61 protein-coding genes and 1 pseudogene (1 of these 62 cut by a window edge) are annotated in these 56,479 nt (G+C 48.1%); 41 read left to right on the top strand and 21 right to left on the bottom strand.

Features of this window, described 5'->3' with window-relative positions; translation table 11 throughout:
* Nucleotides 1-331 precede the first annotated feature (331 nt).
* From KJA68_RS08335 to KJA68_RS08360, 6 genes are all read left to right on the top strand, one after another.
* Nucleotides 332-787, top strand: a complete 456-nt coding sequence (locus tag KJA68_RS08335; protein ID WP_213036478.1) for a tetratricopeptide repeat protein — start codon at nt 332-334, stop codon at nt 785-787.
* 312 nt (nt 788-1,099) lie between these two features.
* Nucleotides 1,100-1,786: a 2-C-methyl-D-erythritol 4-phosphate cytidylyltransferase gene (gene ispD / locus KJA68_RS08340; protein ID WP_213036479.1), complete on the top strand. Its 687-nt coding sequence runs from the start codon at nt 1,100-1,102 to the stop codon at nt 1,784-1,786.
* Nucleotides 1,783-2,253 (top strand): 2-C-methyl-D-erythritol 2,4-cyclodiphosphate synthase, encoded by a 471-nt coding sequence (gene ispF, locus KJA68_RS08345; RefSeq protein ID WP_213036480.1) that lies wholly within the window; start codon nt 1,783-1,785, stop codon nt 2,251-2,253. The genes ispD and ispF overlap by 4 nt, the downstream gene beginning before the upstream one ends.
* Nucleotides 2,254-2,336: 83 nt before the next feature.
* The gene (gene tsaB / locus KJA68_RS08350) at nt 2,337-3,008 is read left to right on the top strand and encodes a tRNA (adenosine(37)-N6)-threonylcarbamoyltransferase complex dimerization subunit type 1 TsaB (RefSeq protein ID WP_213036592.1); all 672 of its coding nucleotides are present in this window, start codon (nt 2,337-2,339) and stop codon (nt 3,006-3,008) included.
* Nucleotides 3,005-3,469 (top strand): ribosomal protein S18-alanine N-acetyltransferase, encoded by a 465-nt coding sequence (gene rimI, locus KJA68_RS08355; RefSeq protein WP_213036481.1) that lies wholly within the window; start codon nt 3,005-3,007, stop codon nt 3,467-3,469. The genes tsaB and rimI overlap by 4 nt, the downstream gene beginning before the upstream one ends.
* Nucleotides 3,466-4,215 (top strand): uracil-DNA glycosylase, encoded by a 750-nt coding sequence (locus KJA68_RS08360; protein WP_213036482.1) that lies wholly within the window; start codon nt 3,466-3,468, stop codon nt 4,213-4,215. Before rimI ends, KJA68_RS08360 begins: the two co-directional genes overlap by 4 nt.
* 3 nt (nt 4,216-4,218) lie before the next feature.
* Here KJA68_RS08360 and lplT read toward each other — a convergent pair whose 3' ends face one another.
* A complete protein-coding gene (gene lplT, locus KJA68_RS08365) occupies nt 4,219-5,457 on the bottom strand; it encodes a lysophospholipid transporter LplT (protein ID WP_213036483.1) in 1,239 nt (412 codons plus the stop codon).
* A gap of 97 nt (nt 5,458-5,554) precedes the next feature.
* Here lplT and alr point away from each other — a divergent pair, with 97 nt between their 5' ends.
* On the top strand, nt 5,555-6,619 hold the full coding sequence (gene alr, locus KJA68_RS08370; protein WP_213036484.1) for an alanine racemase: 1,065 nt from the start codon (nt 5,555-5,557) through the stop codon (nt 6,617-6,619).
* A gap of 603 nt (nt 6,620-7,222) precedes the next feature.
* Here the strand turns inward: alr and KJA68_RS08375 are convergent.
* Genes KJA68_RS08375 through KJA68_RS08385 form a run of 3 tightly spaced genes read right to left on the bottom strand, consistent with a single transcriptional unit; the run spans nt 7,223 to nt 8,545 of the window.
* The gene (locus KJA68_RS08375; protein WP_213036485.1) at nt 7,223-7,618 is read right to left on the bottom strand and encodes a DUF3106 domain-containing protein; all 396 of its coding nucleotides are present in this window, start codon (nt 7,616-7,618) and stop codon (nt 7,223-7,225) included.
* Between the two features lie 7 nt (nt 7,619-7,625).
* Nucleotides 7,626-7,979 carry a DUF3619 family protein gene (locus tag KJA68_RS08380; RefSeq protein WP_213036486.1) on the bottom strand — a complete coding sequence of 118 codons (354 nt, stop codon included), beginning with the start codon at nt 7,977-7,979 and terminating at the stop codon, nt 7,626-7,628.
* The gene (locus KJA68_RS08385; protein WP_213036593.1) at nt 7,976-8,545 is read right to left on the bottom strand and encodes an RNA polymerase sigma factor; all 570 of its coding nucleotides are present in this window, start codon (nt 8,543-8,545) and stop codon (nt 7,976-7,978) included. The genes KJA68_RS08380 and KJA68_RS08385 overlap by 4 nt, the downstream gene beginning before the upstream one ends.
* 292 nt (nt 8,546-8,837) lie before the next feature.
* On the opposite strand from KJA68_RS08385, the gene KJA68_RS08390 reads away from it, so the two are divergent.
* The 14 genes from KJA68_RS08390 to ccmE all read left to right on the top strand — a co-directional run bounded on the left by KJA68_RS08390 (nt 8,838) and on the right by ccmE (nt 20,172).
* Complete coding sequence (locus tag KJA68_RS08390; protein ID WP_213036487.1) at nt 8,838-10,544, top strand: acetolactate synthase 3 catalytic subunit; 1,707 nt, start codon at nt 8,838-8,840, stop codon at nt 10,542-10,544.
* A complete protein-coding gene (gene ilvN, locus KJA68_RS08395) occupies nt 10,544-11,035 on the top strand; it encodes an acetolactate synthase small subunit (protein WP_213036488.1) in 492 nt (163 codons plus the stop codon). The genes KJA68_RS08390 and ilvN overlap by 1 nt, the downstream gene beginning before the upstream one ends.
* A 34-nt stretch (nt 11,036-11,069) precedes the next feature.
* On the top strand, nt 11,070-12,086 hold the full coding sequence (gene ilvC / locus KJA68_RS08400) for a ketol-acid reductoisomerase (RefSeq protein ID WP_213036489.1): 1,017 nt from the start codon (nt 11,070-11,072) through the stop codon (nt 12,084-12,086).
* 120 nt (nt 12,087-12,206) lie between these two features.
* Nucleotides 12,207-12,857, top strand: coding sequence for a phosphatidylserine decarboxylase (locus KJA68_RS08405; protein WP_213036490.1), 651 nt, complete (start codon nt 12,207-12,209; stop codon nt 12,855-12,857).
* A 25-nt stretch (nt 12,858-12,882) separates the two neighbouring features.
* Nucleotides 12,883-13,644 (top strand): CDP-diacylglycerol--serine O-phosphatidyltransferase, encoded by a 762-nt coding sequence (gene pssA / locus KJA68_RS08410; protein ID WP_213036491.1) that lies wholly within the window; start codon nt 12,883-12,885, stop codon nt 13,642-13,644.
* Between the two features lie 205 nt (nt 13,645-13,849).
* A complete protein-coding gene (gene acpP / locus KJA68_RS08415) occupies nt 13,850-14,086 on the top strand; it encodes an acyl carrier protein (protein WP_213036492.1) in 237 nt (78 codons plus the stop codon).
* A 43-nt stretch (nt 14,087-14,129) separates the two neighbouring features.
* Nucleotides 14,130-15,368 carry a beta-ketoacyl-ACP synthase II gene (gene fabF, locus KJA68_RS08420; protein WP_213036493.1) on the top strand — a complete coding sequence of 413 codons (1,239 nt, stop codon included), beginning with the start codon at nt 14,130-14,132 and terminating at the stop codon, nt 15,366-15,368.
* Nucleotides 15,369-15,373: 5 nt separating this feature from the next.
* Nucleotides 15,374-16,207, top strand: a complete 834-nt coding sequence (gene pabC, locus KJA68_RS08425; RefSeq protein ID WP_281412156.1) for an aminodeoxychorismate lyase — start codon at nt 15,374-15,376, stop codon at nt 16,205-16,207.
* Nucleotides 16,194-17,180 carry an endolytic transglycosylase MltG gene (mltG, locus tag KJA68_RS08430; protein ID WP_213036495.1) on the top strand — a complete coding sequence of 329 codons (987 nt, stop codon included), beginning with the start codon at nt 16,194-16,196 and terminating at the stop codon, nt 17,178-17,180. The genes pabC and mltG overlap by 14 nt, the downstream gene beginning before the upstream one ends.
* A 167-nt stretch (nt 17,181-17,347) precedes the next feature.
* A complete protein-coding gene (gene ccmA / locus KJA68_RS08435; protein ID WP_213036496.1) occupies nt 17,348-17,962 on the top strand; it encodes a cytochrome c biogenesis heme-transporting ATPase CcmA in 615 nt (204 codons plus the stop codon).
* A complete protein-coding gene (ccmB, locus tag KJA68_RS08440; RefSeq protein ID WP_213036497.1) occupies nt 17,959-18,642 on the top strand; it encodes a heme exporter protein CcmB in 684 nt (227 codons plus the stop codon). Before ccmA ends, ccmB begins: the two co-directional genes overlap by 4 nt.
* A 31-nt stretch (nt 18,643-18,673) precedes the next feature.
* The gene (gene ccmC, locus KJA68_RS08445) at nt 18,674-19,411 is read left to right on the top strand and encodes a heme ABC transporter permease CcmC (RefSeq protein ID WP_213036498.1); all 738 of its coding nucleotides are present in this window, start codon (nt 18,674-18,676) and stop codon (nt 19,409-19,411) included.
* Nucleotides 19,408-19,572 carry a heme exporter protein CcmD gene (ccmD, locus tag KJA68_RS08450; protein ID WP_213036499.1) on the top strand — a complete coding sequence of 55 codons (165 nt, stop codon included), beginning with the start codon at nt 19,408-19,410 and terminating at the stop codon, nt 19,570-19,572. The genes ccmC and ccmD overlap by 4 nt, the downstream gene beginning before the upstream one ends.
* A 123-nt stretch (nt 19,573-19,695) precedes the next feature.
* Nucleotides 19,696-20,172: a cytochrome c maturation protein CcmE gene (gene ccmE, locus KJA68_RS08455; protein ID WP_213036500.1), complete on the top strand. Its 477-nt coding sequence runs from the start codon at nt 19,696-19,698 to the stop codon at nt 20,170-20,172.
* A gap of 261 nt (nt 20,173-20,433) precedes the next feature.
* On the opposite strand, the gene KJA68_RS08460 is transcribed toward ccmE, so the two are convergent.
* Genes KJA68_RS08460 through KJA68_RS08470 form a run of 3 tightly spaced genes read right to left on the bottom strand, consistent with a single transcriptional unit; the run spans nt 20,434 to nt 22,388 of the window.
* On the bottom strand, nt 20,434-21,324 hold the full coding sequence (locus tag KJA68_RS08460) for a hypothetical protein (RefSeq protein WP_246487123.1): 891 nt from the start codon (nt 21,322-21,324) through the stop codon (nt 20,434-20,436).
* A 28-nt stretch (nt 21,325-21,352) separates the two neighbouring features.
* Complete coding sequence (locus KJA68_RS08465) at nt 21,353-21,754, bottom strand: ExbD/TolR family protein (protein ID WP_213036501.1); 402 nt, start codon at nt 21,752-21,754, stop codon at nt 21,353-21,355.
* Complete coding sequence (locus KJA68_RS08470; protein ID WP_213036502.1) at nt 21,741-22,388, bottom strand: MotA/TolQ/ExbB proton channel family protein; 648 nt, start codon at nt 22,386-22,388, stop codon at nt 21,741-21,743. The genes KJA68_RS08465 and KJA68_RS08470 overlap by 14 nt, the downstream gene beginning before the upstream one ends.
* Before the next feature lie 454 nt (nt 22,389-22,842).
* Here KJA68_RS08470 and purT point away from each other — a divergent pair, with 454 nt between their 5' ends.
* Nucleotides 22,843-24,054, top strand: a complete 1,212-nt coding sequence (purT, locus tag KJA68_RS08475) for a formate-dependent phosphoribosylglycinamide formyltransferase (RefSeq protein WP_213036503.1) — start codon at nt 22,843-22,845, stop codon at nt 24,052-24,054.
* Between the two features lie 185 nt (nt 24,055-24,239).
* Here purT and KJA68_RS08480 read toward each other — a convergent pair.
* Nucleotides 24,240-25,118 (bottom strand): annotated as a pseudogene (locus tag KJA68_RS08480) (helix-turn-helix domain-containing protein).
* 123 nt (nt 25,119-25,241) lie between these two features.
* Nucleotides 25,242-27,968 carry an aconitate hydratase AcnA gene (gene acnA, locus KJA68_RS08485; RefSeq protein ID WP_213036504.1) on the bottom strand — a complete coding sequence of 909 codons (2,727 nt, stop codon included), beginning with the start codon at nt 27,966-27,968 and terminating at the stop codon, nt 25,242-25,244.
* Nucleotides 27,969-28,500: 532 nt separating this feature from the next.
* Between acnA and KJA68_RS08490 the strand changes: the two genes are divergently transcribed.
* Nucleotides 28,501-29,610 carry an aromatic ring-hydroxylating oxygenase subunit alpha gene (locus KJA68_RS08490; protein WP_213036505.1) on the top strand — a complete coding sequence of 370 codons (1,110 nt, stop codon included), beginning with the start codon at nt 28,501-28,503 and terminating at the stop codon, nt 29,608-29,610.
* Here KJA68_RS08490 and KJA68_RS08495 read toward each other — a convergent pair.
* On the bottom strand, nt 29,595-29,759 hold the full coding sequence (locus KJA68_RS08495; protein WP_213036506.1) for a hypothetical protein: 165 nt from the start codon (nt 29,757-29,759) through the stop codon (nt 29,595-29,597). The genes KJA68_RS08490 and KJA68_RS08495 overlap by 16 nt on opposite strands.
* A 286-nt stretch (nt 29,760-30,045) precedes the next feature.
* Between KJA68_RS08495 and KJA68_RS08500 the strand changes: the two genes are divergently transcribed.
* A complete protein-coding gene (locus KJA68_RS08500; RefSeq protein WP_213036507.1) occupies nt 30,046-30,396 on the top strand; it encodes a SpoIIAA family protein in 351 nt (116 codons plus the stop codon).
* A gap of 63 nt (nt 30,397-30,459) precedes the next feature.
* Nucleotides 30,460-31,626 carry a DesA family fatty acid desaturase gene (locus tag KJA68_RS08505; RefSeq protein WP_213036508.1) on the top strand — a complete coding sequence of 389 codons (1,167 nt, stop codon included), beginning with the start codon at nt 30,460-30,462 and terminating at the stop codon, nt 31,624-31,626.
* Nucleotides 31,627-31,878: 252 nt separating this feature from the next.
* Here KJA68_RS08505 and rpmG read toward each other — a convergent pair whose 3' ends face one another.
* From rpmG to xseA, 3 genes are all read right to left on the bottom strand, one after another.
* Nucleotides 31,879-32,034, bottom strand: a complete 156-nt coding sequence (gene rpmG / locus KJA68_RS08510) for a 50S ribosomal protein L33 (RefSeq protein WP_213036509.1) — start codon at nt 32,032-32,034, stop codon at nt 31,879-31,881.
* A 13-nt stretch (nt 32,035-32,047) separates the two neighbouring features.
* Nucleotides 32,048-32,284, bottom strand: coding sequence for a 50S ribosomal protein L28 (rpmB, locus tag KJA68_RS08515; RefSeq protein WP_213036510.1), 237 nt, complete (start codon nt 32,282-32,284; stop codon nt 32,048-32,050).
* A gap of 164 nt (nt 32,285-32,448) precedes the next feature.
* Nucleotides 32,449-33,819 carry an exodeoxyribonuclease VII large subunit gene (gene xseA, locus KJA68_RS08520; protein ID WP_246487124.1) on the bottom strand — a complete coding sequence of 457 codons (1,371 nt, stop codon included), beginning with the start codon at nt 33,817-33,819 and terminating at the stop codon, nt 32,449-32,451.
* Between the two features lie 325 nt (nt 33,820-34,144).
* Between xseA and KJA68_RS08525 the strand changes: the two genes are divergently transcribed.
* Genes KJA68_RS08525 through KJA68_RS08560 form a run of 8 tightly spaced genes read left to right on the top strand, consistent with a single transcriptional unit; the run spans nt 34,145 to nt 38,753 of the window.
* The gene (locus tag KJA68_RS08525) at nt 34,145-34,753 is read left to right on the top strand and encodes a MotA/TolQ/ExbB proton channel family protein (RefSeq protein ID WP_213036512.1); all 609 of its coding nucleotides are present in this window, start codon (nt 34,145-34,147) and stop codon (nt 34,751-34,753) included.
* 3 nt (nt 34,754-34,756) lie between these two features.
* Nucleotides 34,757-35,170 carry an ExbD/TolR family protein gene (locus tag KJA68_RS08530; protein WP_213036513.1) on the top strand — a complete coding sequence of 138 codons (414 nt, stop codon included), beginning with the start codon at nt 34,757-34,759 and terminating at the stop codon, nt 35,168-35,170.
* A 20-nt stretch (nt 35,171-35,190) separates the two neighbouring features.
* Nucleotides 35,191-36,183: a tetraacyldisaccharide 4'-kinase gene (gene lpxK, locus KJA68_RS08535; protein ID WP_213036514.1), complete on the top strand. Its 993-nt coding sequence runs from the start codon at nt 35,191-35,193 to the stop codon at nt 36,181-36,183.
* Nucleotides 36,164-36,349 carry a Trm112 family protein gene (locus KJA68_RS08540; RefSeq protein WP_213036515.1) on the top strand — a complete coding sequence of 62 codons (186 nt, stop codon included), beginning with the start codon at nt 36,164-36,166 and terminating at the stop codon, nt 36,347-36,349. Before lpxK ends, KJA68_RS08540 begins: the two co-directional genes overlap by 20 nt.
* Complete coding sequence (gene kdsB, locus KJA68_RS08545; RefSeq protein ID WP_213036516.1) at nt 36,349-37,146, top strand: 3-deoxy-manno-octulosonate cytidylyltransferase; 798 nt, start codon at nt 36,349-36,351, stop codon at nt 37,144-37,146. The genes KJA68_RS08540 and kdsB overlap by 1 nt, the downstream gene beginning before the upstream one ends.
* Nucleotides 37,143-37,829 (top strand): adenylate kinase, encoded by a 687-nt coding sequence (adk, locus tag KJA68_RS08550; RefSeq protein WP_213036517.1) that lies wholly within the window; start codon nt 37,143-37,145, stop codon nt 37,827-37,829. Before kdsB ends, adk begins: the two co-directional genes overlap by 4 nt.
* A complete protein-coding gene (locus KJA68_RS08555) occupies nt 37,826-38,227 on the top strand; it encodes a GlcG/HbpS family heme-binding protein (protein ID WP_213036518.1) in 402 nt (133 codons plus the stop codon). The genes adk and KJA68_RS08555 overlap by 4 nt, the downstream gene beginning before the upstream one ends.
* A gap of 1 nt (nt 38,228) precedes the next feature.
* Entirely contained in the window at nt 38,229-38,753 is a 525-nt protein-coding gene (locus KJA68_RS08560) for a gamma carbonic anhydrase family protein (protein WP_213036519.1), read from the top strand.
* A gap of 203 nt (nt 38,754-38,956) precedes the next feature.
* On the opposite strand, the gene KJA68_RS08565 is transcribed toward KJA68_RS08560, so the two are convergent.
* The 8 genes from KJA68_RS08565 to KJA68_RS08600 form a co-directional block, all read right to left on the bottom strand.
* On the bottom strand, nt 38,957-39,946 hold the full coding sequence (locus KJA68_RS08565) for an NAD(P)H-dependent glycerol-3-phosphate dehydrogenase (protein ID WP_213036520.1): 990 nt from the start codon (nt 39,944-39,946) through the stop codon (nt 38,957-38,959).
* Between the two features lie 456 nt (nt 39,947-40,402).
* On the bottom strand, nt 40,403-40,882 hold the full coding sequence (gene secB / locus KJA68_RS08570; protein WP_213036521.1) for a protein-export chaperone SecB: 480 nt from the start codon (nt 40,880-40,882) through the stop codon (nt 40,403-40,405).
* A 23-nt stretch (nt 40,883-40,905) separates the two neighbouring features.
* Nucleotides 40,906-41,163, bottom strand: a complete 258-nt coding sequence (gene grxC / locus KJA68_RS08575; RefSeq protein WP_213036522.1) for a glutaredoxin 3 — start codon at nt 41,161-41,163, stop codon at nt 40,906-40,908.
* Complete coding sequence (locus tag KJA68_RS08580) at nt 41,163-41,576, bottom strand: rhodanese-like domain-containing protein (protein WP_246487125.1); 414 nt, start codon at nt 41,574-41,576, stop codon at nt 41,163-41,165. Before KJA68_RS08580 ends, grxC begins: the two co-directional genes overlap by 1 nt.
* On the bottom strand, nt 41,557-43,362 hold the full coding sequence (locus tag KJA68_RS08585; protein WP_213036524.1) for a PglL family O-oligosaccharyltransferase: 1,806 nt from the start codon (nt 43,360-43,362) through the stop codon (nt 41,557-41,559). Before KJA68_RS08585 ends, KJA68_RS08580 begins: the two co-directional genes overlap by 20 nt.
* 15 nt (nt 43,363-43,377) lie before the next feature.
* Nucleotides 43,378-44,244, bottom strand: coding sequence for a M48 family metalloprotease (locus tag KJA68_RS08590; protein WP_213036525.1), 867 nt, complete (start codon nt 44,242-44,244; stop codon nt 43,378-43,380).
* Between the two features lie 12 nt (nt 44,245-44,256).
* A complete protein-coding gene (locus KJA68_RS08595; protein WP_213036526.1) occupies nt 44,257-44,760 on the bottom strand; it encodes an SH3 domain-containing protein in 504 nt (167 codons plus the stop codon).
* The gene (locus KJA68_RS08600; RefSeq protein WP_213036527.1) at nt 44,757-46,469 is read right to left on the bottom strand and encodes a CHASE2 domain-containing protein; all 1,713 of its coding nucleotides are present in this window, start codon (nt 46,467-46,469) and stop codon (nt 44,757-44,759) included. The genes KJA68_RS08595 and KJA68_RS08600 overlap by 4 nt, the downstream gene beginning before the upstream one ends.
* A gap of 411 nt (nt 46,470-46,880) precedes the next feature.
* Here KJA68_RS08600 and gpmI point away from each other — a divergent pair, with 411 nt between their 5' ends.
* The 8 genes from gpmI to lolA all read left to right on the top strand — a co-directional run.
* Complete coding sequence (gpmI, locus tag KJA68_RS08605; protein WP_213036528.1) at nt 46,881-48,407, top strand: 2,3-bisphosphoglycerate-independent phosphoglycerate mutase; 1,527 nt, start codon at nt 46,881-46,883, stop codon at nt 48,405-48,407.
* 92 nt (nt 48,408-48,499) lie between these two features.
* Entirely contained in the window at nt 48,500-49,576 is a 1,077-nt protein-coding gene (locus KJA68_RS08610; protein WP_246487126.1) for a murein hydrolase activator EnvC family protein, read from the top strand.
* A gap of 50 nt (nt 49,577-49,626) precedes the next feature.
* The gene (locus KJA68_RS08615) at nt 49,627-51,045 is read left to right on the top strand and encodes a S41 family peptidase (protein WP_213036530.1); all 1,419 of its coding nucleotides are present in this window, start codon (nt 49,627-49,629) and stop codon (nt 51,043-51,045) included.
* Between the two features lie 34 nt (nt 51,046-51,079).
* Nucleotides 51,080-51,859 carry a HesA/MoeB/ThiF family protein gene (locus KJA68_RS08620; RefSeq protein ID WP_213036531.1) on the top strand — a complete coding sequence of 260 codons (780 nt, stop codon included), beginning with the start codon at nt 51,080-51,082 and terminating at the stop codon, nt 51,857-51,859.
* Between the two features lie 221 nt (nt 51,860-52,080).
* Nucleotides 52,081-52,953 (top strand): hypothetical protein, encoded by an 873-nt coding sequence (locus tag KJA68_RS08625; protein WP_213036532.1) that lies wholly within the window; start codon nt 52,081-52,083, stop codon nt 52,951-52,953.
* A 290-nt stretch (nt 52,954-53,243) separates the two neighbouring features.
* A complete protein-coding gene (bioD, locus tag KJA68_RS08630) occupies nt 53,244-53,912 on the top strand; it encodes a dethiobiotin synthase (protein ID WP_213036533.1) in 669 nt (222 codons plus the stop codon).
* A gap of 133 nt (nt 53,913-54,045) precedes the next feature.
* Nucleotides 54,046-56,328, top strand: coding sequence for a DNA translocase FtsK (locus KJA68_RS08635; protein ID WP_246487127.1), 2,283 nt, complete (start codon nt 54,046-54,048; stop codon nt 56,326-56,328).
* A gap of 60 nt (nt 56,329-56,388) precedes the next feature.
* A protein-coding gene (lolA, locus tag KJA68_RS08640; RefSeq protein WP_213036535.1) for an outer membrane lipoprotein chaperone LolA crosses the window boundary here: on the top strand, nt 56,389-56,479 show its beginning. Its footprint extends 530 nt past the window's final position; 91 of the gene's 621 nt are visible here — the first part of the coding sequence; its start codon is at nt 56,389-56,391; its stop codon lies beyond the right edge, outside the window.

Here is a 56,479-nt window from a genome sequence, read left to right on the forward strand (position 1 = left end):
CATCCGGATTCCCCCTCTACCAGGGCATTCATGGCCGTCGCCGAAAAATGTGCAAAATTCCTCGGGGCAGACCAGAACAGCAATAGCGATGTCGCTTCTGTGTGAAACACTAAGGGTATTTGTGAAAATCAATCATGTTATGTCCAGGCAGGATTAGATTAGTTTTTCAGATATACAAACCTGCTGGAAGTTTTTAGGAAGCTGATTTGGTTTGATATATGTTTCTGCATAGAGATGGTATGCCAGGCGAGAAATTCAGAAGATCGCAGGTCTGTGTCCTGATGTATATGGGTGGACCGGTTAACAATTGAGGTTTGTTGAAGGGGGCGGTATGAGCGAATCCAAGGACTTTCAAGATGGACTTAAATTTTTTTCGAATAAGGATTATATCAGCGCAGAAAAATGTTTTAGAAAAGCAGCGGATGAGGGAGATCCGGAGGCACAGTTTTGCTTGGGAGATATGTATAACAACGGGTATGGCGTCAACAAGAATGAAAGAAAAGCCCTGGCGCTGTTTCGAAAATCTGCTGAACAAAAATTTGCCCCTTCGCAAATTAATCTGGGGATCATGTATTCGCAGGGACAAGGGGTGGAACAGGACTTGGTTGAGGCTTATAAATGGCTGCTTATTGCCGGTCGTGCTGTCGATGAAGAGGGCGCAGAACTTGCTGTAGATGAAGAAGGCAGGGATCTTTTAAGTGTAGTAGAGGAACACATGACAGAAGGTCAGATCGAGGAAGCAATGCGGAGGTCAAGCGCATGGATGAGGGCTAAACAATTGATGTAACTCTGTCGTTTTATTGGATGCGGAAAAGGATTGAATGCGATTGGTTGATGTTTTCTGTTTTTATTGCGCGCTACTTGCTGCTGACTGTCGATAGCATATTTTTGTCATTCAATATATCTGATTTTTTTGGTCCAGATTTAATTTGGTAAGCAAATCAATTCTGCGGTCATATTTTTGACCATCTTGGGTGGAGAGGGTTTTTGTATTAGTCGTATCAGGAATGGATATATGCCAATTTTTATGCTACATGCAGGAACGTGAAGGTCGTTTTAAGTAATATATCGTTAATTCCATAAGTATCAATTTAACCGGATGTCAGATTTATTTGCGCTTGTTCCTGCTGCTGGTTATGGGTCACGCATGGGTAGTGCGCTGCCAAAGCAGTATCTTTCACTGGCCGGCAGGCCGATGATTTTCTACGCACTGAAAATATTGTGTGCCAATCCGGATATCCTTACGGTATTCGTCGTGCTTGCCCGGGACGATGTCCATTGGCATCGTTATGACTGGTCAGAATTCGGCGAAAAGTTGCAGCCGCTATTTTGTGGAGGTGAAACTCGTGCAGAAAGCGTTTTGAATGGTGTTTTGGCGGCAGAATTGGAGCTGGATGACTGGTTGCTGGTACATGATGCGGCGCGCCCTTGTTTAAGTCCTCATGACCTTGCAGATATTATTGAAGCATTGCGCAATGATGAGGTTGGCGGGATCCTGGCGTTGCCAGTAGTGGATACATTGAAAAGAGAAGATGGCGATTGCCGGATTGCATATACAGAAAATCGTGCAGGATTGTGGCAAGCCCAGACGCCGCAGATGTTCCGGACGGGTCTTTTGCTGCATGGGTTGCAAAAAAACCCTGGCGTTACCGATGATTCGGCTGCGATTGAGGCGATTGGGTTTCATCCCAGGCTTATTCCAGGAAGCCCAGGTAATTTAAAGGTGACTTATATGCAGGACATTGAGCTGGCAGAATTTCTGTTAACCCGGAAAGATCGAAGATGAGGATTGGGCATGGATTTGACGTTCATCAACTGGTTGAGGGTCGCAAGCTAATCATTGGTGGCGTTGAGCTATGTTATGACAAGGGTTTGCTCGGCCATTCTGACGCGGACGTGTTATTGCATGCCATTTGTGATGCCCTGCTGGGTGCAGCTGGACTCGGTGATATTGGGCGCCATTTTTCGGATTCGGATGCAAGATATGAAAACATCGATAGCCGTCTGTTGTTGCGCGAAGTGGTGAGCATGGTTATCAATGCGGGTTATCGTATCGGCAACATTGATGCCACGATCATTGCACAGGCGCCCAGAATGGCTCCACATATTCCTTGTATGGTGAATAATATTGCTTCGGATTTGTGCATACCGGTAAATGCGGTAAATATTAAAGCGACGACTACGGAAGGGCTGGGATTTAGTGGGCGTGGAGAAGGGATAGCTGCCCAGGCCGTAGTTCTGCTGTTAATTTGAATCAGAATGCTTCATTTCAAGGCTTCAGTCTGCAGGATATCCATGGCCGATAAATTAATTAATCGTATGATCGATTCATAATGATGAGAATTTTGTCATTGGAAACGTCAACGGAGTATTGTTCCATTGCATTATGGCAGGATGGCGATATTATCGATCGCTGTGAGCATGTTGGCCAGCGTCATTCTGAGCTGATAATGGAAATAATGAGCGATCTTTTGGAAGAGGCGGGCGTTACACTTGTCCAGCTGAATGGTATTGCTTATGGAGCGGGGCCGGGATCTTTTACAGGTGTGCGCATTGCATGCGGGATAACCCAGGGGTTGGCCCTTGGGGCAAATTTGCCGGTAGTAGGGGTATGCACCTTGCAGGCATTGGCGCAGGCGGCCGGGTTCGATAAAGTAATTGCTGCACTCGATGCCCGCATGGGTGAAATTTACCATGCAGCATATGAAAAACGGTCTGGAGTCTGGGTAATGGTCTGTGAACCGAACTTGTGCATGCCGCACCAGGCTCCCCGTATTTCCGGCAACGGCTGGTTTGGTGCAGGTAGCGGTTTTGCAATGCATGGTGAAGTTCTGGAACATCGTTATGCAGGGCAAATTATTGCCAGCTACCCACAGGCTATACCACAGGCCGGTGCAATTGCAGAATTGGCCGTTCCATTTTTTGCTGCGGGGCAGGGTATGGATGCATCCCATGCGACTCCAGTTTATTTGCGTGACAAGGTGGCGTTGAAAACCAGCGAGCGATGAACTCATTTCAGTTGATTCAACAAGCTGTTCTGCGCGATATGACTCGGACTGATTTGCCGGCTATTGTGCGTATAGAACAGCGTGTGCATGCTTATCCGTGGTCCTGCGGCAATTTCATGGATTCATTGAACAGCAATGATGTTTGCAAGATTTATGAAGCAGGTGGGGAATTGTTGGGGTATGTCATATTTATGCTTGCAGTGGATGAAGGCCAATTGCTGAACATCAGTGTAGCCGTAGAGTATCAGTGCCTAGGACTGGGCCGGGGGCTGCTCGAGGCTGCTATGGAGATCGCCCGTGGCCGTGGCATGCATCGCATGACATTGGAAGTCCGTCCTTCCAACTTGCCAGCGCTGGCACTATACAGAGGTTTTGGATTTCATGAGGCTGGCCGGCGTTGTGGCTATTATCGTTCCGCCAATGGCTGTGAAGATGCAATTGTCATGGAATATGCATTGTGAATCGGGAAGAAGCGATCCTTCGTGAATTGAAGCTCTATCCGCTCTGGCAGCGACGTGTTCAAACCGGGGCAGTAACAGGGCAGGTGTCAATGGGTCCGACCTTGCCAGACCGGGTGACTAAATCTGGTCTGGAAAAAATGGATAGTCAGGATATGGATAGCAGCCATTGGTCAGTTTTAAGAGCAATGGTTAAAAGCTGTGCGGCTTGTCGGTTACGTGCAGGTTGTTCACAAACGGTTTTGGGAGCGGGCGATGTGCGGGCAGACTGGATGTTTGTCGGTATATCCCCTGGTCTGGAGGAAGATGCACAGGGTAAGCCGTTTTGCGGTCAATCTGGCAGGCTGCTTGATAATATGCTGTCTGCAATTCAGTTGCGACGTGCCCACAATGTGTATCTCGCGGATATGGTTAAGTGCTGCCCACCGGGTAATCGCATGCCGGATGCAGGTGAGATTGTCCAGTGCCTCCCCTATCTGGAGCGAGAAATTTACCTGGTTCAGCCCAAGCTGATTATGGCCCTGGGAAAGGCTGCTGCCCTGTTGCTAGGCCTGGATAGTGATCTGCCTGCTCTGCGCGGCAGGTTGCATGATTATCGAATTCAGTCTGTTGATGGCCGGTATGGTAATATTCCTCTTGTCGCTACATACCACCCAGCCGATCTGCTACAAACCCCATTAAAAAAAGCGGAGTCGTGGGAAGACTTGTGTCTGGCAGTTGAGACAATGCAGCGGCTGGTTACAGGCTGAAAGCTACATCTGTCCTTTATCTTGATCATGACCGTGTTTTCTGTACAGCATCATCATGATGCTGGAGAGTAGCAAGCCGAATATCAGAGTTATTGTCTGGATGGTTAGCTCCATCTTTTGCATCAAGGATAGTAGTGCGAGCATTGCGAAAATGCTGATATTCTCATTAAAGTTCTGCACGGCAATGGATCTGCCGGCTCCCATGAGCAAGTGGCCCCGGTGCTGCAGCAGCGCATTCATGGGTACAAGCAGGTAGCCACCCATGGCGCCGATAATGATCAGTAGAGCTATCGCAACAATCGGGTTGGTAACTAGCAGCATTGCAAGCACCATCAGTCCCATGGCGATACCGGTTGGCAGCACTTTGACCGAGTTTTCTAGTCTGACAAATTTGGCAGCAAGCACGGAGCCGATGGCGATGCCGATGGCAACCCATGCGGTCAGCTTTGCAGCCTCGCCCATATCGTAGTGCAAAACAGTGGCTGCCCAGGCAAGCACAATCAGGCGTAGTGTCGCACCTGCTCCCCAGAATAGTGTGGTGACGCTGAGTGATACCTGCCCCAGCGGGTCTTTCCATAGTAACTTGAAACAATGTGCGAATTCGCTGATCAGGAACCATGGATTGTGGTGCAAGGGCTTGTGCTCTATTGGTACGCGCGGGATATAGAGATTGAACAGTGCAGCGATGAGATAGACAATTGTGATGATGGAGATAGCCAGTTCCGGTATGGAGTCAATGCCGGTATCTATGAAAGGTACGTCCCACCATCTCAGCAACTGGCCAGAAAAATTCGGCCCGATCAGTATGCCTCCCAGGACTGCGCCAAGTACAATGGCTGCAACGGTCAATCCCTCCATCCAGCTGTTGGCGAGCACTAGTTTTCCTGGCGGCAGATATTCTGTAAGAATGCCGTATTTTGCCGGAGAATAGGCGGCCGCCCCCAGTCCAGCTAGGCCATATGCAAGCAGTGGATTGACTCCAAGCAGCATAGCGATGCAGCCTGACAGCTTGATGCTGTTGCTGATGAACATCACTCGGCCTTTAGGTAGTGAATCAGCAAATGCACCCACAAAAGGTGCTAGCACAATGTAGGAAAATACAAATGCAGCCTGCAGGATCGGGGTGTGCCATGCAGGAGCATGCACTTCATGTAGTAGAGCAATGGCGGCAAATAGCAGGGCATTATCTGCCAGTGCAGAGAAGAACTGCGCCGCAAGTATGATATAAAATCCGCGATTCATCGGGAGGCGCAATTTTACGGAACACCTTTTATATCACGAAAATAAGATGCCTGCTATTATTAATAACACACTATGTTATTCCTGACATATTTTAGATATGCCCCGTCCAATTCAAGCTTTTATTGATCTTTCCGCATTGGAATGGAATCTGAAAGTTGCACGCCGTGCAAGCAATGCACGCACTATGGCGGTAATCAAGGCAAATGCTTATGGTCATGGATTATTGCGTGCTGCGGAAGCATTGAATGCAGCGGAGGGCTTTGCACTGCTGGATTTGCGCGATGCCATAAGACTGCGCGATGCCGGTTTCAGCCAGAAGATTCTGCTGCTGGAGGGATATTTTTCTCCAGAGGATCTTTCGGTCGTGGCTGACTATGATCTAGCGTGTGTAATACACAGCAATCAGCAGATCGACATGCTTGATGCTTACCCCAGGCGGCGCAGCCTGGAGATATGGCTCAAGATCGGGACCGGAATGAATCGTCTTGGTTTTGCTCCAGGCAATATACGAGATGCGCTTCAAAAACTCAAGAACCACTTTGCTGTGCGCGATATTACGCTTATGACACATTTTTCCCATGCGGATGAGTCAACCGGGGTGGCTGCACAGCTGGAACTGTTTAATGAACTATCCGCTCCTTATCGCCTGGCGCGCTCTCTGGCCAACTCTGCCGCTCTGTTGCGTTATCCGGCGACGCATGCCGACTGGGTGCGCCCTGGCATCATGTTGTATGGCGCATCTCCATTCGCAGAAGTTACGGCGCAGCAAATCGGCCTGCAACCGGTCATGACGCTGCAAAGCCGCATTATTGCGGTTCAGGATCTGAGCCCGGGGGAAACAGTTGGATATGGAGGGGTATTCTGCGCCAAATATTCTATGCGTGTAGGGGTTGTTGCCTGCGGATATGCAGACGGTTATCCGCGCTGCGCTCCGACGGGTACGCCAGTGCTGGTGGATGGACAGCTCACGTGCATTCTCGGGCGTATCTCGATGGACATGCTAACGGTGGATTTGACCCGTTTGCCTTTTGCGGATGTGGGCAGCAAGGTCACGTTATGGGGAGCGGGGCTTCCGGTGGAACAGGTGGCGCACGCAGCTGGTACAATCAGCTATGAGTTGCTGTGCGGATTAAACGAACGTGTGCCGATTCTATCTATTTAGGTCTGGCTGACTTAAGCGATCCAGATGTCAAGTATTAATTCTCTATATATTTCAAAGTGTTGTTAATTTTTCTGGGGCATAGTTTGTAGCTGTTCTAGGTAGATGTAGTAAAGCGCATCAGCTCGGGCAGCACTTGGGGCTGGGCACAGAATTGCTCGGTGATATTTCTCAGGTCTGCGTGGAGCAACTGCATAAAAATCCGAAGGCACTGGGCGGACAACGAAAAATTGCTGGTTAAAGTCTGTCCTTCGGAGTTTTTGCCAAAATTGGCGAAAACCTCAGAACACCATTCTCACCTTGAGCAGAAAGGCGTTTGAGGCTGATGGGATTATGGATGAGCGAGAATACGAATGGACTGGTTCGGTAGTGCTTCCTCAAAAACTGGGACTTTGCTACGATTTCATAGCAGGAGATGGATGCAGCAATGGAAAGATTGAACAACCGATCCAGAAGACAACTTGGATTCCAAATAACCAATCAGGTATTCTTCAATTCAGGCGCTGCCCTTCATAATATTTGAATCGGCGAATTAATAAGCTTGGTAGTACTACCGGGTTTATTAATTGGTAAAATGTTTTCCTGAAAGATGGATAAAAAATATTTTCATTCTGCTTCAGTTAGAACCACCCTGCTTTTCGCGGCTTCCTGCTGACGAATCATTTCCTTTACCTGATTACGTGTTTCCGAAGGAATTTTGCTGAATGCCTGGAATTTTTCTCGTGCGCGTTCGCGTTGCCTTGGGGTTAGTTTGCTCCATTCGTTCAGTCTGTGGTGCATGCGTTGTTTATGTGCTGCATTAAGCTTGGGGTAATGTTTGGCTAAATTGACTAGGCGCCTGCGCTGTTCGGCTTGCAGCGTATCCCACTCAGCAGCAAGTGGTGCCAGTGCTTCTTTTTGTGTCGGGCTTAGGCTGGTCCAGGCTTGCGCCACCGCCATGGCTGGAATGAGCAGCAGTACGCAGAGGCTGAGTTGAAGTGGGTAAAAGCGGTTTAAACTCATTTTATAGTCAATCTACAAAATAGTGTATCGGTATGTCATCAGTCAGAATGGCGATATCTATATCGGAAGAATCCAGTTTTGCATCCTGGTTCCAGTATGCGGAAATACTGAACAAAATAGCTACAAGCAGCAAGGCTGCAGCCAGCAGGCGCGATACAGGATATTGTGTGCCGAAAATTTGCCAAATTGCATGTCCTGCCCGGACCAGGACCGGGTCGGTGCAGGGATTGCTGTGACGTGCCAAGGCTTGCTCGCGTGCGTGGTGCAGGCGTGCTAATGTCGGGCGCTCGATTCGAGTCAGTGATTGGTCAAGCAGCCGTTTGATATCTTGTTGGTTCAATTCCTCGTTATTCCGGTTCATGACAGATGAACTCCCTTTTTTCTCAAAACCTCCGCGAGAGCATGGGCGGCACGCGAGCAGTGGGTTTTGACGCTACCTTCGGTGCAGCCCATGATTGCAGCAGTTTGAGCAGTATCCATATCTTCCCAGTAACGCAACAGAAAGGCCTCGCGTTGACGTGGCGGGAGGTTGCTTAGTGCATTTTCTATCAGGGCAATCACTTGTGATTGTTCATAAGATGCATCAGGAGCCAACCCTTGAGTTTTGTTGTTTTCATCCTGCAAGGTGTCCAGTGGTTCGTATTCGTTTTCCTCGTGCTGCGGGACCAGCGAGGAGAGTAGAGATACCCACCGGGAGCGAACTTTTTGCCTGCGGCAGTGGTCGCGAATCGTGTTCTGTAGAATACGCTGAAACAGCATGGGCAATTCATTTGCGGGCTTGGAACCATATTTTTCTGCAAGCTTGAGCATAGAGTCCTGTGTGATGTCCAGCGCCACTTGTTCATCGCGCATAGCAAATAAGGCCTGCTTGAAAGCGCGGCGTTCTACCCCGGCGAGAAAATCAGATAGTTCTTTGTGATTGGCCAGTTTTAAATGCTCCCCTGCTGGGCAATCGATGCGCCGTTGCCATATTTTGAAGATCCTTATGTTTTTCCAAAACTCATTCAGGACGGGAAAGTTATCCCAGGTTATAACCAAAGCAGTTTGGCAATCAGATCAGGATTATGAGCGATTGTTCAGTTAATGAAGTCCAATGCTAACAAATTTCTGGGTCAATCGAGAGAAAATTGCGAATCCAGTTCCGGCGGGGGTTGACCAAAACGCATATAGCCTTTATCTTGCATGGCTATTTAATTATTGTTTGCTAAGGTAGTTTGACATGGAATTGACAGGCGCGGAGATAACTATCAGGTGTTTGCAGGAAGAGGGCGCCCAGTACGTATTCGGGTATCCGGGCGGTGCAGTCTTGCATATATATGATGCGCTGTTCAACCAAGACCAGGTTAAACATGTGCTGGTTCGACATGAGCAAGCAGCAGTACATGCTGCTGACGGGTATGCACGTTCCACGGATAAAGTTGGGGTTGCGCTGGTCACTTCTGGACCTGGTGTGACTAACGCGGTAACCGGTATCGCCACTGCTTATATGGACTCTATTCCCATGGTGATTATAAGTGGTCAGGTACCCACGTATGCCATTGGTGAAGACGCTTTCCAGGAGGTGGATACCGTTGGTATAACCCGTCCTTGCGTAAAGCATAATTTTCTGGTTAAAGATGTTAATGAAATCGCCAGCACAATCAAGAAGGCATTTTATTTGGCCAAAAGTGGGCGTCCCGGGCCGGTGCTGGTGGATATTCCCAAAGATATCTCTAACCAAAAAACAGGATTCAGCTATCCTTCATCTGTGAGTATCCGCTCTTATCATCCGCCGCAGCATAATGATGCCGGACAGATCAAGAGTGCGGTGCAGTTGTTGCTTGAAGCCAGGCGACCAATGATTTATAGCGGTGGCGGGGTTATTCTGGCAGACGCATCCAGGCAATTGACCGAGCTGGTGCATTTGCTTGGTTTCCCTTGTACCAATACCCTGATGGGTCTGGGGGGATTCCCGGCTACTGATAGTCAATTCGTCGGGATGCTCGGCATGCATGGCACGTATGAGGCTAATATGGGGATGCAATATTGTGACGTGTTACTGGCTGTCGGTGCACGTTTTGACGATCGCGTAGTTGGAAATGTCAAGCATTTCAACCAGGAAAAAAGAAAGATCATACATATTGATATCGATCCTTCCTCGATTTCCAAGCGTGTTAAGGTGGATATACCCATTGTTGGCGATGTAGCCAAGGTGTTGGATAGCATGCTGGCCGAATTGCGCAGCAGAAAGGAAATTCTCGATAAACAGGCGATTGCTCCGTGGTGGGCCCAGATTCAGGAATGGCGCGGCAAAAATTGTTTATTCTATAAAAAATCCAATGAGATCATCAAGCCACAGTCAGTCATTGAAAAGCTGTATGAAGTTACCCGGGGTGATGCCTTCATTACTTCCGATGTGGGCCAGCATCAAATGTGGGCTGCCCAGTATTACAAATTTGATAAACCGCGTCGCTGGATCAATTCTGGGGGTCTGGGTACCATGGGTTTCGGTTTGCCGGCAGCAATGGGGGTACAGCTTGCCAATCCGGATGCTGCGGTTGCTTGTGTCACCGGCGAAGGGAGTATTCAAATGTGCATTCAGGAACTTTCCACGTGCAAGCAGTTTCATTTGCCACTTAAAATAATCATGCTCAACAATCGTTATTTGGGAATGGTGCGTCAGTGGCAGCAGTTTTTCCACGGAAATCGCTACGCTGAATCCTATATGGATGCACTGCCTGATTTTATCAAACTGGCAGAAGCTTACGGCCATGTTGGCATACGTGTCGAGCATCCGTCGGATGTGGAGCCTGCGCTGAAGGAGGCGTTTGGGCTTAAAAGACAACTGGTGTTCATGGATTTTATAACAGATCCGACAGAAAACGTGTTTCCAATGGTGCAGGGTGGCAAAGGACTGTCTGAGGTGATTCTGGCGGAGGATCTGTAATGCGGCATATCATTTCTCTCCTGATGGAAAATGAGGCGGGTGCACTATCCCGTGTTTCCGGACTGTTTTCAGCGCGTGGCTATAATATAGAGTCATTAACGGTGGCCCCGACTGAAGACGCTACCATGTCGCGCATGACTATCGTAACCAGTGGCTCCGATGAAGTGATCGAGCAGATTTACAAGCAGCTTAATAAGCTGATTGAAGTATTTGCGGTTATGGATTTAAGCGAAGGAGAGCACCTCGAGCGAGAATTAATGCTGGTAAAAGTTCGGGCAGTTGGAGCGGCTCGTGAAGAAATGAAACGCATGGCGGATATTTTTCGCGGAAGCATTATCGATGTGACGGATAAAACCTATACCATTCAATTGACCGGTACGGGCAACAAGCTCGACAGTTTCTTGCAGGCCATCGACCGTAGTTTGATCTTGGAAACTGTGCGCACCGGTGCATCCGGTATCGGGCGTGGGGATCGTATATTAAAACTTTAATTCTTAAATACTATGATTTTTTAAAGAGGCCAACATGAAAGTTTATTACGACAAAGATGCAGATATGTCTTTAATCAAGGGCAAAGAGGTGACCATTATTGGGTATGGTTCACAAGGCCATGCCCATGCTTTGAATCTCAAGGAATCGGGTGTCAATGTAACTGTGGGCCTGCGCAAGAATGGTTCTTCGTGGAAGAAAGCTGAAGCTGCAGGGCATAAAGTTCTGGAAGTGGCAACAGCGGTAAAAAGTGCCGATGTCGTCATGATACTGCTGCCCGACGAAACCATGCCGGAAGTATTTAACGCTGAAATTGCGCAAAACATGAAGGTAGGGGCAGCTCTGGCATTTGCTCATGGGTTTAATATTCATTATAACCAGATTGTTCCGCGTGAAGATCTGGATGTCATCATGATTGCGCCCAAAGGTCCTGGACACACTGTTCGTTCCGAGTATTTAAAGGGCGGCGGTGTTCCTTCTTTAATTGCTGTATATCAGGACAAATCGGGCAATGCCAAGAGTGTGGCACTGTCATATGCCGCAGCCATTGGTGGCACAAAGGGAGGAGTAATAGAAACGGATTTCCGCGAGGAAACGGAAACGGACCTCTTTGGGGAGCAGGCTGTTTTGTGTGGCGGAGCAGTGGAACTGGTTAAGGCTGGTTTTGAGACTCTGGTTGAGTCTGGATATGCGCCTGAAATGGCATATTTCGAATGTCTGCATGAATTGAAATTGATCGTTGACCTGATGTACGAAGGTGGAATTGCCAATATGAATTATTCCATTTCAAATAATGCTGAATATGGCGAGTATGTTACCGGACCGAAAATTATCACAGATGATACGAAGGCTGCCATGCGCAAGTGTTTGAAAGATATTCAGACGGGCGCATATGCCAAACAGTTTATCCTGGAGGGGCGTATTAATTATCCTGAAATGACCGCACGCCGGCGTTTGAATGCCAAGCATCCAATTGAAACCGTAGGTGCTCAGCTACGTGCGATGATGCCATGGATCAGTAAAAATAAACTGGTAGATCAAAGTAAAAACTAAGAACAGGCGGGTCGGGATCGAGAGTGCTAGCAGTTCTGTCCTGCATCTTTCAATCCCGACCCGTCGTTTTTTGTTGATTACTGCTTTTCCTGCAAATTTTACCTGCTTTACCACTTCCTGATGTCAAATTATCCGCATCCAATTATCGCCCGTGAAGGTTGGCCATTTGTGGTCACGACCGTGCTTGTTGCCAGTTTTGTATCCTATATTGATGGAGGAGTGTGGTCGATATTTTTTTGGCTGTTGGCGCTCTTCGTGTTGCAGTTTTTTCGCGATCCGCCGCGTGAAATTCCAAAGGATGACGATGCAGTGCTATCTCCTGCAGATGGCCGTATTGTGGCTGTGGGGCGTACCCAGGATCCGTATGTGCAACGTGATGCCATCAAGATCAGCGTGTTCATGAATGTATTCAATGTGCATTCTAATCGTGCACCAGTCGATGGCCTGGTGAAAAAAATATGGTATTTCCAGGGGAAATTTGTTAATGCTGATCTGGACAAGGCATCTCTGGAAAATGAGCGAAATGCAATATGGATTACAAGAGCGGACGGACAAGATATAACCAGTGTCCAGGTGGCGGGCCTGATTGCCCGTCGTATCCTTTGTTATGTGCATGAAGGGGAGGTGATGAAGCGTGGACAGAGGTACGGATTTATACGTTTCGGGTCCCGCGTGGATATATACTTGCCGCTTACCGCTGACGTAAAAGTTGCCATTGGTGATAAAGTGCAGGCGACAGCCACGATATTGGCCGTTCTGGCAAAATCCTGAAGGCAGACAGGGTGAAAATCCAGTTATGACAGAAATGGGTGACCGCAAACCGATGGATTTACGCAGGCGCAGTATCTATCTGCTACCAAATTTGCTTACTACAGCTGCGTTATTTGCGGGTTTTTACGCTATTGTGCAGGCAATGAACAGTAAATTCGAGTTTGCAGCTGTTGCTATATTTATCGCCATGGTGCTCGATGGTCTGGACGGTAGGGTGGCCAGGCTGACACGCACTCAAAGCGAATTTGGTGCCGAATATGACAGTCTGTCTGACATGGTATCTTTCGGGGTTGCCCCTTCCCTGTTGATGTATGAATGGGCGTTTAAAGATTTGGGGAAGCTGGGCTGGTTTGCAGCTTTTATTTATTGCGCAGGAACCGCGCTACGTCTGGCACGGTTCAATGCGAATATTGAGATTGTAGACAAGCGTTTTTTTCAGGGGTTGCCCAGCCCCGCTGCTGCAGCGGTTATCGCAGGGTTTGTCTGGGTGATGTTGGACAATCATTTTAGCGGTCAGGATGCCCGCTGGTATGCGGTTAGCCTTACTGTATTTGCAGGTGTGAGCATGGTAAGTAATCTACGTTACTATAGTTTCAAAAATATTAATATGCGCAAGAGTGTGCCGTTTATCGTGATTATTTTGGTGGCATTGTTTTTTATACTTATTTCAAGCTATCCGCCTGGTGTATTATTTTTACTGTTTTTAATCTATGCCCTGTCCGGTTATGTCTTGTGGCTGCTTGGGTTTCGGAAGAAAACTACTAATAATCCAGATACTGTTAATTAGTCCATAATGTTGTGTAGAGAATGCATCAATATGTAGCTTTCCAGTTTACCGGAATTGGGATTTAGAAAGTGTCAGTGTTTCGTTGCGACTGAGGTGGGTCAATCATTGTTTGCTGTTGTTGCAGGAATACGGCGGTTGGGAATTTTGACCAAGTTTGGTAGAATATCAAAGATTTTTGAACCTTAACCACAGTAGGGAGAGTTGTATGTCTAATATCGAACAACGCGTCAAGAAAATCGTTGCTGAACAACTCGGGGTAAACGAGGTAGAGGTAAAGAATGAGTCTTCGTTTGTTAATGATTTGGGTGCCGATTCGTTGGATACAGTTGAGTTGGTGATGGCGCTAGAGGAGGAGTTCGAGTGCGAGATCCCAGATGAAGACGCAGAAAAAATTACCACGGTGCAACAGGCCATAGATTACGTCAACAGTCATCAAGAGTAGTTCATCTTTATTATCGTTTTTCCCTCAAATAGCGGAGTACAGTTTGGCTAAGCGCAGAGTCGTTATCACTGGCTTGGGGATCATTTCACCAGTTGGTTCAGGAATCTCCGAGGCATGGAAGAATATTGTCGAGGGGCAGTCGGGTATTACGCGCATCACCCGCTTTGATGCCAGTTTGTTTGCTTCAAAGATTGCCGGTGAAGTCAAAAAATTTGATGTGAGCGCATATTTGCCTGCCAAGGAAGCGCGACGTATGGATATTTTTATCCAATATGGCCTGGCGGCTAGCATAGATGCAATCAAAGATGCTGGAATTGAGGTGACAGAGCAGAATGCCGAACGTATTGGGGTCAATATCGGTTCTGGTATTGGTGGGTTACCGATGATTGAAGATACGCATAATGATTATCTGGCTGGAGGGGCACGCAAAATTTCCCCTTTTTTTGTTCCAGGGACAATTATTAATATGATTTCTGGCAATCTTTCTATCATGTATGGTTTCAAAGGACCTAATTTGTCAATGGTAACGGCTTGTTCAACGGCGACTCATTGCATAGGGGATTCTGCCAGGCTGATTGAATATGGGGATGCCGATATGATGATTTCAGGCGGTTCGGAGGCATGCATTTGTCCCCTTGCCTTGGGTGGATTTGCATCTGCTCGTGCACTTTCTACCCGTAATGATGATCCGGTTACCGCGAGTCGACCGTGGGACCGGGAACGAGATGGCTTCGTACTGGGGGAGGGGGCTGGAATTCTGGTGCTGGAAGAGTATGAGCATGCAAAAGCACGAGGCGCCAGAATTTATGCCGAACTGGTTGGTTATGGCATGAGCGCCGATGCCTATCATATGACTGCCCCGCGGGAGGATGGCGAGGGGGCCGCGCGTTCCATGAATAATGCCTTGCATAATGCCGGCCTTAACAAGGATCAGGTGGATTATATCAATGCCCATGGGACTTCTACCACACTCGGAGATGTGGCTGAGACTATGGCAATGAAGCGCTGTTTTGGCGACCACGCAAAGAAGGTAAAAGTCAGTTCCACGAAGTCCATGACCGGACATTTGCTTGGGGCAGCAGGAGGTGTGGAGGCCATTTTTTCCGCACTGAGCATTTATCATCAGATTGCACCTCCAACAATTAATATTTTTGAACAGGATGGGGTCTGTGATATGGATTATGTGCCTAATATCGCGCGCAACATGACGATTGATGTCGCCATGTCCAACTCGTTCGGATTTGGTGGAACCAATGCTACCCTAGTGTTTCACAGGGTTTAAATCGCTTGCATGCCTTAAGCAGCCATACTCTGATCAACGGTGTGTCAAGTGACCAAGTAAGCGTACAGGATCGGGGTCTGTTATATGGAGATGGCGTCTTTCGAACATTACGATTGCAGGATGGCTGTCTTCAACATTGGGATCGCCATTACCGCAAGTTGCAGCAGGATTGCTCTAAGTTGCATATTCAATGCCCGGAACAGAAACTGCTATATGAAGAGCTTCTGACACTGACAAAAAGAGGGCCCAATGGGATTGCCAAAATAATAATCACACGTGGTCAACAAACGGCACATGGCTATAGACCGGTTCAAAATCTGTCACCGACCCGCATTCTCAAAATGGTTCCGTTATTTTCCTATCCTGGCAGATATGCTTCCCAAGGTATCAAGGCTAGGATATGTAATTTGCGCTTATCCCATCAACCGTATCTTGCGGGTATTAAGCATTTAAATCGTCTTGAAAATGTCCTGGCCGCGGCGGAATGCGATGATCCTGATATTGCAGAAGGTGTGCTGCTGGATGTTTATGGCAATGTGATTGAAGGTCTGCGCAGCAATCTGTTCATGGTAAGGGATGGAGAATTGGTTACCCCCGCTCTGTGTAACTGTGGTGTAGCCGGTATCCAGCGTGAACGGGTGATGGAGTGGGCAGACACATATAATGTTTCTTGTCGGGTCAGGCAATTGGATCTTGCAGAATTGCTGGCAGCAGACGAAATATTCCTGGTGAATAGTGTATTTGGATTGTGGCCAGTGCATGAATTGTCTGGCAGGCGCTGGAATGATCACCCGATATCCATGCAAGTGCAGGGTTGGGTAAATCATGCGCAAGATTAAGCGTTTTCTGCTTTTTCTGGTATTTTTTGTTGCCGTACTGGCTGGCGGCATCGGTTATTATGTTTTTCGCCCACTAACCTTTATATCGCTGCCTCTTGAATTCTCACTTGAACATGGCAGCGGTTTGAGATCGGTAGCGCATCAGATGCACCAAGCTGGAGTTTTGCCTAATGAATGGGGGTTTATTTGGCTGGCTCGATTTTTAGGAAAATCTGCACAAATCAAAGCAGGTAACTATCAGCTGGAAAATGCTGTTACGATGTTCGATCTGTTATCAATCGTAACGAAAGGGCAGGCCACTCAGAGTGAATTCAGGATAATAGAAGGCTGGACATTTGCGCAGTTCCGCAAGGCACTGGATTCCAATCCGGCAATTCGGCATGATAGTGCCAATCTATCCGAAGTAGAGATTTTGCGTCGGATTGGGGCAACAGCAACATTTGCTGAAGGCCAGTTTTTCCCCGATACCTATTATTTCGCAAAGGGCTCCAGCGATCTTGCTTTGCTGAGGCGTGCCTATCAGACTATGCATAAACATTTGCAGGAAAGCTGGAAGGAGCGTATGCCAGAACTGCCTTTGGGATCCGTGGATGAGGCTTTGATACTGGCTTCAATCGTCGAGAAGGAAACCGGGAAAGCAAGCGAGAGAGGCATGATAGCTGCCGTGTTTGTTAACCGGTTGCGTAAGGGAATGTTGCTGCAAACCGATCCAAGCGTAATTTATGGGCTGGGACAGGATTTTGACGGCAACTTACGCAAACGTGATTTAAATACTGATACTCCCTATAACACTTACACTCGCACGGGTTTGCCCCCAACGCCGATTTCACTGCCGGGACTGTCTTCAATTCAGGCTGTCCTGCATCCGACCTCGACTGAGGCCTTGTATTTTGTTGCACGTGGAGACGGGAGTTCACAATTTTCCAATACCCTGAATGAGCATATCAATGCAGTAAATCGTTATCAAAAATAGGTTATGCGACCAGAGTCATTTCACGTCAAACGCTTTGAGTGAGTTTGATGTACATGGTACGCTTCAGCCAACGCCGTTGGCAGCCAGAACACTTTTTTGATCAGCACGCAATCGTGCAATCGTATACAATCCTCCGTTATTCATAGTTGACGAAAACTGGTTACGTAATGCTGGAAATTAGCAATCTTGCTTGTAATCGTGGAGACCATCTGCTATTTTCAGATCTGAATTTTTCCATTTCGGCAGGTCAGCTATTGCAGGTTCAGGGTGCAAACGGAAGTGGTAAGACCAGTCTGCTACGTACTTTATGTGGTTTGGTTATCCCCGCCATGGGAGAAATCAAGTGGCGTGGACAGGATATCCATGAACTGGACGAAAAATTTTATGCCGAGATGATTTATCTTGGCCATTCTAATGCTATTAAGGACGAATTGAATGCCGTGGAGAATTTGCGGATCAGCGCAGGTTTGGCAGGCTGCAAGCTGGATGACAAGCAGATCATTGCGGCGTTGCGCCGCATGGGGTTGCGCGGCCGGGAAATGTTACCGGTCAGGGTGCTTTCACAGGGGCAATGCAGGCGTGTAGCCCTGGCGCGGTTGCTGCTCATCAATGTTTCTCTGTGGATATTGGATGAACCACTCACAGCTTTGGATGTGAGCGCTGTTGGGTTGATGCAGGAATTGATTGGCGAGCATTTGGCGAATAAAGGTATGGTGATTTACACTACCCATCAGCCGCTGGAAGTAGCGGGGGTTGAAACGCAGCGGCTTGCACTGTCATGAATCAGTTGTCGCTGCTTGGTTTAATCAGTCTGGTGGTTCGGAGAGATCTGGTGCTGGCTATGCGTCGCAGAGCCGATGTGTTGACCACATTGATTTTTTTCGTAATGGTGGTCAGCCTGTTCCCTCTAGGGGTTGGCCCTGAAATGGAGATGTTGCGCAAGATGGCTCCCGGTTTGGTCTGGGTATCTGCCTTGCTGGCTTCCATGCTTTCGCTAGGGCGTATGTTCTCGGCAGATTATCTGGATGGTACGCTGGAACAGATGATGTTGGCGCCGCAGTCTCTGGCGATAGTGGTGCTTTCAAAAATTCTGGCTCACTGGATGGTATCCGGTTTTCCGCTGGTAATCATTGCTCCAGTACTGGGTATGCAGTTTGATATGTCTGCACAGGCATTGTGGGTGCTGATGATTACTTTATTGTTGGGTACCCCGATACTCAGCGTTATTGGGGCAGCAGGCGCGGCGCTGACATTGGGGTTGCGCGGGGGAGGGGCTCTGGTGTCCCTGCTTGTTTTACCCTTATGTATCCCGGTTCTGATTTTTGGTGCGGGGGCGGTGGAGTCGGTGGTAAGTGGAATCAATGCAGGTTCCAATTTGGCATTGCTAGGCGCGATACTGGTAATGGCTTTGGCATTCATGCCATGGATTACTGCCCATGCCTTGCGTATATCGTTGGAATGATGCATGCCATGTGTTTTTAATTGGGTAGATCTTGGCTATAAACTGGTTTAAATATTCTGCGCCAAGCACTTTTTATGGATTGGCAGGTAAAATGGTGCCATGGTTCAGCTGGTCTGCTGCCATTTTTTTTGTAGCGGGGTTGTACCTTGGTTTTTTTGTGGCGCCGACAGATGTCCAGCAAGGAGAGGCCTATCGCATCATGTTCATCCATGTTCCCGCTTCCATTCTGTCCATGTTTATCTATCTGGTCATGGCGGGATATGCAGCGCTGGGATTGATTTTTAATACGCGCCTGTCTTCCATGATGGCTTCTGCGCTGGCACCCACAGGTGCGTTGTTGGCCTTTCTTTCCTTGTGGACAGGCGCATTGTGGGGCAAGCCGATGTGGGGTTCATGGTGGGTATGGGATGCCCGGCTGACTTCCGAGCTTATCTTGTTATTTTTGTATATCGGATTTATCGCGCTACATGCCTCCATTGAGGATCCGCGCCGTGCTGATCGTGCCAGCGCTTTGCTTGCAATAATTGGATCGGTAAATGTTCCGATTATCTATTTTTCAGTGCAATGGTGGAACACACTACATCAGGGAGCGACTATCAAATTCACTGGTACCAGCATGCACGAGGTGATGCAACAGGGCCTGTTGGCGATGTTGCTGGCAGTATGGTTATATGCCATTGCCATGACTTTGATACGTGTGCGAAGCATTATTTTGGAGCGGGAGTCCAAGACTCAATGGGTGGCTGAACTGATAGAGGTGAAGCGGTGAGCTGGGCTGAGTTTTTTGCCATGAATGGCTATGCCTGGTATGTTTGGGGCTCGTACGGGATGGTGCTGTTAGTATTTCTTATTGAAATTGTGATGGTGCGTCACAGACGGGCTCGTATCTTGCAACAAATTCTCCTGATGCGTGATGAGGGTGGCGACTGACTATTCAGAAACAAGCTACCGATTGGTTTTTTCTGTTTAATTATTTCGGTTCATTTGATTGAATCCCTGTTAGTCCGATACGCATTCCACTTGTAAAAGTTAAAGATTCCGAGAGAGCGCTACATGAAAGTTCGCCAGAAAAAAATTGTATATATTCTTGTTGCACTTGCAGCTTTAGGTATTGCAGTAGGGTTGGTGCTGTATGCGTTAAAAAGCAATATCAGCCTGTATTTCACTCCGACCCAGGTGTTTAACCAAGAAGCCCCGCAGGGGCGCAGTTTTCGCATGGGCGGATTGGTAGAAGTTGGGAGTGTCAAGCGTCAGAGCGACGGATTGACGGTGCATTTCAATGTTACAGATACAGCCAAAAGTATGCCGGTTGTGTATAAAGGATTTTTACCTGATTTGTTCAAAGAAGGAAAAGGTGTAGTGGTGCACGGTAAGATTGAGACTGGGAATGTGTTCCACGCAGATGAGGTGCTGGCTAAGCATGACGAAAATTATGTTGCCCCGGAAGCAGAATATGCTATGAAACAGGCAGCGAAAGGACAATCCACCGTAAATGCAGCATCATCTGTTAATGAAAGTAGTACAAAATAGCATATTCAAAAAGCATTAAGCGGACTAATCAGCATACCTGACTAACGGTGGCGCTTGTGGCATTGTATGCAGATTGTCCAGGTTGATGTCATTCCTGGAGCAGTAAAATCGTGCATTCTGAGTGCCGTCGAGTTTCGGTTGAGGCCTGCCCTTGTAAATAAACAGGGTTTATTGTTACAGAAATTTTTTCGACTGTTTTAGAGTTTTTATACGGTAATGCAATATTCGATCAATTGTGTCGCAAAATGCATGGCCGATGTTTTAATGCCTCGGAATCTCCCTCTGGGACGCAATGCTCGGTCCAAAAAATTCACGCATCAGAAAATCTTCAAGCCCGTCATTGTCTTCCATGCGGGCGGATAGAACGACAACGCGATTAAGGCGCTGGGATTCCCAGTTAAAATTTTCCTTGTAATGTGTGCGGATTAGTTCAATCATTCTACGAATAATTGCGTGCTCAATATCTCCGTTTACCCCGGCATCGACTTCAATTATTTCGCGCCGAGAATTCGTATAATCCGTAGTCCATCCCCGAAATGAAAATCGGGCTGTCCGAATCCCAATGCTGATAATTTGAAAAATTCCGCTGGTTCCCTGTTGCTGCAAGTTTTTCCTTATGTTGTCCATTCTCTTTTCATCGGCAGTAATCGGGCGGTGCTCGAGCATTGCTGATGGTTGATTATGATCATCAACGTTTTCGACGGCCATCTTGCGTGCTCTATGCATGTTAATGTAGCTTGTCAAATCGGGAGAAGGAGGTGCCTGGTGTGCAGCAGGAGGTTGAATTAATGGGGTTTCAACTTTCGGTGTAATTTTTTCAGTTAACGGATGTACTGGAGCTGCTGCTTCTGAAGACGGGGGTGGAGTAACAGGCTTGAATTCCTGTTGTAAAACGGGTTGAACTGGCGGTTTTTTTTCCGAGTTGACAGAAGTATCCCGTATGATTTTTGGTGCAGGTGCAGGTGCAGGTGCAGGTGCAGGTGCAGGTGCAGGTGCAGGTGCAGGTGCAGGTAATTCTACAAGCTGCGCATTAATTGTTAGCGAAGTGGGGATGTTGATCTCGGGAGCGTTCAGGAGGCCTCCAAATTCCAGAATAATGGCCAGCCAAATAAAAGTTGCTAACGGGATTGACCACCAGAACCGAATTTCCATCGACCTGGAATTAGGTATGTGGATCACGTTATTGGCGTTTTATTGCAATCAAAAAGTGCTGGGTTCCAGCAGAGCGAGCCCGCAACATGGCTTGCACTACAATGCCTTGAGGTGCGTCATTGTCAGCGGATATGATTACGTTCTGCTGTGAATCCCGTAATAGTGGTTTAAGTGTAGCGGCCAATGTTTCTAGTGTTACGGGAATCTGATTGACATAAATTCTACTATCTTCAGTCAATGTAAGCGTTACCGGTACATCGGTAACGAGTTTTTCCGCCTTTCCTTGCGGGAGGTTAACCTGCAGGGAGTCTAGATGCTGCATTGATAATGAAGATAGCATGAATGTCACAAGTAAGAAAAACATCACATCAATCATGGGAATGATTTCGATGCGACCCTTGCGGGAAGTTCTGGATTTACGAAGTTTCATGGGTATTGCCCCGCTGGTCTAAACGGATGTGATCAATCAGGCGTGTGCCAAGGCGCTCCATTTCATCCATTGTTTGTGATTGTAGGCGAGAAAAATAATTAAATCCGAACAGGGCAATAAGTGCGACCAGTAAACCGACCGCAGTGGCAATAAGTGCCTGAGCCACTCCTCCGGTTACTCCTGCTGGATTGACGATGCCATTGGATCCAATGATCTGGAAGGCGTGCATCATTCCTATAATCGTACCCATCAAGCCAAGCAAGGGCGCTGCGGTTACAATAGTTTCCAGAACCCATAATCTGCTGGCAAGTGATGTTTCAATCACTTGTGCTTCATCCGCTGCACGAGATTCTGTCCACCATGCAGGGCGATTGCGGTTGGCGAGTATCACCCAAAAGAATCGTTTGTAATAGTGGCGATCATTTAATCGTGAAAGTTGCTTTTCCAGTTCTTCCCATGGGAAGCCATAGGTTTCGATGAGGCTGCTTAATCCATAGGAGAGGCATGCGAACCGCTTATACAGGACTGCCTTTTCAAGCATGATGGCTAAAGCGATCACCCCCATTAATGATAAAGGGATCATGATCACTCCACCGAATTTAAATGCGATCCAGGCTTCTTGAAGTTCTTGCATGGTAGTCTCCGGTTGAAGAGGGAATTCCTCCGTTTGTTGGCTATACAGGTTTTTATTATATGAAATACAACATCGGGTCGGTCTGGTGATATTTCATCCGATCATGTGGATCCAGAATTTCTGATTTTGGGGAGTATGTTTTGTTGAGTATCAGTTTCCTGCCATAATGCCGGAACTGTCCGGTTTTTTTGTTTCTTTCAAATTATCCTGCTACTGGCAGTAATATCAACCATTACCGTTTCTAACCTTGCGTTCCTTAGACCGGTTCTGGAAAGGTTCATTGTATTAAATCAGGATTGATCAGTCTGCTTCGTAATGGGGAGATTTTGAAATCGAAGCAAAAACTCATTCTGGAGATGATAAAAGAAAAATCTTTCAATGAAAATTCAAGCAGGCTTGGTGTTATTATTTTTAGAAGTTTTCCTAGAAATCATTTTGTATTTTTTTCAGAAACATGCATAAAAAAATCATTATAGGCACTCCGTTAAGTCCTTCCGCTACCAAAGTAATGCTGCTGGGTAGTGGAGAACTCGGGAAGGAGGTAATCATTGCGTTGCAGCGGCTGGGAGTGGAAACCATTGCCGTAGATCGTTATCCCAATGCGCCGGGTCATCAGGTGGCGCATCGGGCACATGTGATCAATATGACTGATGCCGGGGCTTTGCGTGACTTGGTTGAGCGGGAGCAGCCCCATATTATTGTGCCAGAGATAGAGGCAATTGCCACCGATATGCTGGTCGAGATCGAGAAGGATGGCTTAGCGCGGGTGATTCCAACTGCCCGTGCCGCCCAGCTTACCATGAACCGTGAGTTCATTCGATGCCTTGCAGCAGAAACACTCCGATTGCCTACTTCTCCTTATGCTTTTGCCAGCAGCGTAGCAGAGCTACGTGCCGCGATTGATTATGGAATTGGCTATCCATGTGTGGTTAAACCGGTGATGTCATCTTCAGGCAAGGGGCAGTCGAAAATTGACAATGCGGGGGAGGTTGAACGGGCGTGGGATCATGCTGCCAGTGGTAGCAGAGTAGATCAGGGGCGAGTTATTGTTGAGGGATTTGTTGATTTTGAGTATGAAATTACACAGCTTACCGTGCGTGCAATGGACAGTAATGGTCAGATAGAAACGCATTTCTGTGAACCGATCGGACATGTTCAGATTCATGGGGATTATGTTGAAAGTTGGCAGCCGCAGTTTATGTCTGAACCAGCTTTGAAGCGCGCTCGTGATATTGCAGGGAAAGTAACTGCCAATCTCGGTGGGCTGGGAATATTTGGCGTTGAATTATTTATCAAAGGTGATGACGTGTGGTTTAGTGAAGTCAGCCCGCGCCCGCATGACACAGGAATGGTGACGATGTGCAGTCAATTTCAGAATGAGTTTGAACTGCATGCCCGTGCATTACTCGGTTTGCCTGTATGTACAAAGCTGATGATGCCGGGTGCAAGCGCCGTGATTTATGGGGGACTGGAGGCATCTGCTATTGGTTTTGCAGGTATTGATGAAGCGTTACTTGTACCGCAAAGTGATTTGCGCTTATTCGGCAAGCCGGAATCTTTTCCCAAAAGGAGAATGGGGGTCGTTTTAGCAACCGGGACCGATACCAGAGAAGCGAGGTTGCGCGCCAGACTTGCTGCTGGAAAGGTTGTGCCGGTCAAGGTTTAGGTTTTGATAACCATCCAGAGACAGTTGTTAGCTGGCATTTATTAATGATGAAATCCAGATATTACGGAATTAATGGATTTTTCATGAAACCGAAACGGACGGTATTGTAGTCATCAATAAATTGTAGTAGTCGCGCCCGGATCTGACAGTTACCCGATTTGACGGAAGCGACTGTCAGGTCAAATCTAGCAGTTCAATGTGGTGATTTTATCGCACCACGCCTCCTTTCCGTTAATGAATGTTTGCATCGAGGTGCGTCCGCAATCTATCTTGCCTTGATGGTTACGGTCGTTGTTGTAGGTCAATATCCAGGCATCCAGGTCAGCCTGCAGTTCTTCAATCGACAGGTAAATCTTGCGGCGGAACGTCACCTGGTAGAACTTCTGCAAGATAGTCTTGTGAAACCGTATCACAGATGCCGTTGGTCTGTGGATGGTTGGCTTTGGTCCTGGAGTGCTCAATGTCGTTCAGCGCCAGATAGAGCGGGTAATCATGGTTTTCCGGCTTGCCGCAGTATTCCGTCCCACGCCCTTGATGGTGCGGATGTAGGAGGTGTTTTGGCTGCCGGGATAGCCTGGGTGGGCAGTCTCGAACTCACCATGGGCAGCATTCTCTTCCTACTTCTTCTCCAGCGCCTGCACCTGCGCCTCAGTTAGCACCTAACCTGTTTCAGCCACATGGCGTTCCAGCGATGACAGCCGTTTCTTGAGCGACTCCAGATTCTGACGCAACCAGATCGAACAGACGCCGGATGGCGAGATAAAGATGCCACGCTTGCGCAGTTCATTGGAGACATGCACCTGACCGAAGGAGAGATGTTCCAGTGCAAAACTGGTGACAGCTGCTTCCGTGGCTTCCTCGACGCAGTTCTTGATAGTTGGCTTGCGACGGTTGGCATCGATTAACGCTTCGATGCCACCTTCGTCTATGGCGGACTGATAGCGATAGAAAGTATGGCTGGGGAAGCCCATCACCTTGCAGGCGCGCGACACGTTGCCAAGCTCGGCTGCCAGATTCAGCAAACCTGATTTGTGTTTGATGACGTTCTGTTGAACGCTACTCATGGGGTTACGTCTTTGCGCTTACGCGCTTGGTTGATCAGGATTCACACCTCTATCAAACCGGGTACCGCCACCGTTTAGCAAGGTCCTGCTGTCAGATCAAATTGAAACTACTTACCAATAAATTTATTGGGCGATCAACTCCTTAAGCACATATGGCAAAATGCCGCCATGGCGGTAGTAATCCACTTCAACAGGGGTGTCAATCCGCAGCAGCAGTTCGACCTGCTGAATACCGCCGTCTGGTCGTTTGATGGTAAGCATCACATCCTGCTGGGGCTTAATTGACCCGGAAATTCCTGTGAGATCGAAAATTTCTTCACCTGTCAGTTTGAGCGATGTCACATCGTCGTTACCTTTAAACTGCAAAGGCAACACCCCCATGCCTACCAGGTTGCTGCGATGGATACGCTCGAAACTTTTGGCCACTACTGCTTTCACACCAAGCAGCTGCGTGCCTTTTGCCGCCCAATCTCTGGACGAGCCGCTACCATATTCTTCCCCGGCAAAGATTAAGGTGGGCGTGCCCTCCGAGATATATCGCATCGCCGCGTCGTATATTGGCATCTGCTCCCCATTATAAAGAGTATAGCCGCCTTCCATACGTGTGCCGTCCTGCTGGGCTGGCAACATCAGATTTTTTATGCGTACATTGGCGAAGGTGCCGCGAACCATGACATCATGATTACCACGACGAGCTCCATAGCTGTTGAAATCCTGGATAGCTACGCCTTTACTTTGCAGGTATGCCCCGGCAGGGCTGGTAGCTTTAATATTGCCTGCAGGACTGATGTGATCGGTAGTGACCGAGTCACCGAAGATCCCCAGTGACTTTGCATTACAGATATCGGCAATATTAGGATCGGTATTCATATCAAAATGTTTGAAAAATGGTGCACGAGCAATATAGGTAGAATCATCCCAATGATATTGTTTCCCGGTAGTAACAGGTATTGCATTCCATAAAGGCAGGTCGCGAGTAAGGTCGCTGTATAGTCTGCGGTATATCAACGGATTAGAGGCAAATTGCATTGCCGCATTTATATCCGAGCTGTCTGGCCAGATATCCTTTAGATAAACTGGCTGGCTGTTATGGCCAATGCCCAATGGCTCGCTGTTCAGGTTGATATTTACTCTGCCTGCCAGAGCGAAGGCTACGACAAGAGGGGGGCTGGCAAGGAAATTGGCCTTAATGTTGGCATGGATGCGTGCCTCAAAGTTGCGATTGCCGGATAACACTGCTGCGGTGATCAGATCATGCGCAAGAATGGATTCTTCAATTTCTGGATTCAACGGACCGGAATTGCCGATACAGGTGGTGCAGCCATAGCCTACCAGACGAAAGCCAAGTTGCTCAAGGTAGGGTAGCAAGCCTGCATTGGTTAAATAATCTGTTACTACGCGCGAGCCGGGTGCCAGAGAGGTTTTGATGTGACGGCGTACAGTCAGGCCAGCTTCTACAGCTTTTTTTGCCAGTAATCCTGCAGCAAGCATTACGCCAGGGTTTGATGTGTTGGTGCAGGATGTAATGGCGGCAATCAGTACATCGCCATGATGCAGTTGAACTGCGGGTTGCATTTTGCTATTCGCATCCGTTAGTTCGGTGGCATAAGATTTGCCTAGATTTGCAGCAGGTTGGTTGAAGCCATTATCTGATACTGGTTTGCTGAATAAAGTGTTGAAATTTTCCCTCATCCTGGAAAGCGGCACACGATCTTGGGGGCGTTTGGGTCCGGCAAGTGAGGGTTCGATACTGCCCAAGTCTAGTTCCACTATGCTGGTATAATCGATAGAGTTTTTCTCAGGCATACCGTATAGGCCTTGCGCCTTGAAGTAGGATTGGAAGGCATCAATTTCTTCATTACTGCGCCCGGTATTTCGCATGAAATCCAGGGTGACATCATCTACAGGGAAGAAGCCCATGGTTGCTCCATATTCTGGAGCCATGTTTGCCAGGGTCGCCCGATCCGGAACAGTTAGCGCTGTAGCACCCGTTCCGAAGAACTCTACAAACTTTCCTACTACCTTTTGTTTTCGTAGCAGTTCAGTAATGGTCAATACCAGGTCGGTTGCTGTGATTCCTTCGCGCAATGTGCCTGTCAAGTGGACGCCAATTACATCTGGGGTCAGGAAATATACCGGTTGCCCAAGCATTCCTGCTTCTGCCTCAATGCCGCCTACCCCCCATCCAACTACGCCAATTCCATTGATCATGGTGGTATGGCTGTCGGTTCCAACCAGTGTGTCGGGATAATATACCCCGTCTTTGTGAAGCACCCCGCGTGCTAGGTATTCGAGATTTACCTGATGTACGATACCTATTCCAGGTGGTATTACCCGAAACGTATTAAATGCTTGCATTCCCCATTTCATGAATTTGTAGCGTTCATGGTTGCGTTCAAATTCCAGTTCCATGTTGAGACGCATTGCTTCCGGATTGTTGTAATAGTCCACTTGTACCGAATGATCTACCACTAGATCCACAGGCACCATGGGTTCAATGATCATTGGATCCTTACCCATACTTGCGGCTGCATCACGCATTGTTGCCAAGTCAACCAGAAGGGGGATGCCAGTGAAATCCTGTAATACGATACGCGCCACTACAAAAGGAATTTCTTCAATGCGTGCTGCATTTTTCTGCCAGTTTGCGAGCTGGCGAATGTGGGTTTCGGTGATTTTCTTGCCGTCGTAATTGCGCAGCAAAGATTCAAGTACAATGCGGATCGAAACGGGTAAGCGTGAAATATTGCCAAGCCCTGCTAATTCCAAGGCATTTAAGGAGTACAGCGTGCCAGTCTTTCCATTTGCAAGAGAGAATGTTTGAAGAGCGTTGAACAGATTATGAGGCATAGCAATGGCTCCGATAATGGCGAGGTACGGAAATGGGAAAAATATAATAATTATAGCGCGGTAAGAACCTGCTTGGCATTGATTAACAGAAAGCCTGTGATTCTAGAACCTTGGTTCGAGAATGGCATGAATATTTAAATGCTTATCTGAAGGGATTTATATCCTTGGGGAAGGCAGGTCATTAAATGGAAAAATACCATGAGAACGGAAATTGGCGTGAGAGAATGGATCGTCCGCATTTAGAGATGTTCAGGTTGAGAATGCAGTGGTTAAGATTTGAAGAGCGGTTATTATCGTGGCACTGCATAGTGCCAGTCATTGTTGCAATAGTGTACTAAATTAAGATGGTGCAGAACTAAGAATAATGGCAATGCTCGGCTCATGAAAATTGGGTAAAAAAGAATGGCTGGATGCCCCAAATTTAGGCAGTTTAGAAATAGGGTGGCAGTTTTATTTGCTCCTGATTGCAGTTTTAAGTGAAAATTTGGATTTTTGTCTGTAACATAATATATTTTGCAAGGAAAATGTTGGTATGTCCGAGATCGCCAAGATCGATCAGTTCGCCCAAGTTTCCAGTCAACCGCCATTGCGTTGGTATTTCGATCCTAAAGTCCTGGAGATCGAGCAGCGCATCCTATTTGATAATGGTCCTGGTTATGTCGGGCATGAATTGTTAGTGCCGAATTTCGGTGATTATCATGTATTGGAATGGATGGGCAGCGCCAAAATGCTGGTGCGTAGCGAGAATGGGGTAGAGCTGCTTTCGAATATCTGTCGACATCGTCAAGCTACCATGCTTGAAGGGCATGGAAACGTGAAAAACATTGTATGCCCGCTACATCGGTGGACCTATCAGCTGGATGGAAAAATGCTGGGTGCGCCGCACTTTCCGCAGAAGCCATGTCTACATCTTAATAAATTCCCGTTACAACGATGGAATGGCCTTTTGTTTGCCGGCAAGCGCAATATCTGTAAGGATTTGAAGGATATCCCTGTGTTTGAGGAACTGGATTTCTCAAATTACCAGCTGGATCGTGTCGAGATAGATGAATATGCCTTCAATTGGAAAACTTTTATTGAGGTATATCAAGAGGACTATCATGTTGCGCCGTTCCATCCGGGATTGGGGAAATTTGTTAATTGTGATGATCTGCACTGGTATTTCGGTGACTGGTATAGTGTACAGACAGTAGGTGTTCATCACGGATTGCGCAAGGCCGGCAGTGTTGCCTACGGAAAATGGCAAGAGCAGGTGATGCGTTATAACAACGGCATACTTCCCCGGTATGGTGCGATCTGGTTGACTTATTATCCCAACATCATGGTAGAGTGGTATCCGAACACCTTGGTGGTTAGTACGGTGCTTCCGCGTGGTGCGGAAGCATGTACCAATATTGTGGAATTCTATTATCCTGAAGATATTGTCCTGTTCGAGCGTGATTATGTCGAGGCGGAAAAGGCTGTATACCGGGAAACGGCTACCGAAGATGACATCATCTGCCTAAAAATGCAGCAGGGGCGCAAATGGCTGTATCAGAATGGCTTGGAGGAGAGGGGGCCATACCAGTCTCCGACAGAGGATGGCTTGCTGCATTTCCATGAATTTCTGAGGCGTCAGCTAGATTCTCACATAGGAGTATGAGTTTTCTGCGCCACGCCACGATAAACTGCTGTGAAAAATTTGGTTCCGCATGGGATGTCCTTTTGATTTTCTTCAAATATGTTTGTTTTTTCAAGATCAGTTCCCTTGTTTTGTTGATCAATAGTCTTCGGGATATTCTTTTCAGCCAAGCTGATGTTCAGCCTTTTGGTTTTATCTGTCCGGGATAAGGATTACTCGCTAATGACAGGTTTAGCGATGTGAATAATGGAAGTCTGTTAGTGCAGGAAAACCGGTTGAACAGGAAAATGAAGAAGCTGCGCGGAAAATTTTTTTCAGCGCTTGGTAAACGCCTTGATTGGGTTGAGATTAAATATATATTTGTACAGGCCCGTACAATTTCACGATTTTCTGGGGTGGGATCAAAGCCAGTACAGCTTGTCTGTAATAACGAACGGAATGAGAAAAGGATGGGATATGATCACGATTGAACAAACTCAAAATCTGCTTAGTATTGCTGTACTAGGCGAGTTCTCTTTAGCTGATTTCAGGCAATTCGAGGAGCATGCATTACTCATGCTGAAATCGCCAGGAACTGTCAATCTATTGTTCGATCTGCGCGACATGCTCAGCTATACGGTGGATGTAGTATGGGAGGAAATCAAATTTTTCAGGCATGAACATCAGCATGATTTCAGCAAGATTGCGGTTGTAACGGACGACCAGTGGATTACGTGGCAGGCGTGGCTATCACGGATTTTTGTAGATGCAGAAATATGCGTTTTCGCCGATTATGCAGAAGCAAAAACATGGGTGACTACAGTTTAACCTGTTTTTTATGTTACAATTCAAAAGTTTGATTTCCATTTGATTTTGTTTTTGGGAGGGTGAATGTTTTTAGGTTTTGTTGATTTGCCATGGTGGGGCTATGTGATAGTAACATTGATATTAACCCATATTACCATCGCATCGGTCACTATTTATTTACATCGTCATCAGGCACATCGTGGCTTGAATCTGCATGCAGTTCCTAGCCATTTTTTTCGTTTCTGGCTATGGCTGACTACTTCCATCGTGACCAAGGAATGGGTTGCTGTGCATCGCAAACATCATGCCAAATGCGAGACAGAGGACGATCCGCATAGTCCGGTTTTTCTGGGAATCAAGAAAGTTTTATTGGACGGTGCCGCTCTTTACCGTAAAGAAGCAGAGAATCATGAGACTCTTGATAAATACGGCCATGGCACTCCTGATGACTGGCTGGAAAATAATTTATACAGCAAGCGTAGCGGATACGGCATTGCGCTGATGTTGATTGTCAATATACTTTTGTTTGGTCCACTTGGGCTGACCATTTGGGCCGTTCAAATGGCTTGGATTCCTATTAATGCAGCCGGTATAGTGAACGGAATTGGGCATTTCTGGGGTTATCGCAATTTCCAGACTGAGGACGCCTCCACCAATATCGTACCTTGGGGGATTTTTATTGGTGGCGAGGAGCTACATAATAATCATCACGCCTATGCCTCCTCTGCCAAGCTTTCTAATAAGTGGTACGAAATTGATATTGGCTGGCTTTATATACGTATACTGGAAATTTTTGGTTTTGCACAGGTAAAAAGGCGTGCACCTAAGGTTCGCCTGAATCAAGCAAAGACTTCATGTGATCTGGAAACCGTACAGGCAGTTATCGCAAACCGTTATGAAGTAACCGCTAGGTATGCCCAGTATTTGAAGCAGACCTATTCGACTGAAATTGCTCGGATCAAGTTGCATGCTTCAGACAAAATTGATGTGGCACGAATAAAACATTGGCTGCATTTGGATGAAAATACGTTGACTGAGCAGCAAAAATCGAAAATCAATGCAGTCATAAAAGCAAGTGGCACATTGCGGATAACCTATACTCTCCGTCAGGAACTGACACTTATATGGCAGAATTCCACGGCAACTAAAGAGCAATTGGTCAAGCAACTGGAAGACTGGTGTCATCGTGCAGAAAACAGTGGAATTGCGGCATTGCAAGAATTTTCCAGGCAGCTGCGAAGCTATGCCTAATCAATCATCGCTTTTGTGGGGTCTTGAACAAAAATTTTAGTTTGCCGAGTAATGAATGACAGGTAGATGCCAGGTTAATTTCAAGGCGTGGCGCCTGCCACAGTCGAACGTTGAACCGGTTCTTGGTGTGTGAGGGAGAACGGACTAAGAAAATTGCAGAGATGCACATGAAACAAGGGGAACCGAATTGGTTCCCCTAAGTTTGATGATTGCCAGGTTGAACTTCTGAACTTGTGTTACTTTGAACTTGTGTTACTTGAGCTTTGTTTCTTTATATAAAACATGCTTCCGTGCTACTGGGTCAAACTTCTTAAATTCAAGTTTTTCCGGGGTAGTGCGCTTATTTTTGTCTGTTGTATAGAAGTGGCCGGTCCCGGCGCTGGATTCCAGTTTGATCTTATCACGCATTATTCTTCACCTCTTAAATGTTTTCGCCGCGCGCCCGCATTTCCGCTAGTACCGCATCTATACCATTTTTGTCTATGGTACGTAGGGCAGCATTGGTCAGGCGTAGGGACACCCAGCGATTTTCGCTTTCAACCCATAGGCGACGGCGCTGCAGATTCGGCAGGAAACGGCGTTTCGTTTTGTTATTGGCGTGGGAGACATTGTTCCCAACCATAGGGCGTTTCCCGGTTACTTGACAGACGCGAGCCATAGCTATTTCTCCAACTGGTTTATATAATTATATCAAAGAATAAATTTTACCATGAATACTTCATACTGATCAACTTGCGGGAAGGCTGGTTTGCTTGGAATCAAATTTAAGATGTGTGTACCCCTCGGCATAAATAATTCCTGTGGTAAAAGAGATGGGCATTCCTACTTCTTTTTTTTTCCTGGTTCAAGTATGTAAGACGCGGGGTTGGTTTCCTTTAATTCTGTGCGTGCCCGACCATGGGCGAAAGTAATGTCGAGGCATGTACCTATTTGCAAGGCGGAACTGTCCATAACGACTAAGCCGTGCATATCACGTACGATGCTGTAACCTCGTGCCAGAACCTGCTCCGGCGCAAGGTGAAGGAGGTGTTGATGCAAATTGTCCAGGGTAGAAGTGTGCCGTTCCAGGATGCGGTGCATAATGTTCGCAAGTTGAGATGCTAAAGCAGCCTGACGTGATACAAATGAGGCATGGTTTGGTCGTGCTATGCGTAAACGCTGTTGCAAGGAGTGTGAATGCCATTGCTGGCGTTGTAAAATATAAACAACAGAGGATCTCATGCGTTGCCGAAGATAATCCAGATGTTGAATTTTCTGCTGAACGTGTTTTGCAGGGTGTGTAAGACGGTTCTGCAAATAATCCAGTTGTTGCATTCTATTTTCTAATTGATGATGTATGCAGCGGATTAATCGCTGCGTTAGGCGTAGCAGGCGCAGTGATAATTCCTGTTGTTCTGGTACAACCAGCTGAGCAGCTGCCGTAGGTGTAGCCGCACGCTGGTCGGCGGCAAAATCAGAAATGGTAAAATCAGTTTCGTGCCCGATGCCGGTGACCAGAGGGATACGGCTGGCAAAGATAGCACGCGCTACGATTTCTTCGTTAAATGCCCATAAATCTTCGAGACTGCCGCCTCCGCGGCATAACATCAAAACGTCACATTCATCTCGCTCGTTTGCCAGTTGGATAGTTTGAGCAATTTTTTGCTCGGATCCATTTCCCTGGACCGGAGTGGGGTACAGCACAACTGGAATACCCGGCATGCGTCTGGTTAGTGTGATCAATACATCGCGCAGTGCTGCTGCCTGTGGAGACGTGATGATGCCAATCTGTTTCGGGAAAAATGGTAGCGGTTGTTTGCGTGCCGGATCAAACAGTCCTTCTGCATTTAGCTTAAGTTTCAGGCGCTCGAATCGCTCATGCAGAGACCCGAGCCCAGTTGGCCGTATTTGTTCCAATGCTAACTGAAATTCACCACGAGCATCATACAATGTGGCGAATGCCAATATTTCCACTTGCATGCCATTATCCGGCAGCCAGTCAACATATTGGTTTTTGTGACGGAACATCACACAGCGCACTTGTGCTTGTTCATCTTTCAGGGAAAAATACCAATGTCGGGAAGCTGCACAGACAAAATTGGAAATTTCGCCATGAACCCATACTAGGGGCAAACCATTTTCCAGTATTTTTTTGGCTTCCAGATTCAGTTCGTATACGCTAAATACATGATTTTTATTTTTTTCTAAAATCATATGCGTTCCCATTTAGAAATCTGCAGTAAAAATTGTTTAAGAATTAGGCTCGTCATTCGTTCTGCGGTTGGTACAAAATCCTAGATCAGGTGCGTTCCATGACATAGCAAATCAAATATGGGTAACGTTCTCCAACCCGGGAGTTAAACAAAATTGAGCAGATGCGTTCTGCTGTCGTGAATGAGGTGTGACCCAGTATATTTTCACTGCCATAGTACTTGTTTTCTGTACTGTTGGGTGAACAAGAAAGTTGGGTAATCTTGCTCAAAATAGTACGACCAGATACAGTCTCTTTTTTTCAGCCTATTTTTTGGGAGTAATCGTTGTGTTTTCCATTGTGGAAGCAGCTGGTTGGCCTATCTGGTTTCTGGTGGCCGCATCAGTAATTGCCGTTGCACTTATCGCAGAACGCCTTGTCGCCTTGCGCGCCCCAAAAATTGCCCCTGCTGAACTATTTAATGAAGTAGTGGTTGAATATAAGCATCGCGGTATCAGTGATGAGCTGTTATCCCGGCTACAGGCAGGCTCTCCGCTTGGCCGAATTTTTGCCGCTGGCTTGAAAAATATAAAAAGTCCAACTCCGGTGGTTAAGGAAGCGGTTGAGGAAGCAGGGCGTGCCAGTGTACACGAGCTTGAACGTTTTCTTACCACGATAGGCACAATTGCATCAGTTAGCCCACTGTTAGGACTGTTTGGTACGATTGTGGGCATGATTGAAATTTTCAGCGCACAGAATTCCGTAGGCAATGCACCGGTTGCCCTAGCTCATGGTATTGCAATAGCTTTGTACAATACAGCATTTGGTTTGATGGTGGCGATCCCCAGTATGATTTTCTATCGGCATTTCCGTGCAAAAATTGATGGCCTGGCCATTGAAATGGAACAGCAAGCTATTAAACTGATTGAAGTAATAGATGGCGCACGCCGAGATTAAATCATGAATTTTCAACGGGGTCGTGTACGCGAGGAGCCGGAAATCAATCTGATTCCGATGATTGATTTATTACTTGTCATTATCATATTTTTAATTGTGACCACCACTTACCAAAAATATTCTGAATTGCAGGTTAACTTGCCGCAAGCAAAAGGTGATGAGAGTGCCGCGGAGGCAAATCAAATTCATGTTTCAGTGGATGCTTCGGAACATTACGCTATTGATAATAAAGTCGCCGTATTCCAGAATGTGCAGAATTTTGCCAAGGCACTGAGTGTGGCAGCAGGCGCACAAACCGAACCGAGCGTCGTCATTCATGCAGATGCCCAAGCACCACATCAGGCTGTAATCAACATCATGGAGGCGGCCCGACTTGCCGGGTATGACCGTATTACCTTCACCACCACCCGAAAATAACCTGCGTTCGGGCTAAAGAAATGCACTGGCTACAACAACATTGGTATCGCATTACCTCGCTGCATTTTGTGTTGTTTCCTGTTAGTTGCCTGTTCCGTATGCTGGTTGCGGTTCGCCGCGTGCTTTACCGCAGTAAAATTTTAACCAGCGTGAAATTTCCGGTACCTGTCATTATAGTGGGGAATATTACGGTTGGCGGTAGCGGTAAAACTCCTCTTGTTTTATGGCTTGCCGGGCAATTAATTGAGCATGGCTTGCATCCGGGCATCATTAGCCGTGGTTATGGCGGGGAAAATGTGTTTCCGCTGGCTGTGCATCCATTAAGTAACCCTGAAGAAGCCGGTGATGAGGCGGTTTTGATGGCGCAACGCCGGCTATGTCCGGTATGGATTGGGCGTGACCGTGTCTGGGCAGCGCGCGCACTCTTGCAATCCCATCCCGAGTGTAATGTCCTGATCAGTGATGATGGTTTGCAGCATTACCGTCTGCGACGGGATTATGAGGTTGCAGTGGTTGATGGGATGCGGCGCTTTGGCAATGGGTTTTTGCTGCCGGCTGGCCCATTGCGCGAATCAATCTCCCGCCTGAAAGATGTGGATGCGGTTGTCATTAATGGTGGAACGGTGGCTAAAGGACAGTATGCCATGCAATTGCAGGGTGAAATTTTTTACAATCTTGCAAATCCGGCTATGTCTGTCCGAGCTGCTAAATTTTACGGACAACGTTTACACGCAGTTGCAGGTATCGGGAATCCGCAGCGTTTTTTTGATTCTCTGAAACAGCTGGGATTGCAGGCTGAGAATCACCCGTTTCCAGACCATTACAGTTATACCGCTGATGATCTAAGTTACCCTGATGCAGATGCAATTTTCATGACAGAAAAAGATGCGGTAAAATGCACCCCATTTGCCAATGAAAAGTGCTGGGTGCTGCGTGTAGATGCACAGCTAGATTCCATGCTGATCCAGCAAATCTTAGAAAGGCTTTCTCCTGATGCACGCCAAACTGCTTGAAATCCTGGTTTGCCCATTGTGCAAATCCACACTGACATATCACAAGGCTGGACAGGAGCTGATCTGTAAGGCCGATCGTCTGGCCTATCCAATACAGGATGATATTCCGGTTATGCTAGCTGAAGAAGCGCGTAAGCTCACGCCGGAAGAAATTGAAAAGATGTGATGACAGCTTTCCATGTTGTCATTCCTGCACGTTTGGCTTCTACCCGGTTGCCTGGCAAGGTGCTATTGCCATTAGCAGGCAGGCCCATGGTAGTGCGAGTCGCAGAGCAGTCTGCCAAAAGCGGCGCGCAGCAAATCTGGATTGCCACAGATCATCAGTCCATCGCTGCAGCCGTGCGTCAATATGGCTTCAAGGCTTGCCTGACCCATGTCAACCATGCCAGTGGCACGGATCGTGTCGCGGAAGTGGTAGAACAGTTACGATGGCCTGATGATACGATAGTTGTAAACGTGCAGGGTGATGAACCGCTTATTCCCCCAGACTTGATTCGTGCAGTGGCACAACACCTGCATGACCATTCGGAGTGCGCGATCGCTACCGCTTGTCACCCTATTCAAGATGACGAAGTTTTGCGCAATCCGAACGTTGTAAAAACAGTGCTGGATAAATGGGGCAACGCTCTGTATTTCAGCCGTGCCCCCATTCCATATCTGCGAGACCCGCCTGCATCGGGCAATGCGCTTCCTGAACATTTTTCCGTATTGCGGCATATCGGGATTTATGCTTACCGCGCCGGGTTTCTGCGTAGTTTCTGCAAGCTTGTTCCTGCGCCACTTGAGCAAATCGAGGCGCTGGAGCAATTACGTGCATTGTGGCACGGCTACAAAATCGGCGTTACTGTTAGCGCAGCTGCTCCTCCCAGTGGGGTAGATACTGAACAGGATTTGCAAGCGGTTCGCGCGCTGTTTGATGGTCAGCGTATAATTCACAACCAAACAAATGGAGCTTCATCATGAAAATCATCTTACTGGGTGCACCAGGTGCGGGCAAGGGCACACAAGCAAATCTGATAAAAGAGAAATTCAATATCCCGCAGATATCAACCGGGGATATGCTGCGTGCAGCAGTCAAGGCGGACAGCCCGATAGGGCAGGCTGCCAAGAAAATAATGGATGCCGGCGGGTTGGTCCCTGACGATATCATTATCAATCTGGTGAAAAACCGTATCAAGGAAGCAGACTGTACCAATGGGTTCTTGCTGGATGGCTTTCCACGCACCATTCCGCAAGCCCAGGCGATTAGAGATGCAGGGATTGAAATTGACTTCGTGTTGGAAATCGAGGTTCCGGATAGCGATATCATCCAGCGCATGGAGGGCCGCCTGGTTCATCCTGCATCGGGGCGCACTTATCACAAGACCTTCAATCCGCCCAAGGTCTCTAATAAAGATGATATTACAGGGGAAGATCTGATCCAACGCCAGGACGATCGTGTAGATACAGTCAAAAAGCGCCTTGCGGTTTACCATGAACAGACGAAACCTCTTGTCGAATATTATCTGGCTTGGGAAAAAAGTGAATGTTCCCTTGGTGAGCATGACGATCCGCGTGCGCCACGCTGTATTAATATTCCTGGTATAGGCAGCGTGGAGAGCATACGTGACCGGATACTCAATGCACTGAAATTACAGAAATCATGAATAGCAAACCTGTTTTGACACTTGAAGATGCAAAAAATATAGTCAGGGCCGCCGAGGCCGAAGCATCGCGCAATTCCTGGCGGGTAGTAATCGCTATTGTTGATGATGGTGGCCATCTGCTTTACCTCCAACGCAACCATGATACCCAGTTCGGCAGTGTGGAAATCGCCATTCAGAAAGCACGGGCAGCGGTTGCATTTCAACGCCCGACCAAGGTAACAGAAGATGCAGTATTAAGTGGTCGTCTTATTCATCTTGCTTTGCCGGGTGCTCTTCCTGCAGAAGGCGGGGTGCCGCTCGTAATTGATAACCGGATTGTTGGCGGGCTAGGGGTCAGTGGCGTACGCTCTTTTGAAGATGGACAGATCGCGCAAGCTGGTATAGCCGTGTTTAATTGATATGATATATACTGTATCTGGTAGAACACCAAAGCTGCACGGGCAAAAGCATTTCATCGCACCTAATGCCAGCATCATTGGTTCGGTGATCCTGGAAGACAGTGTCAGTATCTGGTTCAATGCGGTGATCAGAGGGGACAACGAACCCATCTGTATTGGAGCTAATAGCAATGTTCAGGATGGTGCAGTTTTGCATACTGACCCCGGGGCACCGCTTGTCATCGGTAATTTTGTTACTGTCGGACATATGGCAATGCTGCATGGGTGTACTATCGGGGACGGGAGCCTGATAGGCGTTCATTGCACAATTCTTAACCATGCTGTAATCGGGAAAAATTGTCTGATTGGCGCTAATACTCTTATCACCGAAGGCAAGATAATTCCAGATAATACGTTGGTAGTAGGATCCCCTGGAAAAGTGTTGCGCAGCCTTAGTGAAGAAGAAATCGCGGCACTGCATGCTAATGCGATGCGTTATACAGACAATCTTGACCGCTATTTAAATTCGTTTATGAGTCTCGGGTAAAGGTCCAAGGTTTTACCATGTTATATTTAGAAACCTTGGGGTAAGCCTTTGCTTCAAGAAAATACCTGGCAGGCAGTGGTCTTTGAATGTATTATTTGTGCAATTGTCACGACAACACAAACAAAAATCTACCATCTAGGTCGGCGAGCGTATAGTGTTTTTAATTAGCGAGATTAATGTCATAGCTTTTTTTATATTCAATGCTAGTTGAATTCGGAGTGTGTGGCGCGATTGAGTAATATTTCGACTGCGAGCGTGGCTGGTACCTGTTCATACAAAACGGAATAAACTGCCGTGCAAATCGGCATGTCCACTCCTAATTTCTGTGCCAGGTAATGCACCTCACGCACAGTACCGACTCCTTCTGCCACATGCCCCAAGTCTTTCAGTATGTCCGGCAATGCTTGTTTTTGAGCCAGTAGGATCCCGACTTGCCGGTTGCGAGAAAGGTCTCCAGTACAAGTCAGGATCAAGTCTCCAGCACCAGAAAGTCCGCTCAAGGTATCTGCACGAGCTCCCATTTTTAGCCCTAGCCTGGTCATTTCGGCCAGCCCGCGAGTAATAAGGCCAGCACGTGCATTTTGTCCAAAACCCATGCCTTCCGCGATGCCGGCAGCGATGGCCAAGGCATTTTTTACAGCTCCTCCCACTTCTACGCCTATCACATCGTTGCTGGAGTAGATACGCAAGGAAGAGTGGTGCAGTGACCGGGCTATTATCTGGGCAAACTCACCATCTCTGGATGCTAAAATCATAGCGGTCGGAAGGCCACGTGCGACTTCCAAAGCAAAACTTGGTCCGGAAAGCACGCCGCAAGGAAGTTTTTGCGGCAAGATTTCAGCCGCTACCTGATGCGGCAATTTGGATGTACCTGCCTCAAACCCTTTGCACCCCCAGATTACCGGTATCTGTACCGGCATTGCCACGATTTCCTGTAATGTCGTACGGAGAGCGGAAATTGGGACTGCAATCAATATTAACTCCGAGTTATTGCATGCTAAGTATAAATCGGAAGTGAGATTCAGTTTTTCAGGTAACGGAATATCCGGAAGGTAACGCTGATTGAAGCGGGTTGTACGCATTGTCTCGATTTGCGTGGAATCCCATCCCCACAGAGTTACAGGATGACGGCCTGAAAGATGGATAGCAAGTGCGCTGCCCCATGCGCCGGCCCCAAGTACAGTAATATTCATAATAACTATCTGATCACGCTGAATTTATTTGCGACTGTATAACATTAACCTGTCGCCAGAATGAGATATTCTGACCCAGCCATTTGTAATGCTTTTCAGGCGTGCCCGAGTGATTTTTCGAGCCACATTGATACCAAGATGGCAACGGTTCTTGCTGTTTTGTGTAACATGTTGATGGCACAGTAACCGGGTCAGGATGCTTGCCGTTCATGGTATATATCGGACTACATGATTCGGGCTGTCATGTGCTCAATTTAAGACATTCAGATGGCTGAAGGTTTTTAGCCAGATGAATAGTGGCTTTTCGCACGTGACTACACCTAAAAAATGGCAGACTGACCACGGCAGATGCCATGGTCAGCATATCTGCGATACCTGTCGCTGCGACCAGAGTAATCAGTCGAGTTAACGTGACCGGCAGTTTCATTACTTGCTGTCCTGACTGATTTTATTATTTTATTGCGGTGCACCTTCCGTTGCAGCTTGAGCCTGTCGTTGTTTCTTCTGCTGATAGACTGCTTCGAAATTGATCGGGTTAAGCAGGATAGGCGTAAAGCCTGCTTTTACCGACATGCTAGATACGACCTCTCTCAAGTAAGGATAAAGAATATTGGGGCAGACAGTTTCCAGAATCGGTTCCAGTTCTTCTGACTTGATATTGCGTACCTGAAAAATACCTGCCTGTGTTGCTTCGATTAAAAACATCACCTTGTTTTTTTCCTGCAGTTTTGCGGTAACGGTTGCAGTAAGGGTGACTTCAAATATACCGTCTTCCACGGGGGAGTGTTGTGTCTGAAGTTGCAGATCTATATGCGGAACTTCTCGCTCCAGAAAAATAGCTGGCGCATTGGGACTTTCCAGGGACAAATCCTTTACATACAGTTTCTCCATACTGAATTGAGGGGGCTGCTGTTCGGATGTGGCTGCTTCATTCATTATATTGTTCCTTCATGTTTAAATTAATTTTGTAATAACCGGTTTAATTCGCCGTTATTCTCCAACTTGACCAGGTTGTCGTAAGTGCCTACAAGATGTGTATCTATGTAGATTTGCGGTACAGTACGGCCTCCAGTCATTTCCATCATTTTCAGACGTAATTCTGGTTGCAGATCTACACGGATTTTTTCGATTTCGGTTACGCCCCGTGCGCGCAGCAGTCGTTCGGCTAGCACACAGTATGGGCATACTGCAGTGCAATACATTAAAACTTTGGGCATTATTGCTTCTTCAAAGGTAAGTCAGCCTTCTGCCAGGCCAGCATTCCACCCGCCAAATTATATGCTAAATCAAATCCATGCTTCCTAAGCAATATGCATGCCGCCGATGAACGTATGCCACTGCTGTCCATCACAACAATAGGGTGCGTGCGATAACGTTCTAATTCTCCAATGCGCTCATTGATCTTGCCTAGTGGAATGTGCATGGCATTCAGTGCGTGCCCTGTATGGAACTCTTTCGCTTCCCGAACATCCAGAATTAATGCGTTTTTATGGTTGATCAGTTGCAGCGCGGCTGCAACACTTACTTCCTTAATGCCGCGTATGCTGTTGCCGACAAATGACCATAGCAGCATCAAACCGCTGATGACTGCTACTGAAATCATCCAGATATTATCTTGTATGAACTGCACGCTGCCGCTCCTCATATTTTTGGAGGGCAAATTTTAGCAGAGCAGCAAAGATCCCGGGGTTTTTCTGTGCAAGTGGGATTAATTCTTTGTATGCTGTGCGAAAGTCATTCGGGTAAGACCAGATGGCACGTTCCATTTGTAACTGTGCTGCGGCCTGTTTGCCGGATAGTGCCAATAAAAATGCTTCACGATATGCCACGGTAGAGATTGGTGCAAAATACATTATCTTTTCATTCTGCATTCGTTTGGCAGCAAGATTGTCCGCATTGATTTCCAATCTGCTACTCATGAGTAAATCAAAGTATGGACGCAAGGGGACGTGCGTATGTGCAGCTAACCTTCCTTCAGGCAAATGCCAGAATTTTCTTCCATCAAGGTTGGTGGTCTTTTGTAAGTCCGTTAAAACTTCAAGGTTGCGATAATTCTGTAATATGTGAATAAGGAGCAGTGTTCCGACCAGTATCATGGCACATACAGACATGTGTCCCAAGGCAGGAAAGCGTAAGCGATATGTGGTGGTATCGAGCATACCCAAGGTCAAGGCTGCGATACCAAGAAAATATGTGTACCACAGTGGATATTCCAGCAAGCTGTGTATGGCCAGCACGCCGAGAATGGATATAGCCCACCAGTGATAGAGGGTGTGCTGGGCGTGGCCAAGTTGGGTCAGCCATTTTATTATCGGCCAGAGAAGTATCACCAGGCCAGTGAAACCCATTTCTGCTGCCACTTGCATGATTAGAGAGTGTGCATTGTTGTATAGACCGACAATATGTGTGTTTTGAAATACTGGGCCAGATTCAAAATGCTGCCACGCGAAGTGGCCAAAGCCTGCGCCTAGTATTGGAAATCGGGAAAATATCTGCCATGCCTCCCGCCAGAGATATATCCGGATGTAGCCGCTACTGCTTTCATCCAGCAACGGGCGAATGGTGGTTATGCTGCCGCCTGGACCGTCTAGCCAGGGGATTTGCACGATTGCATGCATCAGGCAGAAACCAAGCAACAGGAAGATAGTGTAGCCTAAAAGCCGAGCAGAGGATCGGTCGCGACGCTGCGATCTCCAGGCTACTCCGAGTGTAAACAATAAGTACAACCAGACGCTGCGTGAACCGCTCAACACCAGAACAAAAAGCAGTGGTGCACTTAGTAATGCAACATGCCATATGCGTAGAAATTTGCGCATATGTAGCAATCCGAGCGAGACCAACCCCAGTGTAATGTAGTTGGCAAAGTGGTTTGGTTGAGCCAGATTGCCATAGACCCCGGCACCAATTTTGGTGGTAACCAATGAATCCAGAAATGTATGCCAGCGATAGTGCTGTAAAATACCGGCCAACGCATTCATTTCGCACCCGACCAGCAGAAATATGGCCAGTATGGTTGCCACTGCAGGTAGTCCGAGTTCCTTGACCAAGTATTGGCCCAGTATCATCAGCATTCCCGCCCAAGACAGGTACAGGATGAGCAACCCGAGCTGGTCGGAATAGGTTATCCGACCCAGTCCAAATTGTATTGCGCCTAATAGTAGAAGGCCGATGGGAAGAATTACAATTTTCGGGATTCTGGCTTGTAACCAGAAGCGCTTTGTCGCAAGTACTGGGGTGGCAGCCAGCCCAAGAGCAGCAGCCCACCATTCCTGATAAAAGGCGGTGAGTGGGCGGGCATGGAAAGAATACAAGAAGGGTAAAACCAACATTACCCCGGCAAATACCAAGCTAATGCCAATCAAGCCGGATAAGCGACCTGCACTGTTTTTACCACCAAAGCTTGTTATAACTGGCAAGATTCTACCAAGGAGTTAAGGCTTGATGCGATGAAATCGCGCTGCCAGAGTTGCTCCCTGAATATCCTCCAACTGATTATTCATGATAAGCCCCAGCTGATCCAATCGTTCATCCGGGTGTGGGTGTGTCTTGAACAGCAGGGCTACACTACTATCCTGTTTGGAAAACAGGCTGATCTTCTGAAGAACCCCGGGGAGAGCAAAGGCGTCATAACCGGCCCGTGTGGCCAGGACTACGGCGATGCGGTCCGCTTCGAATTCGGCCTGTTTGTCCAGTGAGCGAGCCATAATTTCTGCGCCGTTTCCAATCAGTTTCTGCACCTGTTCACTGCTTTCTGTCTGGCGGGAAAGTAGTTCGCTACCCAAATTGACCAGCTTGCTTTTTTGTAAAATTGTCAAATGATGCTTGCGAATGACATGGCCGATTTCATGTGCCAGCACGCCGGCCAGTTCTGCTTCGTTCTGCAATAGTCCGTAAAGTCCACGGGTGAGGAATATATAGCCGCCTGGTGCAGCGAAGGCATTGATATCACTGGACTCAATGACGCCGAAATGCCAGGCCAGGTCAGGGCGTTCAGTCTGGCTGGCTACCCAGCGCCCAACCTTGTTGACATATCTTTGCAATGCTGGGTCCTTTACTAGTGCAGAAGCTCCTAGCAGATTCCCTGCAATTTGCCGGCCAATCGTAATTTCTTCCTCTTGGGAATACCCCGACAATTCCAGCAATGTGCCGCTGGTTTCTGAATTGGTCTTTTCTTCAATCTTTTTTTGTGCACCTCCCAGAAGTATTTTTTTGAATTCTTCTTCAAAATCTAATCCGAAGCTGGAAGAGCAGGCAAATGCCAGGATGAAGATGGATAAAAATCCTGTGATTGTTTTCATCTGGGCTTTCCTTTATTCCGGTGCAGGGAGGTAATCCATTTTCCTTGCAGCAAGTTTTCCCTGGTTGGCAAAATCCTGGGCATCTGCGCTGCTTGCGGTATAAGATTCGACCAGATTCAGTTCGGCCGCGTCATACTGGGCAGATTTCAGTTCACCCTCGTTCAGTCCGCGTATTCCGGTAGTGGCAACGATGCGCCCTGTCCCTGCCCGCCCCGAAGCGATATCCAGCAGCCCACTGATACTGCCGGAACTTCTGCTCGCGGTCTTTTTACGAACATTCAGCATATGCACCCAGCCGTATTTACCTTTCGGGCTTTTGATTTGCAGCCACCCGCCATTTACCCGGTAAATTTCAACCTGGTCCCCGACAGACAGAGGAGCGATTATTTTTGCATCGCGAAATGGTTCGGCCCTGATAGTATCCGCCTTAATTACAACACCTGTTTCTGCTGCCAGCACAGGCATAGTTAATAGCATGAAGAATAGAAAACTCCATAATTTTCTGAATGGTTTCATGATGTCTTGCCTTTCTGGATATTCCATTGAAGCAGTGCCTCAGCGAACAGCTCGCGCCAGCGGTTACGTACTTCATGGATGCCACCGGAAATTTCGCCTTGATGCACGAACCAGTTAATCTTGATATCAGGATCCATTATACATTTGTCAAGTAACTGCGGAAATGCAGCGATAATCAGTGCAACATCCCGGGTTACCCGGGCAGATCCATCTGAATCATTTTTATCCACTATCCAGGAAACGGCAAATGTTCTTTCAAATAAATCCCAAATGCCCTTCTGATAACCCCGCAGAACCTCTGCGCTCTTTGGTTCAAGTCCCATTTTCTCAAGGTGATACCGGATTTTCTCCAGCATGGCATCCGTCAATATATTCTGTCCCGCATCAAGACGAATTAAAAGCAGTGTGGCGTGCAGTTTGCCTTCGCGCTCCATGGAAGCCCGGACCATGCTTCTTTCCAGCATTTTGTCGGTTGCTGCAGAATAGAGACGTGCGATGGTAAAAAAAATAAGACCTATTGTAACGGGCCCAGTGATGTTGATGTAGGTATTGGTAAGATTGATGCTTGCATAAGAAACTCCAATCAGGATGAATTGGGAAGCTCCAAATAAAAATCCTATTTTGTTACGCCCTACATTGCGGTAAAAGGCCCAAGCAGTGGACCAAATAATGCACAAGGTGAGTATCAGATACGCGATACGTGCTTCAGGAAAGCGCAGGTAATCATTATGTTTGATGTTGTCGATCGCGGTAGCAAGAATTTCTACACCAGGGTGCATCTGGCTCATAGGGGTGGGTTTGATATCAAACAGGCTGGGCGCCGTTGAGCCGACGATTACAATTTTATTTTTAAATTCGTCTTGCGGACGTTTTTTTTCCTTGTTGGTCATGTCAATGAAAGCATCGTGAAAACTGACATACCGATAAGAAAAAGGCGCACCCCGCCAGTTCAGGAGAATCCGCTGTCTGTCCGGTTCGGGCCAGCCAAGATCACGGGCTACCCTGGCTGGCAGAGAAGGAAGCTTCCACCCGTAGTCTTCCCTGTATACAATATATTGGCGCACGATGCCATCGTCATCCGGATAAATATTATGCAGTCCGAGACGGCCACTTTTGAGCGCTGCCGTGAAGTGGGGTAGCACCATGCTTATCGTGGCTTCCGGATGGGCATTGTCAAGTGGTGGCACAACGCCGGGGATCATGGCTGGTTTTAACATGCTTAAGTGGTCGCTTGTCGGGTCAAGGCGAAGCAATGGGAAAAAAGTATTGTCCGTGGCGGCAATGGCGTCATTGAAATAGGCATCGCTGTCCGGGTTATACAGGTCGGGATCGCTGAATAGAATGTCGAAAACAATGGCTTTGGGCTGCTGTTTTTCAAGCTGTTCGAGAAACTCACCCAATACCTGGCGCGGCCATGGCCAGCGTCCGTAGTCCTTGGACATGCTCTCGAGGCTGGCTTCATTAATGTCAACAATTACGATTTCACTGTCCGGGGCGGGCGGATTGATGCGGTATTGCACCATGGCGTCAAAAGTTTTTTGGCGCATGCCTGAAATGATGTGTAATTGCAGCATATCCAGCACAACAAACACTGTGAACAGTGCGGTCAGATATAGGTAAAAATTTTTTTTCCAGAATCTGGCCAGTAGTGCGGAGAATCTGGAATAGACTAAACGTAACTGGGTGGTAAAGAAAATATTTGGCTTCATTGTCGATAATCCAATCCACTCTTCTTAGGGTATTCAGCCGAATACCTTTTTCTGCTCTAGTTCAATGAGTTTTTCAGGAGGGGATGGAAAATGCAAAGCCTGTCGCTGGAATTCCCCCGGTGTCAGCCTGTTTTTGATTCGTTTCATTTCGAAAGATTCATTGCGAGCTATTGTACCGAAACCCCAGGATGGATTGCTCCAGTCGGCTGCATAATTATTTAACTTGCAATATTCCAGTGCCGGGTTGCTATCGGGACTGCGAAAACCAGAAATTTACCAGTTTTCAGTCTGGTTTCCGTTCCGGAATTGAATACGTGACGGGCTGCCAGCAAACTGGAAATCAGATAAAATGTAGCTCAGACCGAAATCGGTCAATTAATAACAAATAATCAATAAATTTTTTCAGTCCGTATGAAAATCACCCCTGTCCTTTTGCTCATCCTTGACGGCTTCGGCTACAGAGAAGATACAGATTACAATGCCATTGCACATGCGTATAAACCGAACTGGGACAGATTATGGCGTGATTATCCGCATACGTTGATCCATACATCGGAATTATCCGTTGGATTGCCGCAAGGGCAGATGGGTAATTCTGAAGTCGGTCATTTGAATATTGGCGCTGGCCGAGTGATTTACCAGGAGCTCTCGCGAGTGGATGCTGCGATCCGGGATGGGACTTTCTACAGTAATTCCGCGTTCATGCAAGCAGTTACACATGCCAGGCAATCGGATACGGCGCTCCACATCATGGGGCTACTTTCACCTGGTGGAGTACATAGTCACGAAGATCACATTCATGCACTGTTGGAACTGGCTGCCCGGGAGGGGCTGAGAAAAATATATATCCATGTCTTTCTGGATGGTCGGGATTCACCACCGAGAAGTGCGGCACATTCGCTCCAGCGGTTACAGGAAAAGCTGAAGTTGCTGGGTGTCGGGAGGATTGTTTCGATTATCGGGAGATATTATGCGATGGATCGGGATAACCGCTGGGATAGAGTGCAGGAAGCCTATGACTTGTTAACCCGGGGTAAAGCCGGATACTGTGCGGCGGATGCCCAATGCGGGCTGCAGGAAGCGTATGCGCGCGGGGAAAACGACGAGTTCGTTAAAGCAACGGTTATCGCGACGCCGGTTGCCATGCAGGATGGAGACGTTGCCGTATTCATGAATTATCGCGCTGACCGTGCACGTCAGTTGACACGGGCGCTGACAGATCCCGCATTTGACGGTTTTGCACGTGAATATTTTCCCAGGCTGGCCAGTTTCGTTACCTTGACTAGTTACGGTGAGGACTTTAGCCTGCCGGTTGCGTTCATGCCCATATCCATCAAGAACTGTTTTGGAGAATATCTGTCCAATCTGGGGCTGCGGCAATTGCGCATCGCAGAAACAGAAAAGTATGCGCACGTTACCTATTTCCTAAACGGGGGTAAAGAGCAGCCCTATCCGGGTGAAGATCGTATACTGGTACCCTCTCCGCAAGTGGCGACCTATGATCTGAAACCGGAAATGAGTGCCTTTGAGGTTGCAGACAAGCTGGAAAGGGCAATTCGGGATGGACAGTATCAGGCAATCATATGTAATTTTGCAAATGGTGATATGGTGGGTCACAGTGGTATCATGGAAGCAGCAGTCCGGGCCATTGAAGCACTGGATTTGTGTATCGGGCGCGTGGTTAATGCCATGCTCAAATGCGGAGGCGAGGTGTTGATCACTGCTGACCATGGAAATGCAGAGCAGATGCTGGATCGTGAAACACAGCAGCCGCACACTGCACATACACTGAATCTGGTTCCTTTTTTGTATATTGGGCGTAACGCGCAAATGGTAGATGGTGGCTCGCTTCAGGATGTGGTTCCAACCCTGCTTGCCATGATGGGGCTGCCACAACCCCCGGAAATGACAGGTCGGTCACTGATTTTATTCCAGTGACCGTGCTGTTCAGACATATCTTATTGTTTTCGGTCTGCCTGTTTGGGGGCATAAACAGCGCGCATGCGCAACCGCAGGAAGAACTGAATTCTTTGCGCAAGCAAATCGCCGGACTCCAAAAAGAGCTTGAAAAAACCACAGAATCCCGATCCGAAGCAGTCAATGAACTGCGTTCATCGGAGCGCGCCGTCAGCGATAGCAAGCGCAAATTGTCCGGTCTGACGTTTCAGCTGCGGGCGGCGGCCCAGAACCTGTATGAATTGCAGCAACAGGCACTGCAGCTGGAGAGCACTATCCAGTTGCAGCAGGCAATGCTTGGCAAGCTGCTCTATCAGCAATATCTGGGGGGCAGGCAAGAATACCTCAAATTGTTGCTTAACAATAAAGATCCCAATCAGACCGCGCGCGACATGCGATATTATGAATATATAGCTCGCAGTCGTTCGAACTGGCTGGGTATGCTGCGATCAAATCTGTTGCAATTGAAAAGTGTGATGGAGCAGACGCAGCAAAAAACCAGGGAAATTTCTACGCTTAAAACAAAGGAAACCGAACAAAAGAAAACCCTGGAAAATGACCTGCTGGTGCGCCAGCAGGTCATTTCCAAGTTTGGAGAGCAGCTCACGCAGCAGCGCAGAGAAATCGGGCGTCTGCAACGAGACGAAAACAGACTGTCGCAGCTGGTGGCAAAACTTTCAAGGGTGCTGGCATCCCAAAAATCCAAGGGACTGTTCAATAATGAAAAATTGCCTGATAATCGCTTTGATGGTAAGCCGTTTGAACAGCTCAAAGGCAAGCTGGCACTGCCAGTGACGGGGGAGGTGCTCAACAAGTTCGGCACGCCGCGTCCCGATAGCGCTGTGCTCTGGAGAGGTCTGCAGCTACGCGCTTCAAGCGGCCAGCCAGTGAAATCGGTAGCCGCCGGGCGGGTGGTATTTGCCGATTGGTTGCGTGGTTTTGGAAATTTGATGATTATTGACCATGGTAATGGCTACATGAGTTTGTATGGCAATAACGAGACGCTTTATAAACAGGTGGGGGACTTGTTGCGTGGAGGCGACACGATAGCCGCAGTGGGGAACAGCGGCGGAAATGAAGATTACGGTGTATACTTTGAATTGCGCCATAAAGGTGAACCAATGGATCCCATATCCTGGGTAACCCGATGAAATTACCTGAAAGAGCGGTTTGCGACAAAACAATTTCTTAGAGGTCGAGCATGCGCAGTCGTATTGAAAAATTTGGATTGATCGGATTAGGGCTGATCGCAGGTGTTTTGATCAGCCTGCAGCTATCTGCCATTGCAGACAAGGAGAGCGCTGAGCCGCTTCCGATTGAAGAGCTGCGTGCATTTTCAGAGGTGTTTGGTCGCATCAAAAGCGATTATGTAGAGCCGGTGTCGGATAAAAAACTGATTACCGAGGCCATCACAGGTATGTTGACCGGCCTGGATCCGCATTCCGCCTATCTGGATACCGAAGCGTTCAAAGAGCTGCAGATTGGGACGCAGGGCGAATTTGGCGGCTTGGGAATCGAAGTTGGGATGGAAGATGGATTGGTGAAGGTGATTGCGCCGATTGAAGATTCCCCTGCTTATCATGCAGGTATGAAAAGTGGGGATCTGATCATCAAGCTTGATGACGTATTGGTCAAAAGCCTGTCACTTAGCGATGCGGTAAAGCGCATGCGTGGCAAACCGGGCAGCAAAATCACTTTAACCGTGGTTCGTAAAGATGCGCCCAAGCCGCTGCTTTTTACGTTAACTCGAGCCATTATAAAAGTACAGAGTGTCAAATCCAAGCTGGTCGAGCCTGGTTATGCCTTTGTCCGGATAACACAATTCCAGGAACACACTGGTGAGAATCTGGCATCCGCGCTAAATAATCTGTACAAGCAGAACCAGGCTCCCCTGAAAGGTCTGGTGCTGGATCTGCGCAATGACCCGGGTGGGCTGCTTAACAGTTCCGTAGCCGCATCGGCAGCTTTCTTGCCCAAGGATGCACTGGTGGTCTATACCGAAGGGCGAAATGCGGAGGCCAAAATGCGCCTGAGCGCTGTTCCGGATGACTATCTGCGCGGCAACGAAAAGGACTATCTGAAAAGTCTTCCTCCTGCAGTCAAGAGTGTACCAATGATCGTTCTTGTGAATGGCGGCTCTGCATCCGCTTCAGAAATTGTTGCGGGAGCCCTGCAAGATCACAAGCGTGCGATCATCATGGGTACGCAAACTTTCGGAAAGGGGTCCGTGCAGTCTGTTCTGCAGCTGGGAAACAATACAGCAATCAAGCTGACTACAGCACGTTACTTCACGCCTAATGGCCGTTCCATCCAGGCGAAGGGTATCGTTCCGGATATCATAGTGGAAGATCCGGCAACCATGGATCAAGATCAAACTTTCCGTATGCGTGAGGCTGATCTGGAGCGTCATTTGACGAACAGTCAGGAGCAGGATACGAAAACAGATGGATCCACAAAACCTGCAATTCCTGCACCGGTTGCCCCGGCCAAGCCTGCTCCGAAACGTGAGGAGGGGGAAGCGGCAAAACCTAAATTGCTTGAATTTGGATCAAAAGAAGACTATCAGTTGCAACAAGCTTTAAACTTGCTGAAGGGCGTAAACATATTGCAGGGCAAGTGATTGAAAAAGACACTTTTCTTTTTATTCTTGGCGCATGAACGACGAACAGCTACTGCGCTATAGCCGCCATATCCTGTTGCCTGATATCGGAATTGAAGGGCAACAGAAACTGAGGGATGCTCATGTCCTGATAATCGGTGCTGGCGGGCTGGGTTCCCCTGCGGCCATGTATCTTGCTTCCAGCGGCGTTGGCACGATAACCCTGTGCGACGGGGATACAGTAGACCTGACGAATTTGCAGCGTCAGATTGTGCATCGAACTGCAAGCATAGGCATGTCTAAGGTGGAGTCTGCACGCGCCGTTCTTGCTGAAATTAATCCTGATGTCTGTGTCCGAGCGCTGAACGAACGTGCCGATCAAATACGTCTATCCGAACTGGTTGAAGAAGCGGATGTGGTTCTGGACTGCAGTGATAATTTCGCGACACGTTATGCGGTTAACCGGGTTTGCGTTCAGCTGAAAAAACCTTTCGTGTCCGGCGCAGCGACCCGGTTTGATGGGCAAGTGGCCGTATTTGACATGCGTGATTCCCTCGGCCCCTGCTATCACTGCCTGTATCCAGAACAATCCGAAGCACTGGAAACACGTTGCGCAATAATGGGAGTATTTTCGCCATTGGTTGGCATAATAGGGAGCATGCAAGCTGCTGAAGCGCTCAAGGTGTTGATGGGAATCGGCACTTTGCTGTGCAGCAGGCTGCTGGTAACCGATTTGCTGCATATGGATTTGCGTACCGTTAAGCTGAACAAGGATCCTGCTTGCCGGGTCTGCGGAACGGACGGACATTTGCATAGTCACTCTCTTGCGAACTGAAATACTGTGCATTAGATTTTTTCATGCTGGTGGGTGAAGCATGGACTGGCTGTTTGAGAGGTGCATCAGTGGTCAAGGAGGAAAGCCGTCTGTGGATACTGTAGGTCCGGATAGGTTCGCCGGCTGGGCGTAAAATACAGGGAAAAAACGCTAGGCATTGATAAATCGTGTTTACACCATAGTAAGAATATTGATCCGAAAATTTTCCAGGTGAAAAGGTCATGGTGTTTACAATAGGCTTGCTGCCCATCGTGCTGGGTGTCCTGTTACTTGGCATGTTTGCTGGGAAAATCGCAAGGAGACTGAGAAAGAATCCGCTAGTCTGGGGAATCCTCACCATTTCTGTGGTTACAGCGGCAACATGGCAATACATTCCCATATGGTCGGAAGCCATCGTGTATCGGAGCAAGCCCGGCGGGCGGTTTGCTAGCCCCGAGCCAATGGTCACCAGTTTGGCAGACGCTGAAAAAACCCATATTCTTCTGAGCATGGATGGCGTAAATTTTGATGTGCCGCTTGTTTATAATTTCAAGGCATATAGCCGTCAATTGCATGGTTGGCCGAATGTGCCTGGAAAAGTACTAGAGGGCAAACAAAGACCGGTGGTTGATTTTATTAAAATCGATGCCATGCTGCCGGGTATTTCTCCACTGGGGGCAGAAAATATTGCACAGTTTGAAAAGTTGGCCTGGGCACAGAGTTTGCATGCATCAATTTCGCACCGGGTAGCGTGGGATGATTACTTTAAGTATTTTTTTGAAAAATTGCAGAGGCAGGCAGAGAGCAAACAACTGCCCGGGATGTTGCATTTTTATGACCCGACCGCAAATGCCAGCATATACTTGAGCCATGACCATCCTACCGATGACCTGATCAGGATTCGATGCCCGGATGAAAATGCGATCCATGAAGGTATACCAATCTGTGTAGTGGAAACGGCCTATTATCCCGAATCGGAAATTGCGAAATCCATGTCTGGAAAAGATGCCGTTTTTCATCTGAGATATGAGCTTCCCATGCAATATATTGAAGATTGGCGCACGATCGGACATAAGCTGAAATCGCGTATAAACCTGATGGTATCCCATTCATAGTGCATCCTGATGATGACGCCGAAGCCGCTTGCATCATGATGACCCCTGGCCCTGCCTGATGAATTGCAGTCATTTTCAGCTACGGGAATACGCCCGGGCTACTGTGCAAACCAGTCGGAATTACTGTGACTGATTGCCGCTCCGAATGGTAACGGCACTGTCCGGTCCTGTTTGTGATTAATACTTTCTTGTACCCATGACTTTGATGAGAAGTGATATGCCGCTGCTGGCTGTCATGCGCTGAGATACCTTCTCCGGAAAGAGAAGGTTTGAAAACTTATAGGATATTAATGAACTGTTTTGTAACAGGAACGGATACCGGTGTTGGCAAGACGCTGATCAGTTGTGCACTGCTACATGTCTTTGCCACAAAAGGGCTGCGCGTGGCAGGCATGAAACCCGTGGCAACTGGTTGCGATGGAGATGGAAATAATCAGGATGCGCAACAATTGCAGAATGCAAGCAATGTGCAGATGACCACTGACCAAGTGAATCCTTATCGGTTCAGGGACGCAATTGCGCCGCATATTGCTGCCAGGAATGGTGGCGTGTGTATCGATTTTAACCGTATTCTGACGTCCTATAACGAACTGGCAACCAGGGCTGATGTGGTGGTTGTGGAAGGGGTGGGCGGATTCAAAGTGCCGCTGAATGCCAGCCAGGATATCGCCGACTTGGCAAAGCAACTGGATTTGCCGGTTGTCCTGGTGGTAGGCATTCGCCTCGGGTGCATCAATCATGCACTGCTGACCGCAAGCGCGATAGAGCTTTGTGGATTAAAATGTGCCGGATGGGTAGCCAATATACTGGACGCGGGCATGCCTGCGCTACTGGATAATATCGATGCGCTACAGCAGCGCCTGCCTGCTCCGATGCTTGGTGTAGTGCCGTGGCAGCTTCAGCCGGATGCCAGAGCAGTAGCTTTGAATCTTCAATCCGGATGGATGGCGATGCATTGACCCTGCTCAGGCTTGAAAACGCAGCAGAGATAACGGTTGGTTTTAATGAATATAACCCACCGGCATGGCCTGGATCAGGCAAGGCTGGATGTCTGCAGGGCAAGCGAGTCAGAAAACATGGTATGGATGCAACATGGCGTTAATGAAAAACAGGAATGAAAAAACTCCTCCGCCACCAAGCCGGCTCGTAGCATTGTTGCGCGAATCGCGTCTGCTACTGCTGGTTGCGGTAACAATATATTTAATCCTCGTCCTGTATGGCTTTGACCGGAGCGATCCTGCCTGGTCAAATAGCGCCAGCGATCTGGTTCCACGTAATCTGGGCGGATATCTGGGAGCCTGGCTGGCTGACGTACTGCTGTTTGCATTTGGTGTTTCTGCCTGGTGGTGGGTGGTTTTTCTGATGCAGCAGATATGGGTGGATTATCGCGGCTTATCCCGGAACAGCCTGTTCGATCGTCGCGCCGCATGGGTGACTCTGACCGGATTTTTCCTGTTGCTGCTGGCCAGTAGCGCCCTGGAATCGTTGCGGCTGCATACCCTGAAAGCAGAGCTTCCGTCCGTGCCCGGAGGCATGCTGGGCAAGATTCTGGGAGATGGTCTGGCACACATACTCGGATTTACTGGTGCGACCTTGTTTTTTCTTGCGTTGATCGCAATCGGATTCAGTCTGTTTAGTGGCCTGTCCTGGCTACGGTTTGTTGACCGGCTGGGAGGGGGGCTGGAAGATTTTTATTTCTGGGCACAGAATGCCTGGCAGACATGGCAGGACAAGCGTATTGGCGCGCAGGCTTTGAGCCAGCGCAAGGCGGTAAAGGAAGAAGAAAAAAAACGGGTGGAAAATCACCGGCCAATTTACATCGAGCAGCCGGTTCTGGAAGTGCGGAAGTCGGCACGCGTATCCGAAGAGAAGCAGGTGCCATTGTTCCCGGACATAGCGGATTCATCGCTACCACCGCTTCACCTCCTGGACCCACCGGTACAAGAGGTTGAAGTGCTTTCTGCCGATACGCTGGAATTTACTTCACGCCTGATCGAGCGCAAGCTCCAGGATTTTTGTGTGGAAGTAAAAGTGGTTGCGGCCTATCCTGGGCCGGTCGTAACCCGTTACGAGATTGAGCCCGCAGTGGGAGTAAAGGGCAGCCAGATCACCAGCTTGGTACGGGATCTGGCTCGCGCGCTGTCGGTAGTCAGCATCCGCGTGGTGGAAACGATACCAGGCAAATCCTACATGGCGCTGGAGCTTCCTAATCCGAAACGGCAGATGGTACATTTGTCCGAAATTCTCAGCTCGCAGGATTATGCAGGCATGAGTTCCCCGCTTACCATGGCAATGGGCAAGGACATTTCAGGGAAACCTGTGGTTGCAGACCTGGGCAAGATGCCGCATGTTCTGGTGGCGGGTACCACCGGTTCCGGTAAATCGGTGGCGATTAATGCCATGATATTGAGCGTACTCTATAAGGCTACGCCGCAGCAGGTACGGCTGGTACTGGTTGACCCAAAGATGCTCGAACTGTCAGTATATGAGGGAATTCCGCACCTTCTGGCGCCTGTGGTGACTGACATGCGTCAGGCAGCCTCTGCGCTGAACTGGTGCGTGCAGGAAATGGACCGGCGCTACCGGATGATGGCTGCGTTTGGTGTGCGTAATATTGCCGGTTATAACCAGAAGGTGCGTGATGCCATCAAGGCGGAGGAACCACTGAACAACCCATTGTCGCTTACTCCTGAAAATCCGGAACCCGTGGAAGAGTTTCCATATATTATTGTATTCATTGATGAACTTGCTGATTTAATGATGGTGGTTGGTAAGAAGGTCGAGGTGCTGATTGCGCGTCTCGCGCAGAAGGCTCGCGCTTCTGGAATTCATCTGGTATTGGCGACCCAGCGCCCTTCGGTAGATGTGATTACCGGATTGATTAAGGCAAACGTGCCGACACGCGTGGCGTTTCAGGTTTCCAGCAAGATTGACTCACGCACCATTCTTGACCAGATGGGTGCCGAGGCTCTGCTGGGCCAGGGAGACATGTTGTATTTGCCACCAGGTACAGGATATCCGCAGCGGGTCCATGGAGCTTTTGTTTCCGATCAGGAGGTGCACCGGGTCACTGAATACCTCAAAAAACAGGGAGCGCCGCAATATGTAGAAGGCGTTCTGACTTCCCTGGAAGAACCTGAAACGGGTGCTGATGTCGAAAGCACAGGTGAGCCGGAATCCGACGCCCTGTATGATCAGGCAGTGGAGATTGTGCTGAAGTCACGTCGCGCATCCATTTCTCTGGTTCAGCGTCATTTGCGCATTGGATATAATCGTGCCGCGCGCCTCGTGGAGCAAATGGAACGTGCGGGGGTCGTGACACCCATGCAGAGTAACGGAAACCGGGAAGTCATTGCCCCTGCCAGACAGGAATGAATCTCCGTGTCCCGCCAGGAATCCTGAGAAATGACAGACCAGTGTAGAGAGGAATGATCCATGTATAGGTTGTTTAAGTTTATTTTGGTCGCGTGCATCGTGTTTCCCGTTTCCGCTTATGCAGGTGCTACGGACAGGCTAAAAAATTTTA

The organism is Candidatus Nitrotoga fabula (assembly GCF_905221025.1).
Taxonomy (GTDB): domain Bacteria; phylum Pseudomonadota; class Gammaproteobacteria; order Burkholderiales; family Gallionellaceae; genus Nitrotoga; species Nitrotoga fabula.

What these genes read in the sequence shown, in the direction of transcription:
- ilvC (WP_213036489.1), top strand. Translation starts at nt 11,070, where the DNA reads ATGAAAGTTTATTACGACAAAGATGCAGATATGTCTTTAATCAAGGGC.
- ccmE (WP_213036500.1), top strand. Translation starts at nt 19,696, where the DNA reads ATGAAAGTTCGCCAGAAAAAAATTGTATATATTCTTGTTGCACTTGCA.
- gpmI (WP_213036528.1), top strand. Translation starts at nt 46,881, where the DNA reads ATGAAAATCACCCCTGTCCTTTTGCTCATCCTTGACGGCTTCGGCTAC.
- lplT (WP_213036483.1), bottom strand. Translation starts at nt 5,457, where the DNA reads ATGAATCGCGGATTTTATATCATACTTGCGGCGCAGTTCTTCTCTGCA.
- KJA68_RS08405 (WP_213036490.1), top strand. Translation starts at nt 12,207, where the DNA reads ATGTCAAATTATCCGCATCCAATTATCGCCCGTGAAGGTTGGCCATTT.
- lpxK (WP_213036514.1), top strand. Translation starts at nt 35,191, where the DNA reads ATGCACTGGCTACAACAACATTGGTATCGCATTACCTCGCTGCATTTT.
- ccmA (WP_213036496.1), top strand. Translation starts at nt 17,348, where the DNA reads ATGCTGGAAATTAGCAATCTTGCTTGTAATCGTGGAGACCATCTGCTA.
- xseA (WP_246487124.1), bottom strand. Translation starts at nt 33,819, where the DNA reads ATGATTTTAGAAAAAAATAAAAATCATGTATTTAGCGTATACGAACTG.
- mltG (WP_213036495.1), top strand. Translation starts at nt 16,194, where the DNA reads ATGCGCAAGATTAAGCGTTTTCTGCTTTTTCTGGTATTTTTTGTTGCC.
- bioD (WP_213036533.1), top strand. Translation starts at nt 53,244, where the DNA reads ATGAACTGTTTTGTAACAGGAACGGATACCGGTGTTGGCAAGACGCTG.
- KJA68_RS08505 (WP_213036508.1), top strand. Translation starts at nt 30,460, where the DNA reads ATGTTTTTAGGTTTTGTTGATTTGCCATGGTGGGGCTATGTGATAGTA.
- ispD (WP_213036479.1), top strand. Translation starts at nt 1,100, where the DNA reads ATGTCAGATTTATTTGCGCTTGTTCCTGCTGCTGGTTATGGGTCACGC.
- KJA68_RS08600 (WP_213036527.1), bottom strand. Translation starts at nt 46,469, where the DNA reads ATGAAGCCAAATATTTTCTTTACCACCCAGTTACGTTTAGTCTATTCC.
- KJA68_RS08335 (WP_213036478.1), top strand. Translation starts at nt 332, where the DNA reads ATGAGCGAATCCAAGGACTTTCAAGATGGACTTAAATTTTTTTCGAAT.
- alr (WP_213036484.1), top strand. Translation starts at nt 5,555, where the DNA reads ATGCCCCGTCCAATTCAAGCTTTTATTGATCTTTCCGCATTGGAATGG.
- KJA68_RS08595 (WP_213036526.1), bottom strand. Translation starts at nt 44,760, where the DNA reads ATGAAACCATTCAGAAAATTATGGAGTTTTCTATTCTTCATGCTATTA.
- purT (WP_213036503.1), top strand. Translation starts at nt 22,843, where the DNA reads ATGCATAAAAAAATCATTATAGGCACTCCGTTAAGTCCTTCCGCTACC.
- KJA68_RS08530 (WP_213036513.1), top strand. Translation starts at nt 34,757, where the DNA reads ATGAATTTTCAACGGGGTCGTGTACGCGAGGAGCCGGAAATCAATCTG.
- ccmB (WP_213036497.1), top strand. Translation starts at nt 17,959, where the DNA reads ATGAATCAGTTGTCGCTGCTTGGTTTAATCAGTCTGGTGGTTCGGAGA.
- rimI (WP_213036481.1), top strand. Translation starts at nt 3,005, where the DNA reads ATGAACTCATTTCAGTTGATTCAACAAGCTGTTCTGCGCGATATGACT.
- KJA68_RS08470 (WP_213036502.1), bottom strand. Translation starts at nt 22,388, where the DNA reads ATGCAAGAACTTCAAGAAGCCTGGATCGCATTTAAATTCGGTGGAGTG.
- KJA68_RS08560 (WP_213036519.1), top strand. Translation starts at nt 38,229, where the DNA reads ATGATATATACTGTATCTGGTAGAACACCAAAGCTGCACGGGCAAAAG.
- KJA68_RS08615 (WP_213036530.1), top strand. Translation starts at nt 49,627, where the DNA reads ATGCGCAGTCGTATTGAAAAATTTGGATTGATCGGATTAGGGCTGATC.
- rpmG (WP_213036509.1), bottom strand. Translation starts at nt 32,034, where the DNA reads ATGCGTGATAAGATCAAACTGGAATCCAGCGCCGGGACCGGCCACTTC.
- KJA68_RS08500 (WP_213036507.1), top strand. Translation starts at nt 30,046, where the DNA reads ATGATCACGATTGAACAAACTCAAAATCTGCTTAGTATTGCTGTACTA.
- KJA68_RS08390 (WP_213036487.1), top strand. Translation starts at nt 8,838, where the DNA reads ATGGAATTGACAGGCGCGGAGATAACTATCAGGTGTTTGCAGGAAGAG.
- ispF (WP_213036480.1), top strand. Translation starts at nt 1,783, where the DNA reads ATGAGGATTGGGCATGGATTTGACGTTCATCAACTGGTTGAGGGTCGC.
- adk (WP_213036517.1), top strand. Translation starts at nt 37,143, where the DNA reads ATGAAAATCATCTTACTGGGTGCACCAGGTGCGGGCAAGGGCACACAA.
- acnA (WP_213036504.1), bottom strand. Translation starts at nt 27,968, where the DNA reads ATGCCTCATAATCTGTTCAACGCTCTTCAAACATTCTCTCTTGCAAAT.
- pssA (WP_213036491.1), top strand. Translation starts at nt 12,883, where the DNA reads ATGACAGAAATGGGTGACCGCAAACCGATGGATTTACGCAGGCGCAGT.
- KJA68_RS08380 (WP_213036486.1), bottom strand. Translation starts at nt 7,979, where the DNA reads ATGAACCGGAATAACGAGGAATTGAACCAACAAGATATCAAACGGCTG.
- KJA68_RS08375 (WP_213036485.1), bottom strand. Translation starts at nt 7,618, where the DNA reads ATGAGTTTAAACCGCTTTTACCCACTTCAACTCAGCCTCTGCGTACTG.
- kdsB (WP_213036516.1), top strand. Translation starts at nt 36,349, where the DNA reads ATGACAGCTTTCCATGTTGTCATTCCTGCACGTTTGGCTTCTACCCGG.
- KJA68_RS08625 (WP_213036532.1), top strand. Translation starts at nt 52,081, where the DNA reads ATGGTGTTTACAATAGGCTTGCTGCCCATCGTGCTGGGTGTCCTGTTA.
- grxC (WP_213036522.1), bottom strand. Translation starts at nt 41,163, where the DNA reads ATGCCCAAAGTTTTAATGTATTGCACTGCAGTATGCCCATACTGTGTG.
- rpmB (WP_213036510.1), bottom strand. Translation starts at nt 32,284, where the DNA reads ATGGCTCGCGTCTGTCAAGTAACCGGGAAACGCCCTATGGTTGGGAAC.
- KJA68_RS08620 (WP_213036531.1), top strand. Translation starts at nt 51,080, where the DNA reads ATGAACGACGAACAGCTACTGCGCTATAGCCGCCATATCCTGTTGCCT.
- KJA68_RS08460 (WP_246487123.1), bottom strand. Translation starts at nt 21,324, where the DNA reads ATGGAAATTCGGTTCTGGTGGTCAATCCCGTTAGCAACTTTTATTTGG.
- KJA68_RS08555 (WP_213036518.1), top strand. Translation starts at nt 37,826, where the DNA reads ATGAATAGCAAACCTGTTTTGACACTTGAAGATGCAAAAAATATAGTC.
- ilvN (WP_213036488.1), top strand. Translation starts at nt 10,544, where the DNA reads ATGCGGCATATCATTTCTCTCCTGATGGAAAATGAGGCGGGTGCACTA.
- KJA68_RS08490 (WP_213036505.1), top strand. Translation starts at nt 28,501, where the DNA reads ATGTCCGAGATCGCCAAGATCGATCAGTTCGCCCAAGTTTCCAGTCAA.
- KJA68_RS08635 (WP_246487127.1), top strand. Translation starts at nt 54,046, where the DNA reads ATGGCGTTAATGAAAAACAGGAATGAAAAAACTCCTCCGCCACCAAGC.
- KJA68_RS08540 (WP_213036515.1), top strand. Translation starts at nt 36,164, where the DNA reads ATGCACGCCAAACTGCTTGAAATCCTGGTTTGCCCATTGTGCAAATCC.
- KJA68_RS08565 (WP_213036520.1), bottom strand. Translation starts at nt 39,946, where the DNA reads ATGAATATTACTGTACTTGGGGCCGGCGCATGGGGCAGCGCACTTGCT.
- acpP (WP_213036492.1), top strand. Translation starts at nt 13,850, where the DNA reads ATGTCTAATATCGAACAACGCGTCAAGAAAATCGTTGCTGAACAACTC.
- secB (WP_213036521.1), bottom strand. Translation starts at nt 40,882, where the DNA reads ATGAATGAAGCAGCCACATCCGAACAGCAGCCCCCTCAATTCAGTATG.
- KJA68_RS08590 (WP_213036525.1), bottom strand. Translation starts at nt 44,244, where the DNA reads ATGAAAACAATCACAGGATTTTTATCCATCTTCATCCTGGCATTTGCC.
- KJA68_RS08465 (WP_213036501.1), bottom strand. Translation starts at nt 21,754, where the DNA reads ATGAAACTTCGTAAATCCAGAACTTCCCGCAAGGGTCGCATCGAAATC.
- tsaB (WP_213036592.1), top strand. Translation starts at nt 2,337, where the DNA reads ATGAGAATTTTGTCATTGGAAACGTCAACGGAGTATTGTTCCATTGCA.